The sequence below is a fragment of the Bacillus aerolatus genome, from assembly GCF_009183655.1.
Classification (GTDB): domain Bacteria; phylum Bacillota; class Bacilli; order Bacillales; family Domibacillaceae; genus Pseudobacillus; species Pseudobacillus aerolatus.
In genome coordinates this window covers 1-57,671 of sequence record NZ_WEIO01000001.1, presented here as the reverse complement: position 1 = coordinate 57,671, position 57,671 = coordinate 1, and the positions used below count along the sequence as shown (strand labels likewise).

Annotated in this window: 56 protein-coding genes, 1 tRNA gene and 2 other annotated features (1 of these 59 running past the window's edge); of the genes, 6 read left to right on the top strand and 51 right to left on the bottom strand. The window is 45.4% G+C overall.

Annotation, left to right across the window (positions count from 1 at the left end; all coding sequences use genetic code 11):
• Positions 1–810, bottom strand: partial view of an L-aspartate oxidase gene (nadB, locus tag F9802_RS00290; RefSeq protein WP_152149160.1) — the 5' portion only. The gene continues 789 nt to the left of window position 1, outside the view; only the first 810 of its 1,599 coding nucleotides appear in the window; the start codon lies at positions 808–810; the stop codon falls past the left edge of the window.
• A 107-nt stretch (positions 811–917) separates the two neighbouring features.
• On the opposite strand from nadB, the gene F9802_RS00285 reads away from it, so the two are divergent.
• Both F9802_RS00285 and F9802_RS00280 read left to right on the top strand, forming a co-directional pair.
• On the top strand, positions 918–2,042 hold the full coding sequence (locus F9802_RS00285; protein ID WP_152149159.1) for an IscS subfamily cysteine desulfurase: 1,125 nt from the start codon (positions 918–920) through the stop codon (positions 2,040–2,042).
• A gap of 60 nt (positions 2,043–2,102) precedes the next feature.
• Complete coding sequence (locus F9802_RS00280) at positions 2,103–2,642, top strand: transcription repressor NadR (RefSeq protein WP_152149158.1); 540 nt, start codon at positions 2,103–2,105, stop codon at positions 2,640–2,642.
• A gap of 30 nt (positions 2,643–2,672) precedes the next feature.
• Here F9802_RS00280 and pheA read toward each other — a convergent pair whose 3' ends face one another.
• The 22 genes from pheA to nfsA all read right to left on the bottom strand — a co-directional run bounded on the left by pheA (position 2,673) and on the right by nfsA (position 24,210).
• The gene (gene pheA, locus F9802_RS00275; protein WP_152149157.1) at positions 2,673–3,536 is read right to left on the bottom strand and encodes a prephenate dehydratase; all 864 of its coding nucleotides are present in this window, start codon (positions 3,534–3,536) and stop codon (positions 2,673–2,675) included.
• 57 nt (positions 3,537–3,593) lie between these two features.
• Complete coding sequence (locus F9802_RS00270) at positions 3,594–4,049, bottom strand: ACT domain-containing protein (protein WP_152149156.1); 456 nt, start codon at positions 4,047–4,049, stop codon at positions 3,594–3,596.
• A 359-nt stretch (positions 4,050–4,408) separates the two neighbouring features.
• Positions 4,409–5,698: a GTPase ObgE gene (gene obgE, locus F9802_RS00265; RefSeq protein WP_152149155.1), complete on the bottom strand. Its 1,290-nt coding sequence runs from the start codon at positions 5,696–5,698 to the stop codon at positions 4,409–4,411.
• Between the two features lie 48 nt (positions 5,699–5,746).
• Positions 5,747–6,292: a Spo0B C-terminal domain-containing protein gene (locus F9802_RS00260; protein ID WP_191991713.1), complete on the bottom strand. Its 546-nt coding sequence runs from the start codon at positions 6,290–6,292 to the stop codon at positions 5,747–5,749.
• Positions 6,293–6,543: 251 nt separating this feature from the next.
• Positions 6,544–6,828 (bottom strand): 50S ribosomal protein L27, encoded by a 285-nt coding sequence (gene rpmA, locus F9802_RS00255; protein WP_041097507.1) that lies wholly within the window; start codon positions 6,826–6,828, stop codon positions 6,544–6,546.
• A 15-nt stretch (positions 6,829–6,843) separates the two neighbouring features.
• Positions 6,844–7,176 (bottom strand): ribosomal-processing cysteine protease Prp, encoded by a 333-nt coding sequence (locus tag F9802_RS00250; RefSeq protein ID WP_152149153.1) that lies wholly within the window; start codon positions 7,174–7,176, stop codon positions 6,844–6,846.
• A 12-nt stretch (positions 7,177–7,188) separates the two neighbouring features.
• The gene (gene rplU, locus F9802_RS00245; RefSeq protein ID WP_152149152.1) at positions 7,189–7,497 is read right to left on the bottom strand and encodes a 50S ribosomal protein L21; all 309 of its coding nucleotides are present in this window, start codon (positions 7,495–7,497) and stop codon (positions 7,189–7,191) included.
• Between the two features lie 13 nt (positions 7,498–7,510).
• Positions 7,511–7,590, bottom strand: a sequence feature (ribosomal protein L21 leader region).
• A 47-nt stretch (positions 7,591–7,637) separates the two neighbouring features.
• Entirely contained in the window at positions 7,638–9,104 is a 1,467-nt protein-coding gene (locus F9802_RS00240) for an Rne/Rng family ribonuclease (protein WP_152149151.1), read from the bottom strand.
• Between the two features lie 54 nt (positions 9,105–9,158).
• Positions 9,159–10,016 (bottom strand): M50 family metallopeptidase, encoded by an 858-nt coding sequence (locus F9802_RS00235; RefSeq protein ID WP_225435083.1) that lies wholly within the window; start codon positions 10,014–10,016, stop codon positions 9,159–9,161.
• Positions 10,009–10,650, bottom strand: coding sequence for a M23 family metallopeptidase (locus F9802_RS00230; protein WP_152149149.1), 642 nt, complete (start codon positions 10,648–10,650; stop codon positions 10,009–10,011). The genes F9802_RS00235 and F9802_RS00230 overlap by 8 nt, the downstream gene beginning before the upstream one ends.
• A gap of 315 nt (positions 10,651–10,965) precedes the next feature.
• Entirely contained in the window at positions 10,966–11,772 is an 807-nt protein-coding gene (gene minD, locus F9802_RS00220; protein WP_152149147.1) for a septum site-determining protein MinD, read from the bottom strand.
• Positions 11,765–12,451: a septum site-determining protein MinC gene (gene minC / locus F9802_RS00215; RefSeq protein WP_152149146.1), complete on the bottom strand. Its 687-nt coding sequence runs from the start codon at positions 12,449–12,451 to the stop codon at positions 11,765–11,767. Before minC ends, minD begins: the two co-directional genes overlap by 8 nt.
• A gap of 74 nt (positions 12,452–12,525) precedes the next feature.
• Complete coding sequence (gene mreD, locus F9802_RS00210; protein WP_152149145.1) at positions 12,526–13,041, bottom strand: rod shape-determining protein MreD; 516 nt, start codon at positions 13,039–13,041, stop codon at positions 12,526–12,528.
• Complete coding sequence (gene mreC, locus F9802_RS00205; RefSeq protein ID WP_152149144.1) at positions 13,038–13,931, bottom strand: rod shape-determining protein MreC; 894 nt, start codon at positions 13,929–13,931, stop codon at positions 13,038–13,040. The genes mreD and mreC overlap by 4 nt, the downstream gene beginning before the upstream one ends.
• A gap of 324 nt (positions 13,932–14,255) precedes the next feature.
• A complete protein-coding gene (locus F9802_RS00200; RefSeq protein WP_152149143.1) occupies positions 14,256–15,272 on the bottom strand; it encodes a rod shape-determining protein in 1,017 nt (338 codons plus the stop codon).
• A gap of 132 nt (positions 15,273–15,404) precedes the next feature.
• Positions 15,405–16,094 carry a RadC family protein gene (gene radC / locus F9802_RS00195; protein ID WP_152149142.1) on the bottom strand — a complete coding sequence of 230 codons (690 nt, stop codon included), beginning with the start codon at positions 16,092–16,094 and terminating at the stop codon, positions 15,405–15,407.
• A gap of 23 nt (positions 16,095–16,117) precedes the next feature.
• Positions 16,118–16,705, bottom strand: coding sequence for a Maf family protein (locus tag F9802_RS00190; RefSeq protein ID WP_152149141.1), 588 nt, complete (start codon positions 16,703–16,705; stop codon positions 16,118–16,120).
• A 150-nt stretch (positions 16,706–16,855) separates the two neighbouring features.
• A complete protein-coding gene (locus tag F9802_RS00185) occupies positions 16,856–17,800 on the bottom strand; it encodes a hypothetical protein (RefSeq protein WP_152149140.1) in 945 nt (314 codons plus the stop codon).
• A 139-nt stretch (positions 17,801–17,939) separates the two neighbouring features.
• On the bottom strand, positions 17,940–18,683 hold the full coding sequence (locus F9802_RS00180; RefSeq protein ID WP_152149139.1) for a prepilin peptidase: 744 nt from the start codon (positions 18,681–18,683) through the stop codon (positions 17,940–17,942).
• Between the two features lie 150 nt (positions 18,684–18,833).
• The gene (locus tag F9802_RS00175; RefSeq protein ID WP_152149138.1) at positions 18,834–20,117 is read right to left on the bottom strand and encodes a bifunctional folylpolyglutamate synthase/dihydrofolate synthase; all 1,284 of its coding nucleotides are present in this window, start codon (positions 20,115–20,117) and stop codon (positions 18,834–18,836) included.
• Between the two features lie 204 nt (positions 20,118–20,321).
• On the bottom strand, positions 20,322–22,964 hold the full coding sequence (locus tag F9802_RS00170; protein ID WP_152149137.1) for a valine--tRNA ligase: 2,643 nt from the start codon (positions 22,962–22,964) through the stop codon (positions 20,322–20,324).
• A 223-nt stretch (positions 22,965–23,187) separates the two neighbouring features.
• Positions 23,188–23,424 (bottom strand) — a binding site (T-box leader).
• Between the two features lie 57 nt (positions 23,425–23,481).
• Positions 23,482–24,210 (bottom strand): oxygen-insensitive NADPH nitroreductase, encoded by a 729-nt coding sequence (nfsA, locus tag F9802_RS00165; protein WP_152149136.1) that lies wholly within the window; start codon positions 24,208–24,210, stop codon positions 23,482–23,484.
• Positions 24,211–24,426: 216 nt separating this feature from the next.
• Here nfsA and F9802_RS00160 point away from each other — a divergent pair, with 216 nt between their 5' ends.
• Positions 24,427–24,618 carry a hypothetical protein gene (locus tag F9802_RS00160; RefSeq protein WP_152149728.1) on the top strand — a complete coding sequence of 64 codons (192 nt, stop codon included), beginning with the start codon at positions 24,427–24,429 and terminating at the stop codon, positions 24,616–24,618.
• 143 nt (positions 24,619–24,761) lie between these two features.
• Here F9802_RS00160 and ysxE read toward each other — a convergent pair whose 3' ends face one another.
• From ysxE to hemA, 8 genes are all read right to left on the bottom strand, one after another.
• Positions 24,762–25,742, bottom strand: coding sequence for a spore coat protein YsxE (gene ysxE / locus F9802_RS00155; RefSeq protein ID WP_191991712.1), 981 nt, complete (start codon positions 25,740–25,742; stop codon positions 24,762–24,764).
• Positions 25,743–25,806: 64 nt separating this feature from the next.
• Positions 25,807–26,991, bottom strand: a complete 1,185-nt coding sequence (gene spoVID, locus F9802_RS00150; RefSeq protein ID WP_191991711.1) for a stage VI sporulation protein D — start codon at positions 26,989–26,991, stop codon at positions 25,807–25,809.
• A 209-nt stretch (positions 26,992–27,200) separates the two neighbouring features.
• Positions 27,201–28,490 carry a glutamate-1-semialdehyde 2,1-aminomutase gene (hemL, locus tag F9802_RS00145; protein ID WP_152149133.1) on the bottom strand — a complete coding sequence of 430 codons (1,290 nt, stop codon included), beginning with the start codon at positions 28,488–28,490 and terminating at the stop codon, positions 27,201–27,203.
• 23 nt (positions 28,491–28,513) lie between these two features.
• Positions 28,514–29,488 carry a porphobilinogen synthase gene (gene hemB / locus F9802_RS00140; RefSeq protein WP_404799130.1) on the bottom strand — a complete coding sequence of 325 codons (975 nt, stop codon included), beginning with the start codon at positions 29,486–29,488 and terminating at the stop codon, positions 28,514–28,516.
• Complete coding sequence (locus F9802_RS00135) at positions 29,488–30,273, bottom strand: uroporphyrinogen-III synthase (RefSeq protein WP_152149131.1); 786 nt, start codon at positions 30,271–30,273, stop codon at positions 29,488–29,490. Before F9802_RS00135 ends, hemB begins: the two co-directional genes overlap by 1 nt.
• Positions 30,270–31,202 carry a hydroxymethylbilane synthase gene (gene hemC / locus F9802_RS00130; RefSeq protein ID WP_152149130.1) on the bottom strand — a complete coding sequence of 311 codons (933 nt, stop codon included), beginning with the start codon at positions 31,200–31,202 and terminating at the stop codon, positions 30,270–30,272. Before hemC ends, F9802_RS00135 begins: the two co-directional genes overlap by 4 nt.
• 12 nt (positions 31,203–31,214) lie before the next feature.
• Positions 31,215–32,048 carry a cytochrome C assembly family protein gene (locus tag F9802_RS00125; protein WP_152149129.1) on the bottom strand — a complete coding sequence of 278 codons (834 nt, stop codon included), beginning with the start codon at positions 32,046–32,048 and terminating at the stop codon, positions 31,215–31,217.
• 13 nt (positions 32,049–32,061) lie between these two features.
• On the bottom strand, positions 32,062–33,405 hold the full coding sequence (gene hemA, locus F9802_RS00120; protein ID WP_152149128.1) for a glutamyl-tRNA reductase: 1,344 nt from the start codon (positions 33,403–33,405) through the stop codon (positions 32,062–32,064).
• A 199-nt stretch (positions 33,406–33,604) separates the two neighbouring features.
• Here hemA and F9802_RS00115 point away from each other — a divergent pair, with 199 nt between their 5' ends.
• Both F9802_RS00115 and F9802_RS00110 read left to right on the top strand, forming a co-directional pair.
• Entirely contained in the window at positions 33,605–34,090 is a 486-nt protein-coding gene (locus F9802_RS00115; RefSeq protein WP_152149127.1) for a LiaI-LiaF-like domain-containing protein, read from the top strand.
• 14 nt (positions 34,091–34,104) lie between these two features.
• Complete coding sequence (locus F9802_RS00110) at positions 34,105–34,602, top strand: DUF2062 domain-containing protein (protein WP_152149126.1); 498 nt, start codon at positions 34,105–34,107, stop codon at positions 34,600–34,602.
• A gap of 59 nt (positions 34,603–34,661) precedes the next feature.
• On the opposite strand, the gene yihA is transcribed toward F9802_RS00110, so the two are convergent.
• The 17 genes from yihA to F9802_RS00025 all read right to left on the bottom strand — a co-directional run bounded on the left by yihA (position 34,662) and on the right by F9802_RS00025 (position 52,977).
• Positions 34,662–35,249 carry a ribosome biogenesis GTP-binding protein YihA/YsxC gene (gene yihA, locus F9802_RS00105; RefSeq protein WP_152149125.1) on the bottom strand — a complete coding sequence of 196 codons (588 nt, stop codon included), beginning with the start codon at positions 35,247–35,249 and terminating at the stop codon, positions 34,662–34,664.
• Positions 35,239–37,569, bottom strand: coding sequence for an endopeptidase La (lon, locus tag F9802_RS00100; RefSeq protein WP_152149124.1), 2,331 nt, complete (start codon positions 37,567–37,569; stop codon positions 35,239–35,241). Before lon ends, yihA begins: the two co-directional genes overlap by 11 nt.
• A gap of 318 nt (positions 37,570–37,887) precedes the next feature.
• Positions 37,888–39,558: an ATP-dependent protease LonB gene (gene lonB / locus F9802_RS00095; RefSeq protein WP_152149123.1), complete on the bottom strand. Its 1,671-nt coding sequence runs from the start codon at positions 39,556–39,558 to the stop codon at positions 37,888–37,890.
• Positions 39,559–39,940: 382 nt separating this feature from the next.
• Complete coding sequence (clpX, locus tag F9802_RS00090; RefSeq protein ID WP_152149122.1) at positions 39,941–41,203, bottom strand: ATP-dependent protease ATP-binding subunit ClpX; 1,263 nt, start codon at positions 41,201–41,203, stop codon at positions 39,941–39,943.
• A 689-nt stretch (positions 41,204–41,892) separates the two neighbouring features.
• On the bottom strand, positions 41,893–43,179 hold the full coding sequence (gene tig, locus F9802_RS00085) for a trigger factor (RefSeq protein ID WP_152149121.1): 1,287 nt from the start codon (positions 43,177–43,179) through the stop codon (positions 41,893–41,895).
• A 144-nt stretch (positions 43,180–43,323) separates the two neighbouring features.
• Entirely contained in the window at positions 43,324–44,301 is a 978-nt protein-coding gene (locus F9802_RS00080; RefSeq protein WP_152149120.1) for a tetratricopeptide repeat protein, read from the bottom strand.
• A gap of 167 nt (positions 44,302–44,468) precedes the next feature.
• A tRNA-Arg gene (locus tag F9802_RS00075) sits at positions 44,469–44,545 on the bottom strand.
• A gap of 178 nt (positions 44,546–44,723) precedes the next feature.
• Positions 44,724–45,233 carry a metallophosphoesterase gene (locus tag F9802_RS00070; protein ID WP_152149119.1) on the bottom strand — a complete coding sequence of 170 codons (510 nt, stop codon included), beginning with the start codon at positions 45,231–45,233 and terminating at the stop codon, positions 44,724–44,726.
• Entirely contained in the window at positions 45,230–45,838 is a 609-nt protein-coding gene (locus F9802_RS00065; RefSeq protein WP_152149118.1) for an XTP/dITP diphosphatase, read from the bottom strand. The genes F9802_RS00070 and F9802_RS00065 overlap by 4 nt, the downstream gene beginning before the upstream one ends.
• 18 nt (positions 45,839–45,856) lie before the next feature.
• Positions 45,857–46,597 (bottom strand): ribonuclease PH, encoded by a 741-nt coding sequence (gene rph, locus F9802_RS00060; protein ID WP_152149117.1) that lies wholly within the window; start codon positions 46,595–46,597, stop codon positions 45,857–45,859.
• Positions 46,598–46,771: 174 nt separating this feature from the next.
• Positions 46,772–47,818: a GerMN domain-containing protein gene (locus F9802_RS00055; RefSeq protein ID WP_152149116.1), complete on the bottom strand. Its 1,047-nt coding sequence runs from the start codon at positions 47,816–47,818 to the stop codon at positions 46,772–46,774.
• A gap of 108 nt (positions 47,819–47,926) precedes the next feature.
• A complete protein-coding gene (gene racE, locus F9802_RS00050; RefSeq protein WP_152149115.1) occupies positions 47,927–48,727 on the bottom strand; it encodes a glutamate racemase in 801 nt (266 codons plus the stop codon).
• Between the two features lie 10 nt (positions 48,728–48,737).
• Complete coding sequence (locus F9802_RS00045; protein WP_152149114.1) at positions 48,738–49,187, bottom strand: MarR family winged helix-turn-helix transcriptional regulator; 450 nt, start codon at positions 49,185–49,187, stop codon at positions 48,738–48,740.
• A 150-nt stretch (positions 49,188–49,337) separates the two neighbouring features.
• Entirely contained in the window at positions 49,338–49,562 is a 225-nt protein-coding gene (locus F9802_RS00040; RefSeq protein WP_152149113.1) for a helix-turn-helix domain-containing protein, read from the bottom strand.
• A 220-nt stretch (positions 49,563–49,782) separates the two neighbouring features.
• Positions 49,783–50,550, bottom strand: coding sequence for a succinate dehydrogenase iron-sulfur subunit (sdhB, locus tag F9802_RS00035; RefSeq protein WP_152149112.1), 768 nt, complete (start codon positions 50,548–50,550; stop codon positions 49,783–49,785).
• 2 nt (positions 50,551–50,552) lie between these two features.
• A complete protein-coding gene (sdhA, locus tag F9802_RS00030; protein WP_152149111.1) occupies positions 50,553–52,313 on the bottom strand; it encodes a succinate dehydrogenase flavoprotein subunit in 1,761 nt (586 codons plus the stop codon).
• Between the two features lie 55 nt (positions 52,314–52,368).
• Positions 52,369–52,977: a succinate dehydrogenase cytochrome b558 subunit gene (locus F9802_RS00025; protein WP_152149110.1), complete on the bottom strand. Its 609-nt coding sequence runs from the start codon at positions 52,975–52,977 to the stop codon at positions 52,369–52,371.
• Positions 52,978–53,261: 284 nt separating this feature from the next.
• On the opposite strand from F9802_RS00025, the gene F9802_RS00020 reads away from it, so the two are divergent.
• A complete protein-coding gene (locus F9802_RS00020) occupies positions 53,262–53,687 on the top strand; it encodes a YslB family protein (RefSeq protein ID WP_152149109.1) in 426 nt (141 codons plus the stop codon).
• A 477-nt stretch (positions 53,688–54,164) separates the two neighbouring features.
• Here F9802_RS00020 and uvrC read toward each other — a convergent pair whose 3' ends face one another.
• The 3 genes from uvrC to F9802_RS00005 all read right to left on the bottom strand — a co-directional run bounded on the left by uvrC (position 54,165) and on the right by F9802_RS00005 (position 57,599).
• Positions 54,165–55,949, bottom strand: a complete 1,785-nt coding sequence (uvrC, locus tag F9802_RS00015) for an excinuclease ABC subunit UvrC (RefSeq protein WP_152149108.1) — start codon at positions 55,947–55,949, stop codon at positions 54,165–54,167.
• Between the two features lie 120 nt (positions 55,950–56,069).
• A complete protein-coding gene (gene trxA / locus F9802_RS00010; RefSeq protein ID WP_152149107.1) occupies positions 56,070–56,384 on the bottom strand; it encodes a thioredoxin in 315 nt (104 codons plus the stop codon).
• A 234-nt stretch (positions 56,385–56,618) separates the two neighbouring features.
• A complete protein-coding gene (locus F9802_RS00005) occupies positions 56,619–57,599 on the bottom strand; it encodes an electron transfer flavoprotein subunit alpha/FixB family protein (RefSeq protein ID WP_152149106.1) in 981 nt (326 codons plus the stop codon).
• Between the last annotated feature and the right edge of the window lie 72 nt (positions 57,600–57,671).

Below are 57,671 nucleotides of genomic sequence, written 5' to 3'. Positions count from 1 at the left end.
TTTTAGCGGGTGAATACCATCCATCAAATAGCTGCCGGATCCATCAACGAGCCTGCCTCCAGCCCCTCTCACCGCTTCAGAAATGAGCCCTTTTGTTGTCCCATCGATAAAAAGCAATGTTGGATGGAATTGCACAAATTCCATATCAGCCACTTCCGCTCCCGCCCGAAAAGCAATGGCGACCCCGTCTCCGGTTAAAGTCGGTTCATTGGAAGTGAACGGATACATTGTCCCGGCGCCGCCTGTGGCCAAAACAACATGAGGCGCATAATAGCGATGGATCACCCCTTGCCTATTTTTCGTTTTTACACCGAGACAAACAGAGCGGTCCGTTGAAAGCAAACATTCATAAGCCATTTCTCCTTCAATGATTTCTACATTGGGCGGCATCCGCTCAAGCAAATATTCTATCGTCTGTCGTCCCGTTGCATCGCCGCCTGAATGAATAATCCTCCTTGCACTGTGTGCGCCTTCAAGGCCAAGTGATGGCCGCCCGTCCGCTTCTCTGTCGATCAAAAAGCCGCCGGCTATCAACTCTTTCACCGCTTCGGCCCCTTCTCCCGCTAATCGTTGCACTTCCTCAGTGAAGTGGTGATATCTTCCTGCTTTTAATGTATCTTCCACATGCGAATGCACGCTGTCTTCTTGGTCGATCACTGCGGCAATTCCGCCTTGAGCAAAATAAGAATTGCTTTGTCTGATCGTGGTTTTTGTGAGAATAATCACATGAAAAGTTGAACGTAAATGCCGAGCAAGCTGCAAAGCAGCCAGACCGCCGCCAACGATAATCACATCCGCTTGTTTGTCCATTATTTTCTCCTCCTGTTTTAACAGGTGTCTTGACACATATGTTTACATAAATTTAAACTAATGACAAGGCTTTTTTTAAAAATCCTTTCATTTAGGGGGAGATTTCATTGATTTACTTTGATTATGCGGCAACGACACCTATGGGAGAAGAAGCGCTCTCTGTTTATACAAAAGCAAGCCGGGAGTTTTTTGGCAACAGTTCAAGCCTGCATGATGAAGGGGGCAGGGCCCATGTTTTGCTCGAACAGTGCCGAGAAGCGCTAGCCCGCTTCATCGGCGGCAAACAGGAAGGCATTTATTTTACATCAGGGGGAACAGAAAGTAACTTACTAGGGATTGTTTCCTTGGCAAGAGCGGCAAAGAAAAAAGGAAAACATATTATCACATCTATGGCGGAACATACGTCTGTTCATTCAGCAATGATGTATTTAGAAAAAGAAGGTTTTCAAATAACAAAACTTCCGCTCAGCTCCCGGGGAGTAGTAGAGACGGAAACGCTTGCCGCCGCCATCCGGCCTGACACAGTACTCGTGTCGCTGCAATATGCGAATCAGGAAATCGGAGCGGTCAATCCTCTGGAAGAAATAGGTGCATTATTGAAGAAAAAAGGCATTTTATTTCATTCGGACTGTGTTCAAGCGTTGGGAAAGCTGGATATTCGGCCGCTGCTCAAGTGGGCAGACAGCCTTTCCGTTTCTTCCCATAAAATTTTTGGTCCAAAAGGGGTTGGGGCAGTTCACATCAACCCCTCCATCCCTTGGACACCTCTTTTTCCCGGCTTGACTCATGAAAAAGGCTTTCGGGGCGGAACCGTGGATGTACCGGCTATTGCGGCTTTTACAGCAGCAGCTGAAAAAGTGTGCCACTCGTTCACCCTGGAACGAGAATGGGCGCTGCGCTGGCAGTTAAAAGAAAAGCTTAAAGAATCTCTTTATGAGTGGATTGAAGCCGACTCTTCCTGCCAGCTTCCGTCGATTATTGGCATGAAGCGAGCCGGAATGGAAGGTCAGCTCGTTATGCTTAAGTTAAACGAACAAGGCTTTGCCATTTCAACGGGCAGCGCATGTGACTCTCGTTCAGAAACCGGAACGAAAGCGGTGCTGGCTATAGGGTATTCCATGGAGGAAGCGAGGCAGTTTTTCCGCATTTCTTTTAGCGGCAGCACGACTTCGAAAGAGATAGAACGGCTTGGAAATGTTCTCCTTGAGATTTCTTCAGCTGTTCCTTGTTAGAATCGTGCCAAACCTTATGCTAGAATAAGATTAGTGAAGATTGAACATGGAGGGATTGTTATGGCTCCTGGAAAAAAGATTTTAGGAGAAGAACGGCGTCAGCTCATTTTAGAATGGCTGCAAACGAGCAAAGAGCCGTTAACCGGCAGTGAACTGGCAAGCAGGACGAACGTCAGCCGCCAAGTCATTGTTAACGATATTACGTTATTAAAAGCAAGAAATGAACCCATTATCGCGACGAGCCAAGGCTATTATTATTTTGCACCTCCCGCTCCCGAGCAGTGGTTTGAGCGTTCAGTCGCCTGCATTCATGAGCCTGAAGAGACGGAAAAGGAATTAAATGTGCTCGTCGACCTTGGTTTGCTTGTAAAAGATGTGAAAATTGAACATCCCGTCTATGGAGATTTAACTGCCTCCATTATGGTCTCTAACCGCAAAGAAGTCACTCAGTTTATTCAACGTGTTAATGAAACAAAGGCCGCTTATCTTGCCCAGTTAACAGATGGGGTTCATTTACACACGATTGCCGCAAAAGAAGAACGTACATTGGATGAAGCAGAAGCCGCCTTAAAACAAGCAGGATTTCTGCTGGTCGAATAGAAAAAAGCTGTCCTTATGGGACAGCTTTTTTCATGTTTCATCGTAATGAATGGAGTATGACCGATAACTGCCAAGCACTTGCACTTTGCAGCCGAGTGCTTCCATTTCCGCAAAGGCGCCGGGAATGAGCACCTGGTCCATCCCCTGTCCAATATCGATAATAAAGAAATAATGACCGAGTCCGGTTTTTAACGGGCGGGACTCGATTTTGCTCAAGTTAATGTTGCGCCAGGAAAAAGCGGACAGCACTTGATGCAGTGCTCCAGCTTTATCAGACGGCAGCGTGATCACAACTGTTGTTTTATCATGCGGATTAGCAAGCGGCAGCGACAGCTCTTTTTCCTGTCTGGCTAACACAATAAAACGCGTATGATTAAAACTGTAATCATGTATATTCACTTTAGCGACCGCCAGATCATATTCCTGGGCAGATACTTCATTCGCTATCGCTGCCAGCCGCTGCTCAGGGTGTTCCTTTATGTATTTAGCTGCAGCCGCTGTAGACGTCATTTGTTCGTATGGGATTCCTTGAAAATAACTATGTAAAAACTTATGGCACTGCGCGATCGCATGCGGATGGGAAAGCACTTTTTCCGACTTCTGCCATTCATATGCGTTTTGTTTATGCACGAGTAAATGCTGCTGTATCGGCGCTGTCACTTCAGCCACAATTTTCAAGTCGGCTTCATGGAATAAATAATCAATTGTTAAATTGACCGTTCCTTCAAGTGTGTTTTCAATCGGCACAACGGCGAGATCCGCTTCTTCGTTAATAACGGCATCCATGCAGGCAGGGATCGTTAAATGAGGATAACGTTCTTCTCCCGGAAAAGCATGGCGTACCGCTAAATCGGTAAAAGTGGCCGCGGGTCCTAAAAAAGCAATTTTTCGCAATTACATCTTCTCCTTTTAAGAAAATTGGGAATCTTTCAAGCAGACAGAAGTCGGCTCTTACCCGCCTGAGCCGAGCACTTCCACGGTATCGACAAATTCGAGTTTTCCCAGTTCTGCCAACATATCATCCAGGTCGATCGTCATCTCGCTCACATTCAAAGAAAGCGTTACATTCGCTCTTCCTTGGAGGGGGATCGTCTGGTGGATTGTTAAAATATTTCCGTCATATTTAGCGACGAGCCGCAGCAGTTCAGACAGTGTACCGGACCGGTCTTCTAGGTGAAAGAACAGCGTAATAATCCGTTCCTTTACCACTTTATGAAAAGGAAAGACCGTATCTCGGTATTTGTAAAAGGCACTTCGGCTCAAATCGACTTTTTTAACTGCTTCCCATATGGAATCTGCCCGGCGCCGGTCGATCAACTCTTTCGCTTCGAGTGTTTTTTTCATCGCTTCCGGCAGTACATCTTCACGTACGAGGTAAAATTTACGATCAAAATCCTTCTTAACCACTGCCCTATCCTCACCTTTAAAGCGGAAGCGGCTGTTCAGACTCGGCAGACATAAGACGGACCGCCTGTGTGGCGCTCTTTGCCACACAGGCGTGACGGCTATACCTTCGAGTCTGGCCGCTGCAGCTAGATAAACTTTTAAAGCAGAAGGCGCTTGTTCAGCGCGATAGCGGATTTATAGCTCTTTGTCGGAGTCGCTCTTTGACTCCGATAGAGAGAGCGAAATCAGCGTACGCGCTAGCGCCTGCCTTGCTCAGCCGCGACAAGCATATGACAGGCTGAAGAAATGGCGTTTTTTTGCCATGCAGTCAGACTGGCATATGCTCTTGAGCCCCAAGGAGGCGCAACTAGACACCTTCCCTACTCCACAAATTCAAATTCATACTCAAGCAGACGGACGATGTCGCCGTCTTCTGCTCCGCGTTCACGCAGTGCATCGTCCACTCCCATGGAACGAAGCTGGCGGGCAAAGCGGCGGATTGAATCTTCACGTGAGAAATCAGTCATTTTGAACAGCTTCTCAACTTTTGCTCCGCTCACGATGAATACGCCTGCCGAATCTCTCGTAATGGCAAACTCCGCCGGCTGGTCTTCATGTTTGTACATAACGCGGTGAATACCTTTTTCCACTTCCAATTCTTCAAGCGGAAATTCAGGCGTTTCGTCCACTTTATCCGCTACTGCAAACAACAGCTCTTTTAACCCTTCACGAGTAATGGCGGAGATCGGAAAAATCGGTGTCTCCCCATTTATTTTTTCTTTGAATTTTGCCAGATTTTCTTCTGAATCCGGCATATCCATTTTGTTGGCGACGATAATTTGCGGGCGCTCTGTCAGCCTTAAATTATATTCTTTCAGCTCTTTATTGATCGTCACATAATCGTCATAAGGGTCACGGCCTTCCATGCCGGACATGTCTATGACGTGGACAATAACGCGCGTCCGTTCAATATGGCGCAAAAACTGATGGCCGAGACCCACTCCTTCATGCGCTCCTTCAATTAATCCCGGAAGGTCTGCCATGACGAAACTTCGGCCGTCTTCTGTTTCTACAACACCGAGGTTCGGTACAATCGTTGTAAAATGGTAAGCGGCAATTTTCGGACGGGCAGCGGAAACAACGGAAAGCAACGTAGATTTACCAACGCTTGGAAAACCGACGAGTCCGGCATCCGCCAATAGTTTCAATTCCATCACAATGTAGCGCTCGAGTCCTGGTTCCCCGTTTTCGGACAGCTCCGGAGCCGGGTTGGCCGGCGTAGCAAAGCGGGAGTTTCCGCGTCCGCCGCGTCCGCCGCGTGCGATGACTGCCCGCTGGCCATGATCTGTTAAATCGGCGATAACTTCTTTCGTGTCATCGTCCATAACGACTGTGCCCGGTGGAACTTTCACGACCATATCCGCCGCATTTTTGCCGTGCTGATTTTTGCTCATGCCGTGCTCGCCGCGCGGTGCTTTAAAGTGACGCTGATAACGGAAGTCCATCAATGTTCTTAATCCTTCATCCACTTCAAACACCACATCAGCACCGCTGCCGCCGTCTCCGCCGGCCGGGCCTCCTTTTGGCACATACTTCTCACGCCGGAAAGCGACCATACCGTTTCCGCCGTCTCCGCCTTTTACGTATATTTTCACCTGATCTACAAACATAAAGTCCTCCTGTTAGTAATGAAGCATTCGCTCTTTTCTAAAGCGTTTTTACACTACTGCTTCAAACAGCATTTCTCTCGCTGAGTGCGAGTGGATTTTCCATTTCTTTACGCCAGGCACATCCGATGCTTCTGTTAATTCACGGATCAGTGCCTCTGCATCCGTTATTATTCCACTGAATTCAAAAAAGAAACGGAGCCCTTCGTTTGCATCTTCAATGGAAAGATACAAATGATTATCAGCATATTGCTCAATGCGGTTCTCAACCAAATAAAAAAGTGACGTCATCCATCGTACTAGACGGCTGTCATCCGCTTCTGTCCGGATATTCATATTTAGCACTTCATATTCGAGACGAAACGAATGCTCTTCCCAATTAAATGTGATAAGCATTTCCGCAAGCTCCGGCAAAGGCAAATTGCATAAGTGAGCTTCTTGTCTTGCCTGCATCACTGTTCGTTCAATCGCCCGCTCCGCTTCTTCTATTTTTCCAAGCGCAATAAACCCCTTAATGAGCTGAATATGGTTCATCCAGTCATGCCGGGCATGTTGAAGCGCCTTGATTACAGTCCAATCGTCGTTTTTCATATCCATCGCACAGGATACCCCCCTTGTGCCAAACGCGTATGGAAAGAGAGGTGTTCTGTTGCATTCAGACATCAACTGCCCCATTACCAACCATACGTCTGCAGTCTTCCATTTGATCTGCCTGTTAGTTCCGGCTTTCAATTAGTATAACAGAAATTGATTCAAATAGAGATATCAAACTCTTGAAATCAAGAACAAAATGGCAATAAAGAAAGCTCTAACCTGTTGGTTAGAGCTTTCTGGCAAGAGTTGTATCATTATTGAGCTGCAGGATATACGCTCACTTTTTTCTTGTCACGGCCAAAACGCTCAAAACGAACGACGCCGTCTACTTTTGCGAATAAAGTGTCGTCACCACCGCGGCCAACGTTTTCACCAGGGTAGATTTTTGTTCCACGCTGACGGTAAAGAATGGAGCCGCCTGTTACGAACTGACCATCTGCACGCTTAGCACCGAGGCGCTTTGCTTCAGAGTCACGTCCGTTCTTTGTAGAACCAACCCCTTTTTTCGATGCGAAAAATTGAAGGTCTAATCTTAACATGAGTTTCACCTCCTGTTAGTGAAAAATAATTTTTATATGTTTGCTATACTCACGTTCGATCGTCTGCAAGGAAACAATCATTCCTTCGAGAAGCAGCTGAACTTTTTCATCCGTGCCGGCCGGAAGAGTATCCGGGATACGGCAGCAGAGAAATCCGCCTTCTTTCCCTTGTTCAATGTCCAATTTGGCATCGGTCAGTGAAAGAATCGCATTCAGTGCACCGAAAGAAACAGCTGTCGCCCCTGCACAAACGAGATCTTTTCCATGTTCAGCAAATTCCGCATGACCATCCATTGTGAAAGAAGAGATTCTTCCGGACGGCTGCTTCGTTATTTCTACCTGAATCATTGGACCATCGCCTTACGCGTTGATTTTTTCAATCACGACTTTAGTGTATGGCTGACGATGACCTTGTTTTTTACGGTAGTTTTTCTTTGCTTTAAATTTAAAAACAGTAATTTTCTTTTGACGGCCTTGTTTTTCAACTTTAGCTGTAACAGTGGCACCTTCAACAAGCGGGCTGCCTACTTTTACATCTTCACCGCCGACGAATAATACTTGATCAAATGTGACAGAATCACCTTCTGCAGCATTTAATTTTTCAATGTAGATGGCTTGGCCTTCTTCTACTTTCACTTGCTTACCGCCAGTTTCAATAATTGCGTACATTCCCTGCACCTCCTTAATAACTCAGACTCGCCATTCGCAGGTGGTTTACCGGAGCAAACGCTTATGACCTGTTATGCGCGGTTGTAGCACGGGTGCTACAAACAATAACATTAAAATCTTATCACTTCAGGTATTTCATGTCAACTTCTTTTTCTGGACGTTCCTTTGGCCGCCAAGTCTTCATAAGCACCCGCACGTACAAATTTTCCCGTTGGCAAATCGGCGTTAATTACCCGGTATATAATTTTTTTATGAAGCAGTTCTTCCAGCTTTTCATGGTATTCATTTTTCTCTCCGGCGAAGACTGTCATTACGTCTGACGTTACTTCAACAAGCACTGCCTCCTCGCTGCTGCGGGCGTATTCAAACAATTTTCTCTCCAGTTGAAACGCCGCTGTTTCCGCACTGATCACTCGTCCCTTTCCGTGGCATGTCCGGCAAGGAACCGTCATCGTTTCTAAAAGTGAGGGCTTTGTTTTCTTGCGGGTGATCTGCATAAGGCCTAAAGTGGTAAATCCTCGAATGGAAATTTGTTTCGGGTCTTTCTTCGCTTCTTGTATGAGGAGTTTTTCTACTTTCTCCCGGTCTGCTTCACTGAGCATATCAATAAAATCAATGAGGATAATACCGCTTATATCACGAAGCCGGAGCTGGCGTATACATTCTGCCGCGGCTTCTTTATTTGTAAGGAGCACCGTCTGTCCCTGGCTGCTTTTGCCGGTAAATTTGCCGGTGTTCACGTCGATTACTGTCATCGCTTCTGTGCGGTCAATAACAATAAACCCGCCGCTCGGCAGCCAGACCACACGTTTTAAAGCAACGTCTGCAGCTTCTCGTAAACCATAAGCAGAAAATACTTCTTCATCTGCTGAATGCAAAACAGAAGGCCAATTACAATTTTCAAAACGGGGATCTTCTTTTACACTCGACAGAAAGCCCAGTTCGTCACAAATAAGCTCTCCTTCACCGAGCGCATGCATCCGCGCAAACAGTTCGTCTTTCAAATGCTGCTTTTCCATTAATAAAGCAGGCGCCCCTGTCCGCTCTGCTCTTTTCACTAATTTTTCATGTTCGGAGCGCAGCCATTTCCACTCGGCGAGCATCGCTTCTTTCGGCTCGTTCAATGCAGCCGTACGAACGATCAATCCTTCTTTCTCCTGCTTATGCTTTTCAATCCAATCTGTCCACTCCCGGCGCTTTTCGTCGTTCCCAATTTTTTTAGATAATGCGACATAGCCGCCTTCCGGCAAATAAACGAGCAGCCCGCCCGGCCACTCAACAACAGCTGACAGCCGCGGCGCTTTCATTTCCGATCCATCTTTCGTCACTTGAACGATTATCTTTTGCCCTTGATGAAGAAGTTCGCTGATCGGCTTGTTTTGATGGTCAGGCAAATCATTCCGGTGCAAATATGCATTTTTCTCCAAGCCGATGTTCACAAAACAAGCATTCATGCCTTTTTCCACTTTTGAGACAAGGCCATAATAAATAAAGCCGACACGGGATGCGTGTGACGGCTGAAATACGTGAAATTGGTCTGCCTGGCCGTTTTTGATGACAGCCAGTCTTTTTTCTCTGCCTTTCATGCTGACAATCAATGTATTCATTTAAAACCCGCTTTCCTGTTTTTAACTTCACTTTACTGGTATAGAGCTTTCCCGTCAATCAACTGGCAGCAAGTCCCGCAGGCAGGCGCTCGTTTTCTTTTCGGAGAAATAAGCATAAAGCAATTCATTTTCGTCGAGCCTCGTCTGTTTTTCCCCCTCGCCTGTCACGTATATAATATGCTTGGCGTTCCGTTGAAATCGTTCAAGAACGTTCATTACCGGTTCACCGGCTACTGCAGTCAGCGGCTTTAACTCGGCGGCTGGGCCTTTATTACCATAGTGCCGTTCAAGCAAAAACCGCATAAAGGCGTACCGTTTTTCTTTCCAAGTCCGCCAGAGCGCCCACGCTAAATAAATAAATAACGCCCATGCCTGTAAGTGAAAGGGAAAGAAAACAAAAACAACAGCTTGCAAACATACCAGCAAACAGGCTGAACAAATAATAACGAGGCGAAAAGCAGCTAAAAAAGGTTTCGCCGCAGAAAATAACAGCATGAGCAGCTTGCCGCCATCAAGCGGATAGACTGGGAGCAAATTAAACAGCAAAATGGCGGCATTCATTTGCCAGAAGGTTTCATAAATATTGTCTGGAAGCCAGCCGGCTGCATGCACCAGCCAAGCTCCTGCAAACAGCCAAAGATGCTGAGCGGGACCGGCAAGTACAACGAGCAGCTCTTCTTTAAATGGCCTGTTTCCGTGCTCGTCTACTTCTGCCACACCACCAAATGGAAGAAAAACAATTTTTCTAATCCGCCAGCCAAACGCACGAGCTGCCAACACATGGCCTAATTCATGAATAGCGATGACGATAAAAACAAGTAAAAGGTTTAAAAAAGATCCTGTCAGCACACAAACACCAGTCACTCCCCACAGCAGCGGATGAATATGCACACTCTTCACCAAGTTACTCAAACTGAACCGCCTGATTCGGGTCAATGAACACACCATCCCGCTTAATCGCTAAATAAAATTGGCTTGCTTCTGCTTTGGCGAGCGTGCTTCCCGCCTTCACTCTTTCATAAGATTGGACTGATGAGGAAGCTAGGTGCCCATACCACGATTCGCTGTTGTCGGCGTGCTGCAAAATAATCGTTTTTCCAAGACCTTCTTTCGTTCCGGTAAAAATAACGGTTCCTTCTTTGATCGCCTTCACTTCTTCTGTCGGTCCGGTTTCAATAAGAATACCTTGTCCGTTCGTTTGAAAATCTTCCAAAATGCGGCCCGCTGCCGGCAAGGCGAATCCGGGAGCTTCTTCTCGATTTTCTTCTTTTGGCGCCCAATCTTCTACAGTAAATGGCAGCGGTTCTCCTAACGTGTTCTCATACCACTCAGCTGCTTTTGAAAAAGGAAACTCATTCTCCATCGTCTTTTTCATCCACCCCTGTCCTTCTTCAAAGATCGGAGACGGATGCTGGAACATGATGGCTGTTGCTAATACTAAAGCAGCGGCTGCAAGCCATTTAAACAAAAAGCGTTCCCAGCTAAATAACGGATGCAGTTCTTCTTTATCTTCTGTCAGCGGGAACAGTTCTTTTTCTTCTTTCACCCGGCTTTCCCCCCTTAAACATAAGTTTGTACACTATATGACAGACAAGCCTGATTAAGAAGAATGAATTCCGGCAGAAACAAAAGTGCAAGCGCCTGGAACAGCCCCGACAAGCAAATGTTCTTTCCTCAAAGAAGTCCGCTTTTTGACTTCATTGAGGAAAGGTTATTTGACCTCGAGGGGCTAGGCGCTGGAACTGGACGTAGACCCGCTCTATTAACAAAGGTATCCACCCTGCGATTATTTTATAGTACGATAAACAATAAAAAAGCTGCCTGCAGCCCAATGGCTTGCAGACAGCTTCCTCGATTATTATTATGAACGAACACCAAAAAATTTTTTCAAGCGTGTGAAAAATCCATCCTTCGAATCTTCCAGCTGTTGAAGAGGAACAGATTCTCCGAGAACTCTTCTCGCTATATTCCGGTAGGCAATCGATACCCGGTTATTTGGATTATGGGCAATCGGCTCGCCGTTATGAGCCGATTTAATGACTTCATCATCGTCTGCCACAATGCCGAGCAGTTCGATCGACAAATGAGCGGCCACTTCATCTACATCAAGCATGTCTCCCTGCTGCATCATATGACTGCGGATCCGGTTGATAATCAGCTTCGGAGGCTCCATTCCTTCTTCTTTTTCCAGGAGCCCAATCACTCTGTCAGCATCCCGGACAGCTGATTTTTCAGGGGTGGTGACGACAATTGCTTTATTAGCTCCAACTACAGCATTTTTATAGCCTTGTTCAATTCCAGCCGGACAATCAATTAAAATATAATCAAAATCCTGCTTCAATTCGTCTACGAGCTTCTTCATCTGCTCAGGCTGAACTGCCGACTTATCTGTTGTTTGAGCTGCCGGCAGCAAATAAAGCAGGTCATTGAAGCGTTTGTCTTTTACGAGCGCTTGATGGATTTTGCAGCGTCCTTCTACAACATCTACTAAATCATAGATAATCCGGTTTTCAAGCCCCATAACGACATCTAAATTTCTAAGGCCGATATCTGTATCGACTAAACAAACTTTTTTCTCTTGCAGTGCGAGTGCGGTACCTAAATTAGCCGAAGTGGTCGTTTTACCGACTCCGCCTTTTCCAGATGTAATGACTATAGCCTCACCCAACGTGGTTTCCCCCTTTAAACGTAGAAATATCCGGTCTCAGATGCTTCAACACCTGTAAGCGGTCAACAACAATCTGGTTAGAATCATCTATGTAGGCGCATTCCGTTTCCAAGCTTTCTTCTTCTTCATAACGGTCAGGCGCACGATTTAAATAGCGGCTGATTCTAAGCTGGGACGGCATCATCCGACCGGCAGCAATCACCGCCTCGTCATCTCCGTAACAGCCGGCATGGGCCACTCCTTTTAAAGTCCCCAACACAAAAATATTTCTTCCAGCTCTCACCGTCCCCCCTGGGTTAACGTCGCCGATTAACAGCAAGTCTCCTGGGACTTCAAGCACTTGTCCGGAACGAATTCTTCCTGTGTAAGAAACAACTTCGCTTTCTTCTTTCCAGCGAATGGCTTCTTCCATTGTCATCACATTAGATTTGACCGCTTCCACTGCCAGGTGTTCACGCTGGCTGATCAGTTCTGTAATTTCTTTTATATCTTCATCCAATAAATAGCGATTCCCTGCCTGGACCGTAACTGTAATGATAGAGCCGTGTTCCTGACCGTTGACGGCATCCATTTTTTCTTTCAGCTCTTCCAGCAATTCATTAAACGCACATTTATCGTTCAAATGCAGGGTCAGCCCATCTTTTGTCCCTTTAATGACAACGTTCTGTTTTGTTTTCATAGCACGATATTCACCTCTGTTGTCCAATTAATTCGACAAACCTTCTTCTGATTCCTCTTTACACTTTTCTGGACTTAGTCATTATAAATGCGCCGGAGCTTTTCAAATGCGTTTTTTAACGGCAGCGCTAAAAGTAAGTAAAAGATAAGATTTAAAAGCAAAGTCGGCCCCAGACGGATCGAAGCAAATTGTGTTACAGTCATTTCCGTCCGCTCAATGAGCACGTTCAACTGAAACATAATCAGCTCCAGCAAAAAAATTCCGAACAGAATAATAAAGCCCAAAATGAATAAATGGTTTTGCAGTACTTTCACAAGTTTCGATGTGATGTACACAATCAGAGGCAGAAAAAACATGTACGCCCCCAGTATTCCTGTGTAAAAAATATCAAAAAGAAAGCCAAACAGAAACCCATATTTAATGGCTGTGTTGCGGTCGAAAAAAATGGACATGAATAATAATCCAACCGTAAAGAAACGCGGAACGATCACATATTTCCCGTTAAAAGCCGTGTCCGGCAACACAGCGGTAAATAAGCTGTCGCTGTAAAAAAGCACGAGCATTAGCAATGGGAGAAGAAGCCGTTTCACAAATTTCCCTCCTCAACGAGAACCTGTTTGCGTTCTTTCTTTTGCGGAAGGACAGTCGTCATGCTGCGTTTTGTAACCATGACATGCTCGAGATCATTAAAGGAAGCGGCTGGTTCAATGAGTGCCGTCTGAGTTAAGCCAAATTCATCAGGCACCATTTTTTTTATCTTTCCAATGACTAATCCTTTCGGAAAGACGCCGCCTTTTCCTGAAGTAGTGACGAGCATTCCTTTTTTCACACTGGAATCGTAAGGAATCTTCGTCATTAACAGTGATTTTTGCTCTTTATCATAGCCTTCAATCAAACCAAATATATTGCTTTTTCCCTGAATCATCGCTGATACACGGTTTCTCGAATCGTGAGCACTTAACAACTGAACAGTGGATGTGAATTTCGATGTGTTTTTCACTTTCCCAATTAGTCCTTCGGCTGTGATAACAGCCATGTTCGGCTGAATGTCATTTGCTTCTCCCTGGTCGATCGTAATCACATCATACCAGCGGTCCGGATTACGGGCGATCACCGTCGCCTGCACCGGCTCGTAATCTGCTAAACTCTTCTTTTTACCGAGCACATTCCGGAGTTCCTGATTGTCTTTTTTGAGACGCGCTACATCACTTTCCAACTGGGCTGTTTTTTTAATTCTTGCTTTTAATTCTTTATTTTCGTCATATGTACTTCGTAAGTCTTCAATCTCACTAAAAAAACCTGCGAAACCATTTGCAGGTTTAGATACAACTGCTTGCCCTAAACCGACAATGTCTTTGACGAATTGCTCCGGCCAGGATAAATTATCCCTATCGCGAAGAGAAAAACCAATTAAAGCGACAAGAACAATAATGCTCCCAAGAAGAATGATCAGACGCTTATTTGTAAAAAACTGTGGCATATACTCCACCTCTGTTTGTTTGCATTAAGTTAGAATCCGACAGCTTTTAGCCGCTTCCGGATTACATTAAAAGCGGAAGGCGCTCGGCCAGCAGCGACAAGCATAAGGCGAACTGACTACATGGCGCTTTTTAGCCATGCAGTCAGTTTGACTTATGACCTCGAGCTGCTAGCGCCTGCAGCTAGATATCTTTAAAAGCGGAAGCGCCTGGTCTGCCGCGACAAGCAAATGTTCTTTCCTCAAAGAAGTCCGCTCTTTGACTTCATTGAGGAAAGGTTATTTGACCTCGAGCGGCTAGGCGCTGCAGCTAGATAAAATTGTACCTTATTTGCCCTTGTTTTTAAATAAATCAATATGATCAAGCGCCATTCCCGTTCCGATTGCTACACAGTCGAGTGGATTTTCGGCGATGATTACCGGCATATTCGTTTCTTTGCTGATGACTTTGTCTAAATTGCGAAGCAGTGCGCCGCCGCCTGTAAGTACAATTCCCCGGTCCATAATATCTGCCGCCAATTCAGGCGGTGTTTGCTCAAGCGTGCTTTTTACCGTATCAACAATCGCCGTCACCGTGTCTTTTAATGCATCAGCAATTTCTGCCCCGGTAATTTCAATTGTTTTCGGCAGTCCTGTCAACAAGTCACGACCACGAATTTCCATGCTCGGGATTTGTTCAAAGTCACCGGCTGAACCGATTTCCATTTTGATCGTTTCCGACGTTCGGTCACCGATTAATAAATTGTACTGTTTGCGAATATAAGCAACAATCGCATCATCCATTTCATCGCCGGCAATACGCAAAGACTGGCTTGTGACGATGCCTCCTAGAGATATGATCGCCACTTCAGTCGTGCCGCCGCCAATATCGACAACCATACTGCCCGTCGGCTCCCATACAGGTAGATTGGCGCCGATTGCGGCTGCAAACGGTTCTTCAATCGTATATGCATCGCGGGCACCAGCCTGGCGGGTCGCGTCAATGACTGCCCGCTCTTCGACGGCTGTAATGCCGGATGGTACACAGATCATCACATACGGTTTGCTTGTAAAAAAGCCTTTTCCACTTTTTGTCGCTTGTTTCAAATAATATTTAATCATCGTTGCTGTTGTTTCATAATCAGCAATAACGCCGTCTTTCATTGGGCGCGTCGCTACAACATTCCCCGGTGTACGGCCGATCATCTTTTTCGCATCGTTTCCAACCGCTACAATTTGTTTCGCATCTGTTTGAAGCGCCACAACAGACGGCTCACGTAAAACGACGCCTTTTCCTTTTAAATAAACGAGCGTATTAGCCGTTCCTAAATCTATTCCAAGATCTCGGCTTCCAATTCCAAACATACAAGTATCTCCCTTTCTCGGTCCATTACTTTTATCGTGATTGATTTAGCATCATTCTTCAAGTTTTCGACAAAAACAACTAGCAAAAATCATAACTTATATTATAACTGAAGGAAAAAAAAAATCCTAGCGTTATAAATAGCCTTTTTCTTTCAGACTTACGTATTTCTTTTCACCTATGATCAGATGATCAAGCAACTCAATGCCAAGAATTTTGCCGCATTCTGCGAGCCGCTTCGTCACATCTATGTCTTCCTTACTCGGACCCGGGTCGCCCGACGGATGATTGTGAATACAAATAATGGAAGCTGCTGAGCGGCGAAAAGCTTCTTTGAAAACTTCGCGCGGATGCACGATCGAAGCGTTTAAGCTGCCAATAAACAGCGTTTGCTTGTGCAACACTTGATTTTTCGTATTGAGATACAAGCAGACAAAATGTTCCTGGGTGAGAAATCTCATTTCTTCCATCACATAGTTGGCCCCGTCTTCCGGCGAACGAATGACGTAGCGGTCTTCGAATTTCAATTGACTGATGCGCCGGCCTAGTTCAAGTGCAGACATGATTTGCACGGCTTTTGCTTCACCGATGCCTTTAATGGAAGTAATTTCTTCGAGAGAGGCTTCTTTCAGCAGGCGGAGTCCATCAAATGTTTTTAAGAGGCGATTAGCTAGTTGCAAGACGGATTCACTTTTCGTTCCCGTCCGCAAAATAATGGCGAGAAGTTCATGATTGGACAGACTGGCCGCTCCGCTCGCGATCATTCGCTCCCGCGGGCGGTCTTCTGAAGGTACATCGCGGATCATAAATGTTTCTTTTGGCATTTTTTTCTCTCCTTTTATCCTTTTTAGGAATGGGAGGAAAAAGCAGTACCTTGCCAGCCGAGCCGCTTAAGCTGCCTGTACAAAGAAGCGATCGGGAGCCCGACAACAGAGAAATAGTCACCGTCAATTTTTTTCACAAAGACAGCACCCGCTCCCTGAATGCCGTACGCACCCGCTTTATCAAACGGTTCACCAGTGTCCAGGTAGCTGTTCATTTCCTCTTCTGAAAGCTCCCAAAAAGTGACGTTTGTTTTTTCATAAAAAACGTACTCATTCGCCTCATATGTTACGGCCACTCCTGTATAAACAGAGTGTACGCGGCCTGAGAGGCGCTGAAGCATTTTCTTCGCCTCTTCACGATCACTTGGCTTTCCTAAAATTTCTTCATCAAGGACAACGATCGTATCCGCACCGACCACAAAGCTATTTTCATGATCTTTTGCCACTGTGGCAGCTTTCATGGAAGCTAATTGCATAACTGTTTCTTCTGGAGACATTCCAGGGGAGATCGTTTCATCAGCATGGCTTACTTCAACTGTAAACACCAGGCCAATCTGTTCGAGGAGTTCTTTTCGGCGGGGAGAACCCGAGGCTAAAATCAACTGCGTCAAAATCAATCACCTTTCTTTCGAGGTATAAGGGAGATACAAAGCTATCTTATCAAAAACGGAACAATACTACAAACTTTTCCAAAATAGAAGCCACCCGATAAAACCCGCACTGTTTTCATTAGTGCGGGCAGAAAAGGAATAAAAATTAACTCATTGTCCGTAAACGGCTAAAAAAGCCAGAAGCTTCTCTTGCGCAGCTTTGGCGGCCTGCGGCTGATCGCTTTTGGCTTCAGTTAACGCTTCTGTCAGTAATTGTTTTAGTTTGGCGGATGTCTCGTCTTTCGACGGGATATTCACCGCCTGCAGTTTTTGTTCAGCCTCTTGAAGCTTATTTAAATCAGCAGGAACCCCGGCTGACTTTTTCCCGCTTTCTTCGGCAATAACCGGGAAAAGTGCGGCCAGTTCCCCAGCCGTTTCCTGCAAGTTTTCGGCAGGGGCAATGGATGTTTGTTTGGCGTAAACAGCAGCGCCTGCTGTTTCATATGTGCTTCCAATCAATTTAGCGGTTTCTACGGTGGATGAAGCAGCCAGTAAAATAATGTGCTGGTCGTTTTGCGTCACGACTTCAGCAGGCAGTCCTTTGCTTGCCAATTGTTTTTCCATCACAGCAGCGGCTTCTTTTGTCGAAAATACGCCGCCTTGGACAACAGCCATCTCTACTGGAAGAAGCGGAGTGCCGGCCGCTTTCGGAGTGGCAGGTGCAGCTGGAGCAGGCGCTTCTTTTTCAACTTTTGCTTCTTTTAAAATGGCTTGCGGCGGCACTTCTTCCTTTTGCGTAACAACTTTTACCATCGCATAGCCCAATAGCAAACCGATTAACACGGCGCTGACCACAATAATAAACAACTTGCCCGCTGTCCACTTCGCAGCCGGTCTTTTTAACGAGACATATTGCTCGAGCACGTCTTCTTTCCGCTCTGTTTCCTCAGGAAAAATCCATTGAAATTCTTCTTCTTCTTTTTTCGGTTCAGCTGCTGCTGCACTTTCCGTTGATCCTTTTTTCCAATCTGGTACGATCAGCTCTTTCCGTTCCTGCTTTTTCTTATTGTCGCCGATCGTTAAAAAAATGTCTTGCGATTTCTTCGGCTTGTCCATTTGAGATCACCCTTCCACATCCATTGAAGTTGCCTTCATGCTATCACAGCGAATAAAAAAAAGAACAAGACTTTTGTCGTCCTGTTCTGGAAAAATTTCGGCAAATATTTTTGTGTTTCGTCTTATCTTTCACCGTGTTTCAACGGAAGAAAGACAGGTAGAACTTAAACATAACATCACCGTAAAATAATGCTAGCAAAGAGGCAAATGCAATAAAGGGACCAAATGGGAATGGCTGCCTCCGTTTGACTTTCCCTAGAAGCATGCCGAGAAGCCCGCCAATTGTTCCAAGCCAGAGCGAGAGAAAGAAAGTAAGAAAAAAACCCTTTAATCCCAGCGCGAATCCGAGTAAAGTAAACAACTTTATATCTCCGCCTCCAATACCTCCCCGGCAGGCCGCCGCAACAATCATCATTAAAATAAAGCTGACTGCGGCGCCTATCAAAGCATCCAGTTTAAGCGGCATCGATAAAAAAAGCCACTCGATAAAAAATAAACAAGTAAAGAACAAAAGTATTTTATTAGGAATGATCATGTAGACGACATCGGAGATAAAAATAATGCTTAACAAAGAAATGAGAATCAACGCTTTTAAGAAAGGGAATTGAAGGCCGAATACCGCGTACGCGGCGGCAAACAAACAAGCAGTGGATAGTTCTGTGAAGGGATAAATTGGAGAAATGAGTAAACCGCACCTTCGGCATGATCTTTTCTGCCAGACGTAGGATAAAACCGGTATAAGCTCGGGAGGGGATAAAATACAATGACATTTCGGGCAGGAACTTCTCGGAAACATAATAGACTTTCCTATTGGAATTCTTAAACCAACCACATTGAAAAACGAGCCAAATATAAGACCAATAATAAAGATCAGGAGCGTCACTTTTTTGTTCTCCCATAAAAAGTGTTGAGTAAACGATCATTTTTACTGTCTTTTATACACATAACTTTTTCCTCCTTTATTTCTTATAAGGAACCTCCTTTTCACTTTACCATGTTTTTCTACATAAAAAAACCGTTCCATAAAGAACGGTTAAAACTGTTTTTTCACTTCCGAAATAAAGTAAAGCGATCCGGTGATGACGAGCACTTCGTCTTCTTTAGCAGAAATTTCAAATTCACTGATGACTTTTTTCCAGTCTTCTTTCCATTGGTGAATGGAAAGAAGCGGTTCGAAGTCTTTCTCCCCTGCTGCTCGTGGAAAGTTGAAGCTTGTGAAAATGACCGAGTCAGCTGCTTTTCTAAGCAGAGCGGCCATATCGCCCAGCTTTTTGTCTTTTAAGCCGGCAAATAAAGCGGTGATACGTTTGTCCGGATAACGCTCTTTCAAGGAAGCAGCGAGTGCTTCCATGCCTTCCGGATTATGGGCACCGTCCAGCAAAATAACTGGCTGTTTGCAAATTTGTTCCATCCTTCCGGGCCAGTAAGCAGCTTGGAGCCCAAGGCGAATATGTCCTTCTTCCACATTGAAGGCATAAAAGGCACGCAAGTACAAAATAGCCATGACAGCCAGTGCCGCATTCTCTGTTTGGTGAAGGCCGTTTAAACCGGTGCGCAAGTCTTTCATGTCAGCAAAAACAGATTGAAAATGGAAAAGCTCGCCTTGTGGCAGCGATTCCTGCCAGTCAGTTTTGAATTGTTCACCGAACTGATAAACGGCGGATTTAGCTTCTTTTGCCCGCCTTGTAATCACCTCTTGAGCAGCTATTTGTTTAACACCAGAAATGACCGGCACCCCATTTTTAATAATGCCTGCTTTTTCAAAGGCAATATCTTCAATCGAGTCGCCAAGAAATTGCATATGATCCATTCCGATCGTCGTAATGATAGAGACGAGTGGATGAATCACATTTGTGGAATCGAGCCGCCCGCCGAGTCCGACTTCAAACAGCACGATGTCGACTGGCCGGATGTACGCAAAATAATAGAGCGCCATCGCGGTGATGATTTCAAACTCACTCGGCCCGCCGAGTTCAGTTTTTTCCAACTCATCTGCGAGCGGCCGGATGATTTCGACGAGCTCAATAATCGCTTCATCGCTGACCGGATCGCCGTTCACACTGATCCGTTCGTTAAACTGCTCTATGTACGGTGAAGTGAATGTACCAATTTCATAGCCTGCTTCCTGTAAAATTGAATGCATATAAGTTACTGTTGATCCTTTGCCGTTCGTTCCCGCAATGTGGACGGTTCTCAATCGGCGCTCTGGGTGATCGAGCTTTTTCATGAGCCATTCCATCCGCTTCAGACCCGGCTTAATGCCGAGCGGCAGCCGGCCATGAATCCAATTTAGTGCTTCTTTGTATGTATTCAGCATAATTTCCCTCCTAAAAAGCTATATCAATGAAGGTTCGGCTATTTATAAGCCTAAAACGAGATTATATTATTCGATTGATCTTACTTATTATTCAAATGCCCTTATTTATTAGCTGATCCATCTTGCTTATTATCCAACTTTGCAAATTGAGGACGACTTGTAAAAAGACGAACCTGCAGGCCGCAGATTCGTCTTCCCATTAAATTATCCTTTCATTTCCTTCATGCGTGCTTCGACGGCTGCGCGTTTTTCTGAGTAGTCTTTTTCTTTCGCCCGCTCTTCGTCCACAACTTTTTGAGGCGCTTTGCTGACGAAGCGCTCATTGCCGAGTTTTTTCTGCACTCGCTCGACTTCGCCGTTCCATTTGTCCCATTCTTTTTGCAGACGGGCTAACTCTTCTTCGATATTAATTAATCCTTCAAGCGGCAAAATCAATTCTGCACCTGTTACAACAGCTGTCATCGCTTTATCAGGAGCAGCCACATCCGTGGATAAAACGAGTTCTTCCGGATTACAGAATCGTTCAATATACGCACGATTATATTGGAGTGTGCTCAGCACGTTTTCATTTTTCGCTTTGACGATCAATTTAATTTTTTTGCTGAGCGGCGTGTTCACTTCCGCACGAATATTGCGCACAGAACGAATAATATCCACGAGCAGTTTCATGTCGGCGGCTGCTTGTTGATCGGACAGTTCGTCATTTACTTCCGGCCATTTTGCCGTCACGATCGTATCGCCGCTATGCGGCAAGTTCTGCCATATTTCCTCGGTAATAAATGGCATAAATGGATGCAGCAGGCGCATCGTATTGTCTAATACGTAAGCAAGTATCGAGCGCGTCGTTTTCTTTGCCGATTCGTTTTCGCCATATAATGGCAGTTTTGCCATTTCGATATACCAGTCGCAGAAATCGTCCCAAATAAAGTTGTACAGTACGCGGCCGACTTCACCGAATTCATAACGGTCAGCGAGCTTCGTTACCGTTGCGATCGTGTCATTTAAACGAGTTAAAATCCACTTGTCGGCAACTGATTTTTCGCCGCTCAAATCGATTTCTTCATATTTCAGTCCATTCATATTCATTAACGCAAAACGGGAAGCATTCCAAATCTTATTGGCAAAGTTCCAGATGGATTCCACTTTTTCTACAGAAAAGCGAAGATCCTGTCCTGGCGAGCTGCCAGTAGATAAGAAATAACGCAGCGAATCAGCGCCATACTGATCAATTACTTCCATTGGGTCTACGCCATTTCCGAGCGACTTACTCATTTTTCGCCCTTCAGCGTCACGGACAAGTCCGTGGATAAGCACATCTTCAAATGGACGTTCACCTGTAAATTCCAGTCCTTGGAAAATCATGCGTGATACCCAGAAGAAAATAATATCGTAGCCGGTTACGAGAACGCCGGTTGGGTAGTAGCGTTTAAAATCAGCTGCTTCCGCGTCAGGCCAGCCCATTGTGGAAAACGGCCATAGCGCGGAACTGAACCACGTATCGAGTACATCTTTATCCTGTTCCCAATTCTCAGCGTCTGCTGGTGCTTCGTGGCCGACATACACTTCGCCCGTTTCTTTATGGTACCAGGCCGGAATGCGATGACCCCACCAAAGCTGACGGGAAATACACCAGTCACGGATATTTTCCATCCAATGAAGATACGTTTTTTCAAAGCGGTCAGGTACGAAGTTGACCTTGTCTTCTTTTGACTGCAATTCCACCGCCGCATCAGCAAGCGGCTGCATTTTCACGAACCATTGCGTCGATAAGTACGGTTCTACAACTGCACCGCTTCGCTCCGAGTGGCCGACAGAATGCATATGGTCTTCGATTTCAAATAGAATGCCTTCTTCCTGCAAATCTTTTACAATTTGCTTGCGGCAGTCGAAACGATCCATGCCATTATATTTGCCGGCGCGTTCGTTCATTGTGCCGTCTTCATTCATAATAAGCACGCGCTCCAAGTTGTGGCGGTTGCCGATTTCAAAATCGTTCGGGTCGTGGGCTGGTGTAATCTTTACCGCACCTGAACCAAATTCCATATCGACATAGTCATCACCAACGATTGGAATTTCACGGCCGACGATTGGCAGAATGACCGTTTTACCGATCAAATGCTTGTAGCGCTCATCTTCCGGATGAACAGCAACAGCTGTGTCGCCAAGCATCGTTTCCGGACGTGTTGTCGCGATTTCAATGTGGCCGCTGCCGTCCGCAAGCGGATATCTCATATGGTAAAAAGCACCCTGGACGTCTTTGTAAATAACTTCAATGTCCGACAAAGCCGTTTTCGTTGCCGGATCCCAGTTAATAATGTATTCGCCGCGGTAAATTAAGCCTTTGTTGTAAAGGGAAACGAATACTTCACGCACCGCTTTCGACAAACCTTCATCCAGCGTAAAGCGCTCGCGGCTGTAATCAAGGCCGAGACCAAGCTTGGCCCATTGCTGGCGGATGAATTCCGCGTATTCTTCTTTCCACTTCCATGATTCCTCTAAAAATTTCTCGCGTCCGAGGTCATAGCGGGTTTTGCCTTCTTCACGGAGCTTTTGTTCCACTTTCGCCTGCGTGGCAATGCCCGCGTGGTCCATGCCCGGCAGCCAAAGTACATCATAGCCCTGCATCCGCTTCATCCGTGTTAAAATGTCCTGCAGCGTCGTGTCCCACGCATGGCCAAGGTGCAGTTTGCCTGTTACGTTTGGCGGCGGAATAACGATCGTGTAGGGCGCTTTTGTTTCGTCATCTTTCGCTTCAAAATACTGGCCTTTCACCCACCAGTCGTACCGTCCCTGTTCAATTGCTTTCGGGTCATATTTTGTCGGCATCGACAATTCATTATTTTCCATCGAAATTTCCTCCTTATTTTCAGAGCAAATGCGCAAGCATTTTGGTCAGCCCCGACAAGCAAATGTTCTTTTACCAAGGAAGTCCGCTTTTTGACTTCATTGGTGAAAGGTTATTTGACCTCGAGGGGCTAGGCGCTGGAGCTAGACGCAGTCTCGCTCCATTCGCAAGGTATGCGCACTGCGATATTTTATAGTTTCCTAAGCACCAAAAAACCCCTGTCGCCAAAAGGACGAAGGAGTTGTTCGCGGTGCCACCTTTTTTCACGAATGGCTGCACACAGGCAGACTCATTCGGCTCTCAATCCATTAACGGCTGGTAACCGGCTTCCGCTACTGAACGTTCACAGAAGCAGCTCACAGGCGACATTCCAAAGGGGCCTTGCGGAAAACTTTTCAGCCGTGAGTTTTCCTCTCTTTAAGCAAGCTTTGTCTTTGTACTCTTCCCGGTCTTTGCTTTTCTATATCAATCATTCATATATTATCGAAAAACAGGTGTTAACGTCAATCTTTCTTCTAATTATTTTTTAATAAACCCTTTTGACTGCAGAAAATCAAGCATGTACGCCCGGCGCGGCTCTGATAAAAAGGCAGCCATCCCGCTCGTCCAGGCGGCGTCTTTCTTGTTTGCCGTGCGGCTGGCATAGTACTTACTCATTTGCTCATCGTATTGCGGAAGCAGGACGTCATATTTTTGCTCATCATATGAATCCTCATGCAAAATCGCTTCCATTGGCAGGCGCGGCTTTACTTCGTTTGATTCTGCGGGCACGCCGACCGTTAAACCGAACAGCGGGATCACATAGTCAGGCAAATTGAGCAATTCGCTGATCGCTTGCGGATTGTTGCGCACGCCGCCAATATAGCAAATGCCATACCCTTTTGATTCCGCAGCAACGACAAAGTTTTGAGCAAATAAAGCGGTGTCAATAACAGCGACAAGCAGATTTTCAGCTGTGCTGCCTTCTATCGTTTTGCCGTGCAATGACACTGCTTTTTCCAGTCGTTTCAAGTCGGCACAGAAAACGAGCGGCAGCGCAGCAGACTCGAATTGTTGTTTATTTTTTGATAACTCCCCAAGTTTCAGCCGCTTTTCCGAATCTTTCACGCGTACGACAGAATACGCCTGTACGAAATGAGAGCTGGCTGCGTGCTGGGCAGCTTCAAGCAGGTCACGGAACGTTTCGTCTGAGATCTGTTCATTTGTATATTTTCGAACAGATGCATGGGATTTCAATAAGTCAAACATATAATCATCCTCTCTATCATTTTTTTGCGGTATGAAAAAAGTTATGTATGTCCTTTGCGCCTCTCCTCTTCAACGTAAATGACCTTCCTTCATCTGTCAAAGATCTTGCTTTAGCTGCTTGAAAAATCACCCCTTTTACCATCGTTACATATAGTAAAAGAAGAACGCTTGATGGCATTTTTTAAAGTGCCTATGAAGCAACAGGCAGGTGTGATGATGAGAAGAAGATACAATCCGTATTCCTTGCCGCCGTGGCTGCGGACCGTCCGAAGCGTCTGCTGTCAGCTGACCATTCCGTTTTGCGTGTTTCAGGGCATCCGCACCATTTTCTTTCCGACGACATTCGATGTGATTTTGATGGCCATCTTTGTGCTGATTGCCGTCGCCCTTCATCTCGAGTGGATTTAAAAAAGACGTCTGGCGAGACGTCTTTTTGTAATGGCCTATTAGCGTTCGTGAACTACCTTGAAATATACGCCCGCTGTCAAGATTGTGCACCGTTTCACTGTGTTGTGCACGACCTTCTTCACCTTCTGCATCCACCCACTTTATCACCCTTCTTCTTTCAAACTTGTAATAAAATACTCGATGTTTTTCATTTGCCAGTAATTTTTCTGGAGCTGTCGGGAATATTGGAACTCGTTTTGTTTTTGCCGGCTTAGAAAATAAGCAGCAATTGTTTCATATATCGCTCCCGGATAAGCTAAATAGCTTTGAAACAGCAGTTTTTCTCCTTTTTTCATTGGAAAAAAACTTGTGTAATACTCGAATAATTCCCTTGTTGAAGTGGATCCTTCCGGAAAGGCGTCGAGTGTGCGGGCAAAGTACGGAATTAAGTCATGGATGGGTGTGGCTCTTCGCGATTGTTCTAAATTGATAAAATAGCCGCCTCCACCTGCGTCCATTAGAAAGTGGGAAGGTTCGAGCTTTCCATGTACGTGGACAGTTCTTGCTTTCTCTTCTTCTTCTGTTGCCTGTTTCCATTCACTCAGCTTTTCTTTCGCGTAAAAAAAAGCTTGGCGAATTTCGGTGTAATATAGGCAAAAAAGCAGTTGAAACGATGACATGTACGTTTCCTTTTCCGCGAGTAACAAAAATTGTTCCAGCTGTTCTTCCTGGCGCTCCCAAACAGCGGATGTCCGTTCATATTGTTCCTCGCGCCCCGCTTTCGACACGCGCACATCAGCAGAAGAGACTAAATGCAGCCTTGCTGCTTCTCGCAGCATTTTTCTCTCTGCTTCCTGCGCTTCTTGTCTGCCGCTTTCAATCCACGGCATTAAATAATAAATATAGGAGCCTTCAAGAATGCCATACCTGCCGTCAAGAGCCGGATAAACAGGAACGAACCGGTGGTAGCCCGCCTGATAAAGCTTTTGCATATTGAATAGAAAGTCCATTCCCCGGGCAGCGGGAATTCTTTTCAAAGCGAACTGGCCTGCATCGGTGGATATTTTTTGTACACGGCCCATTGTTTCTACATGCTTCGGTTTCAATCCGTAGCTTTTCCAAATAGCTGAATAGGGCTGTTCCACTTTCTTCACCCGCTTTATTAAAAAAATAAGGCTGTCCCAACTTCAATCGGGGACAGCCGGGCCGTTACTTGCCGGCCGAATGGGAAGACGGTATATAAAGTACTTGGCCTTCTTCAATGCTTTGATTTGTTTCCAGTCGGTTTTCCCGGACTAAATCAGCTACCGGCAGCCCATAACGCTCTGCTACCTTTTGCAGCGTATCATCTTTTTGCACGAGACAAACTTTCCACGTTACGGCTTCCTCAGGTTCTTTTCTAGCAAAAAAATCAGCCAACGACATCGTTTCTTTTTTCTTCAATCCGAAAGCTTTTTTCTTTTTTGGCTCTACTGCTTCCGGCTCATTGGAAGGAGAGTCAGTCAGATCTGGGGACTCCTGTATGTCTGCCGGCTCCTCGCTAATGTCTTCCGTGGCCGGAGCTGTCTCTGTCGGCTCTTGGTTAACGCTCTCCATATCTAAGATTATATTTGGAGATTCACTCATCCGTTTTTCTTTTCTTTTTTCGATTGCTTCAATGAGCTGGCTTTCTACTTCTTTTTCCGGTAGATCTGGCTGTCTTTTCACTTCTACTGAAAAATCAGTTTCGGCTTCTTCTTCTTTTTCCATGCTGTCCGTTGTATTCACGTCCAGCTTTAATATTGAAAACTCTGGTTCTTCTTTTTTCATACTTTTAACTTCTTCTTTTTTCTTAACTTCAGCTGGTTCTTCCTCTTTCATATTTTTAACTGGTTCCTCTTTTTTCTTGACTTCGACTATTTCTTCTGTTTCCTCGGCTGCTTCAGCCGCTTCCGTCTTAGCGGCAGGTGCTCTTTCAGCAGCCGGCTGTTCTTCCGCTATGCCTGATATCGAGAGATCAACCGTTAATTTCAAATTCGCTTTCTCGGGAAATTCATAATCGAATGAATCAATATAAATCTCAACGTCCTCCATTTTGGCAATGCGATTTTTCGGAATGGTGATGTCAATCGGAAAGCGGTGGAAAAATTCGCACTCGCTGTCCCCTCGTTCGAGCACTTGCTGTACAAATTTATGAGTAGTTGTTACGGTTTGTTCAGTTTCTTTCTTTTCAGAAGGAGCATATTCTCCTGAAAGCTCTAAAAAGCCATGCATTCTAACAAACTGGTCTTCTTCTTCCGATTGAATTTGCGGGTCAAGAGAAATGGAGTATAACTCTTTTACTTCCTGCCCGCTTGAAAACCACACTGTTTCTTCTAATGAAAATCGTAAATACGACACATCTTGAGACGCCACTTCATTTCCTCCTTTCAAATCAACAGCCTCATTCAATTTGTTCGTTTGAATGCTGGCATTAAGTCCATATTCATCTTCTCTCACAATTTATTTGTATGCCCGCCCTAAATAGATTATGATAGTTTACCCATTTTCACTTAGCCCGGCACGATTGTTTTTTCGGCGCAAAAATCCCGCTTGCGCATCGCACAAGCGGGATTCATTCGATCTCATTTTGTTAAGCGGCTAAACGCTTTTTCAGCAGCTGAAATCGTGTGTTCAATGTCTGTATCTGTATGAGCGGTGGATAAAAACAAGCCCTCAAATTGGGATGGCGGCAGGAAAACACCTTCGTCCGCCATTTCCCGGTAATAATCAGCGAATAACTCAAGATCAGATGTTTTCGCTTTTTCATAATTTGTTACCTCTTCGCTCGTGAAAAACAAGCCAATCATGGAGCCGGCGCGGTTAAATGTAATCGGAATATTGTATTTCTCCGCTGCTTGGGAAAGTCCTTCTTCGAGGCGGTCTGCTTTGCGGCCGAACTCTTCGTACGTTTCGGGCGTCAGCTGGCGAAGCGTCTCGAGTCCCGCTGTCATCGCCATCGGATTTCCGGAAAGCGTACCGGCCTGGTAAATCGGCCCACTCGGGGCAATTTGGTTCATAATGTCTGCCCGGCCGCCGTAAGCACCGACCGGAAGCCCTCCGCCGATCACTTTGCCGAGGCACGTAATGTCCGGTGTCACATCGAAGAGTCCTTGCGCGCAATTATAGCCGACACGGAAACCCGTCATGACTTCATCAAAAATCAAGAGTGCCCCGTGAGACTCCGTCACTTCACGCAAGCCTTCAAGAAAGCCCGGCTGCGGAGGCACAACACCCATATTGCCTGCGACTGGTTCTACAATGACACCGGCAATGTCATCGCCAAACTGTTCAAAGGCGTATTTGACGCCGTCCAAGTCGTTATAAGCGACGGTAATCGTATTTTTCGCCACACCTTCAGGTACACCCGGGCTGTCCGGCAAACCTAATGTCGCTACCCCGGAACCTGCTTTAATAAGCAGCGAATCTCCGTGGCCGTGGTAGCAGCCTTCAAACTTTAAAATCTTGTTGCGGCCCGTAAATCCACGGGCAAGACGAAGAGCGCTCATCGTCGCTTCTGTCCCTGAAGACACCATGCGGACGACTTCAATGGACGGAACACGCTCAATAACAAGCTTAGCCAGCTCATTTTCAATCAGTGTCGACGCCCCAAAGCTCGTACCGGTTTCAGCTGTCTTTTTTAATGCTTCAACGACCTGGTCATTCGCATGGCCTAAAATAAGCGGCCCCCACGATAACACATAGTCGATATAATCATTGCCGTCGATGTCGTAAATTTTTGAGCCTTTGCCCCGCTCCATAAAAATCGGATCCATATTAACAGATTTAAAGGCACGCACCGGGCTGTTGACACCGCCTGGCATTAATTTAACTGCTTCTTGAAACGCCTGCTTTGATTTTTCATAAGAACGCATGATTGAGACCTCCTTTGATTCAATTATTCACTCAGCCAGCGGGCTGCATCTTTTGCGAAATACGTAATAATTAAGTCGGCGCCTGCCCGTTTCATGCTGGTCAATTTTTCCATGACAACCGCTTTTTCATCAATCCAGCCATTAAGTGCGGCCGCTTTAACCATTGAATACTCGCCGCTGACGTTATAGGCAACAACCGGTGCATTAAACTCATTGCGTACATCGCGGATAATATCCAAATAAGACAGCGCAGGCTTAACAATTAAAAAATCGGCGCCTTCTTCCATATCGGACTGCGCTTCACGAAGAGCTTCCAGCCGGTTCGCTGGGTCCATCTGATACGTTTTGCGATCGCCAAACTGTGGAGTAGAGTCCGCAGCGTCACGGAATGGACCGTAAAAGCTGGAAGAATATTTGACCGCATAAGACATGATCGGGACATCTATAAAGCCCGCTTCATCTAGACCTCGGCGAATCGCAGCGACAAAGCCATCCATCATATTTGACGGGGCAATAATGTCTGCGCCTGCCTCTGCCTGGCTGACCGCTGTTTTAGCGAGCAAATCAAGAGATGGGTCATTCAACACTTTGTTGCCTTCAATGACGCCACAATGGCCATGATCTGTATATTCGCACAAACACGTATCAGCCACAACAACGATATCCGGATACTGGCCTTTAATGAAACGAGTCGCTTGCTGGACGATGCCGTGGTTATGATAAGCACCTGTGCCTTCCGCATCTTTTTCAACCGGCACACCAAATAAAATAACAGACTTCAAGCCGAGCTTCACAATTTCATCCATTTCTTCTTTTAAGCGGTCCATCGATAGCTGGAACACGCCCGGCATGGAGGACACTTCGTTTTTAATGTTATCGCCTTCAACGATAAACAGCGGATAAATAAAATCCTCTTTATGCAGCACCGTTTCACGTACAAGCGCGCGCATATTCGCCGATTGACGCAAGCGGCGGTGGCGTTTAAATTGTAATTCCATCAGTTCTCTTCCTTTCTGAAATAGTGGTCAATTGCCTCGGCCAATGATTCGCTCGTGTAGACGTCCGGGCAAATCTTTGTGTGCAGGCCAAAGCGGTCCGCTTCCTTTTTTGTCACCGGGCCAATGCAGGCAACAACAGATTGTTCAAACGCGTCGATGCCTGCTTCTTCCGCTGCTTTCATGAAATGGCGAACGGAAGAAGGGCTCGTAAAGGTGATCACATCTGTTCTTTCTTTTTGCAGCAAGTCAATTAAGCGGGCCTTTTCTTCCTCAGGAAAAAATGTTTCATAGACGATCCACTCATCGGCAGCCATGCCTTTTTTTCTAAGCGCATCGGCAATCATTGTTCTGGCGAGATTGCCTTTCGGGATCAGTACTTTTGTTGCTTCAAAGCTGCCGTCTGTGATTTCTTTCGCAAACTGGTCGGCAGAAAACTTCTCAGGGATGTACTCCGCTTGAAACCCGTATGTTTGAAGCACAGCAGCCGTTTCCGTTCCGATCGCGGCAAAGCGGGCTTGAATATCCGCGCGGTCTTTTCCCGCTTTTTCCAGCTGCTGAAAGAAAAAGTCGACACCGTTTTTGCTTGTTAAAATAATCCAGTCATATGTAAACAATGTTTGTAAACGATCTTTTCCATTCGGATCGGAAAAAGAACGAAAAGCAATCAGAGGAACGAAATGAACCATTCCCCCGGCTGCTTCTATTTTATCAATAAATGATGCCGCTTGTCCTCTCGGGCGAGTGACTAACACATGTTTGCCAAACAACGGCCCGGCGGACATCATTCAGCATCAAGCTCCGCTTTCACCGCTCCAATTAGCTTTTTCGCTCCGCGTTCACTCAAGCGGGCAGCTACCTCTACGCCAACCACTTTCGGATCACTGCCTTTTACTGTTTCTTTATAAATCGTTTTCCCGTCTGGAGATGCGACGAGTGCTGTCAGAGCCGTTTCTTCTCCTTCATTCACGGCGAACCCTGCAATTGGCACTTGACAACTTCCTTCCATTTCATGTAAGAAAGCTCGTTCGGCTGTCACTGTTTTTGTCGTATCCGCACAAGCGAAAGCAGCGAGCAGATCAAGTACTTCTTTATCATCTTTACGACACTCAATGGCAAGCGCTCCCTGTCCAACAGCAGGCAGGCATAGTTCCGGCTCTAGAAATTCCGTCACCACATCAGATGTCCAGCCCATTCGTGACAATCCGGCCGCAGCCAAAATAATCGCATCATACTCTTCTGTTTCCAACTTCGCAAGCCGCGTATCAATGTTTCCGCGAATCCATTTAATTTCAAGATCTGGACGGGACGCCAGCAGCTGAGCGCTGCGGCGCAGGCTGCTCGTCCCGACGATTGCACCGGCCGGCAGGTCACTTAACTTCACATGATTTTTCGAAATAAAGGCATCACGGTGGTCTTCCCGCTCAGGAATACAGCCGATTGTCAGCCCTTCCGGCAGTTCAGCCGGCATATCTTTCATACTGTGCACCGCCATGTCAATTTCTTTATCGTACATCGCTTGTTCAATTTCTTTAACGAACAAGCCTTTTCCGCCTACTTTAGACAGCATGACATCTAAAATGCGGTCGCCTTTCGTGACAATTTCTTTTACTTCAAAATCATATTCCGGCTTTATTTTTTTTAGTTGGGCGATCACCCAATTTGTTTGCGTTAAAGCAAGCTTGCTCCTGCGGGAACCGACAATAATTTTTCTCATAATATCCTCCTATTAAGTGTACCAAAAGTGAAACGATGAAAATCGGCTCACTAAGAAAAAGTTAATTAAGATAATTAAAAAGGCGGCGGCATTCAATAGCGCCAGTGATTTCCCATACAGCTCTTTACGAACTTTTAAATAAAGGTAAATGCCATAAATAATTAGTAAAATAAAAGAAGCAATGATTTTAGCGTCAAACCAGCTGACGTCGGGCAGTTTAATAAACTTCCAGATCACACCGAGAATCAAGCTTAACAACAGCATCGGCACACCGACCGCATTTGATACGTACGAGAACTTCTCCAGTTTGTCCAAATCACCGAGACGCCACAGGCGCTGGCTCCATTTTTTCATTTTCAGCAGCCGGTATTGCAGCAAATATAGCATTGAAAAAATGAAAGAAAGCGAGAATGCACCGTACGACAAGATGGCCATTGTAATGTGGATGAGCAAAAGTTCAGAGACGAGCTGCTCGGCCATAGCCTGTGACTCCATTTGCACGGGAGCGAATGTATGTATGGCCATAATGGCAAACCCGATAATGTTTGTGAAAAACACAGTGAAGTCCATTCGCAGCAACCGGTTGATAATGAGTGATAATGTAATCAAAATCCATGCATAAAAATAAAGCCCTTCAAAAAGGGTAAGGACCGGAAATCGGCCGGTTTGCAGCATATATAAAAACAAAAAAATTGTTTGAAGAACCCAAACAATCGATAAAATCCAGAAGGCGATTTTATTCGCCTTCCGGTTTTGATTTAAAAAATCAATAAAATACAGCATCGTGCTCAAAGCATATAAAATTACCATCAATTCGTGGAGCCTGGCCATTCCTTGTTCAAACATCGAGTAACCTCGCTTACACTTGAAATAGTGGCTTTGTTTGAGCCGGCTGGATGCGCTGTTCCACTGTTTTCACCTGTTTTTGAGCTTCTACTTCTTCTTCAATATTAAAGATTTGCATAAACAAGGCCAGTTTTTCAGCTGATTTTTTATCCCCAGCCAGTTCTTTCGCCTGTAAAATCGGGTCTTTCAGCAGCTGATTGATGATGCTTTTCGTATGTTTGTTTAACACTTTTCGCTCACGTTCTGTTAAGTCCGGCATCTTCCGTTCGATGCTAACCATCGTTTCTGCCTGGATAGAGAGGGCTTTTTGACGAAGAGCAGAAATGACAGGAACGACGCCAAGCATATTGATCCACTCGTTGAAAGCGACAATTTCGGCTTCGATCATCATTTCGATTTTTTCCGCTGCTTTTTGGCGCTCAGCCAGATTTGCTTCGACAATGCCTTCCAAGTCATCAATGTCATATAAAAAAACACTTTCCAAGTCAGAAATAGCAGGGTCAAGATCGCGAGGAACGGCAATATCCACCATGAACAGCGGCTTCCCTTTACGCATTTTTTCGACTGCTGTCATTCTCTCTTTCGTAATGACATACCCGCTTGCGCCGGTGGAGCTGATTAAAATGTCCGCTTCCACAAGTGCACACTGGAGTTCGGCCAAAGTTTTCGCCTCGCCGTCAAACTTTTCAGCAAGTGAAACCGCTTTTTCAAACGTCCGGTTGACGACCGTTACCTTCGTGGCGCCGCTGCCATGTAAGTTTTGAATCGCAAGCTCGCCCATTTTACCGGCACCAACAACGAGCACATGCTTGCCAGAAAGATCGCCGAAAATCTTTTTCGCCAATTCCACAGCCGCGTAGCTGACAGAAACCGCATTTGCACCGATATCTGTTTCGGCATGTGCTTTTTTCGCGAGCGTGACGGCTTGCTTGAATAAGTGGTTAAAGACTGTGCCAGTCGCCTCGATTTCCTGGCCGCTCAAGAAACTTGAACGCACTTGTCCCAAAATTTGCGTTTCTCCGAGCACCATGGAATTCAATCCGCTCGTCACTTTAAATAAATGCTCAACAGCTGCTTCCTGCTCATAAATAAACAGAAAAGGGGTAAACTCTTCCTTTTCCATGCCAAACCATTTTGCTAAGAAGTTTTTAATATAATAACGCCCTGTATGGAGCTGATCAACGACCGCGTAAATTTCTGTCCGGTTGCAAGTAGAAATAATAACATTTTCTAAAATGCTTTTTTGTTTCCGGAGCTCTGACATGGCTTTTTCTAAGTCAGTATCTTGAAAAGATAATCGTTCGCGTATCTCCACTGGGGCTGTTTTGTAGTTTAGTCCCACCACAATAATATGCACGTTTGAAGGCACCCCCGTAAAAATCTATTACCTTTATTATAACACGGAACAAATTTTCCTTATTCACAATTTGTGAACATATGCTAACATTAAGAGCATGAAATCTGAAAAGAATGAATCTGTATAATCCCACTAGCTAGCGTAACAAAACAAGCACTAAGATTCAAGTTCGGAATACAGAAAGCGGGGAAATTGTCACATGAAGCAGCAGCGTATTTTTCCAGGTGTCATCTTAATTGGATTCGGTTTATATTTTTTCTTGCAACAAACCGCTACTGTTTTGTTTCAGCCACTTTTAAGCTGGCCGACGCTTCTCATCGTCATCGGTCTCGCCTTTTTGGCAGAAGCATACAGCGGAAGAGAAGGAAGCGGCATTTTGCCCGGTGTGATTTTAACCGGCTTCGGCATCCACTTTCACGTCGTGAACCATTTCGGCTTCTGGTCCAATGATACCGGTGTCTTTATCTTAATTATTTCACTTGGCTTTTTACTTCAATATCAAAAAACGAGAAATGGACTGTTTCAAGGCATGCTGTTTCTCGTACTGGCAGTTATTACTCTTTTCTACGATAAGGTGATTGAATGGCTCGGCCTTCTTGAAAACCGCGCCCTTTCCCTCTGGCAATTCTGGCCGGTCGTTTTAATAGCCGCCGGCGGCTATTTATTATTTATTAAAAAGAAATAAAGCGAGCGATCACCATGAGAAAAAAATGGATCAGACGGTTAAAATATATGCTTTTAAAGTTCTTTAGAATTCGCGGCAGCGCTCACAGCATATCCATCGGATTTACGCTGGGGGCCTCGATTAATTTTGTCCCTTCATTCGGCATCGGCTTAATTATTTCAGTCGCTTTTGCCAAACTGTTTAGGGGGAATTCCATCGCCGCTTTTATAGGAGGCATTTCGTTAGTCTGGTTTTTCCCCTTCTTATTTTACCTAAACATGGTCACTGGGGAATTCATTTATCCTCACGACATTGGAGAAGTCATTGAAAATGCAGTGGAGGACGCAGCTGTACTAAATGATCCTGTCATGACCGGTCTGTCTATAGGGCGTACATTCTTGATTGGGATGATTATTAACATGCTCTTATTTATCTTTTCCTTGTATCCGGCTATTTATATCTTGTTCAAACGATATCAAAAACGTATTTTACATTTTATATATGAAAAATGGGTGAAGAAACAAGGTATATAAGTCATCCTTTCATCAAAAGAACATTGAAAAAGCAGGCCTGTCTATACGGCCTGCTTTTGTTACTTCTTCATTCTTTTATGAATAATGCCCCACGTTTCATCTTTCCCCTGCCCAGTTTCAGAGGAGAAAACGACGATATCGTCTAAGGGATCAAATTCAAGTTTTTCTTTAATGACTTTCAAGTGCTTTTGCCACTTGCCTTTTGGGATTTTATCAGCCTTCGTAGCGACAACAACCGCCGGTATTTCGTAGTGCTTTAGAAACTGATACATCATGACATCATCTTCTGAAGGCGGATGTCTTAAATCAACAATTAACACGCACGCTTTAAGCTGTTCTCTCATCGTTAAATACGTTTCAATCATCTTTCCCCATGACTCGCGTTCTTTTTTCGAGACTTTCGCAAAACCATAGCCCGGCACATCAACGAAATAAAGCGCCTCTTCAATTTTATAAAAATTGAGCGTCTGCGTTTTTCCTGGTTTCGATGAAATGCGCGCCATACTTTTGCGCTGAATCATTTTATTGATAAAAGAGGATTTCCCAACATTGGAGCGGCCGGCAAGCGCAAATTCAGGAAGAAAACCTTCCGGATATTGTTCTGGCTTGACTGCGCTGATGACGAGTTCTACTTGATTAACCTTCATTATTTTCACCTGTTAGTGCGACTTTCAACACATCATCCATATGCGAGGCAAGAATAAATGTCAAATCGTTGCGCACGCTTTCTGGAATGTCTTCAATATCTTTTTCATTATCCTGCGGAAGAATAATCGTTTTCAGCCCTGCACGGTGGGCGCCAAGCGACTTTTCTTTGACGCCCCCAATCGGGAGCACACGTCCGCGCAACGTAATTTCACCAGTCATGCCGACTTCCCGGCGGATAGGCTGTGCCGTCAAAGCAGACACGAGCGCCGTGGCCATCGTAATGCCAGCGGACGGGCCGTCTTTTGGCACAGCGCCTTCTGGCACATGAATATGAATATCGTATTTTTCATGGAAGTCATCTTCAATGTTCAATTCTTTTACTTTGGAGCGTACGTAGCTGAAAGCTGCCTGCGCCGACTCTTTCATTACATCTCCAAGCTTGCCCGTTAAAATTAACTTGCCTTTACCAGGCGACAATGACACCTCGATTTGAAGTGTATCCCCGCCGACAGACGTGTAAGCAAGTCCGTTTGCCACCCCTACTTGATCGACTGTTTCTGCTTGTCCGTAACGGAATTTTCGCTTACCTAAAAATTCTTCCAAGTTTTTGCTTGTGACAACAATACGTTTCCTTTCCTCGGAAACAATAATTTTTGCTACTTTCCGGCAAATCGCTGCCAGTGTCCGTTCAAGGCTGCGGACACCGGCTTCGCGTGTATAGTAGCGAACAATGTCCTGGATCGCATCGTCTCTCACTTGAAGCTGCATCTTCGAGAGTCCATGCTCTTTTACCTGCTTCGGCAGTAAGTGCGATTTCGCGATATGAATTTTCTCCAGTTCCGTATAACCGGCAATTGTAATGATTTCCATCCGGTCGCGAAGTGGCCCTGGAATCGTCGCCAAGTCATTAGCCGTCGCAATAAACATTACTTTCGATAAATCATACGTTTCTTCAATATAATGGTCGCTGAAGTTAAAGTTTTGTTCAGGATCAAGTACTTCAAGCATAGCGGAAGACGGATCTCCTCTGAAGTCGCTTGACATTTTATCAATTTCGTCAAGCAAAAAGACCGGGTTGACTGTTTCTGCTTTTTTCATGCCTTGAATAATCCGGCCCGGCATCGCACCGACATATGTGCGGCGATGCCCGCGGATTTCTGATTCATCACGCACGCCGCCGAGAGAAATACGGACGAAGTTTCTGCCCATCGATTCGGCAATAGAACGCGCCAATGACGTTTTTCCAACGCCTGGTGGTCCCGCAAGACAAAGAATCGGTCCTTTTAACGACTTCGTAAGTTGCTGCACAGCTAAATATTCAAGCACACGCTCTTTCACTTTTTCCAACCCGTAATGGTCGCGGTTTAAGATCGCTTCTGCTTTTGCTACGTCTAAGTCATCCTTCGTCGCTTTCGTCCATGGAAGAGTGACAAGCCATTCGAGATAGTTACGGATGACTGCACTTTCTGCCGCGCTAGAAGGAATTTTCTCAAAGCGGTTAAGTTCTTTCAAAGCGGTTTTTTTCACATGCTCAGGCATATCCGCTTCTTCAATACGCTTAAGCAGCTCTTCGACTTCGCCGGTTTTGCCTTCTTTATCTCCAAGCTCTTGCTGGATCGCTTTCATTTGTTCACGCAAAAAATATTCTTTTTGCGTTCGTTCCATGGATGTTTTCACCCGCTGGCCGATCTTTTTTTCCAAATTCAACACTTGTTTTTCATTGTTCAATAAGTCAATAATTCGATTCAGCCGCTCTTTCACATCAAACGTTTCAAGAATATCTTGTTTCTCTTTCATTTTAATCGGCAAATGAGACGTCACAATATCAGCCAGGCGGCCCGGCTCATCAATATCTGTCACAGTTGAATACGTTTCCGCAGAAACTTTCTTAGACAGCTTAATATATTGTTCAAAATATTGCAGCAGTGTGCGCATGAGCGCTTCTGTTTCTGTATCTTTCGCCCCTTCGTCTTCTCGCGTCTCTACTGTTGCCGAATAAAAGGTTTCTTTATCTTCCAACTGTTTGAGCTTAGCCCGATTCAAACCTTCTACAAGAACGCGGATCGTGCCATTTGGCAGCTTCAGCATTTGCTTGACTTTGGTCAATGTGCCCGTTTCAAACAAGTCTTCCTGCAGGGGGTCGTCTATATTCGAATCTTTCTGAGTCGATAAAAAAATTAAATGATTGTCCATCATTGCCTGCTCCAGCGCTTCAATCGAACGCTCACGGCCAACATCAAGGTGCAGTACCATTGTTGGATACACTAATAAACCTCTAAGCGGCAAGAGGGGAACAGTGTAAACAGTTTGATTGCTCATAAACATAACCTCCATCAATCAATTCAAACATTAGGCGAAACAGCCGCCTGTTTTCTCTTTTACGTTTTCCACCTTAAAACAGGTGTTTTGTACAATCTTATCTTATTTAAATAGGGGTGTCCATTTTTGGGCAGCTTGTTAAACCTTCTGTCTTTCTACCTATTCCTCACTGGAACAGAAAGCAAACAACAATGGAGCTGTCCAAAAAGCAAAGAGCCGGGCACCTCCATCACCATATATAGTATAAAACGCTTGATAACATACTATACTTGGGCATGAGAGGAGCCAGGCACTTATGAGACAGCCTCATTAACATTATTATATAGATTTTTTTTCTTTAGATAGAATGCTTCCCGGCTTGACGAGTCCTTGCCGTTCTGCCTGCCTATCAAAAAAGTGATCGAATGCTTCTTGCAATTGGGAAATGGGTACCAACTCTACTCCTTGTACTTTTTCCAAAAGCAGCGTATCGTTTGCTTGCGGGAAAAGCACCTTTTTGGCCCCTGCTTCTTTGGCGGCAAGCACTTTTTGCAGCACACCGCCGACCGGTTTAATTTGGCCGTGCAGCCCTATTTCTCCAGTAATCGCTGTTGTATGATCTGCCGGATGACCGTAGATCGCCGAATAGACAGCCAGAGCCATCGCCGCTCCAGCTGATGGTCCATCTACTGGCACACCGCCGGGAAAATTAATAAAAATATCAAATTGTTCTACCGGTACACCGATTGACTTTAAGACCGTGACGGCATTTTCCGCTGATCCTTTTGCCATGCTTTTTCGCTTAATAGACTTTGCCGGCTGCTTGAGTGTTTCTTCCTCTACGATCCCGGTAACAGTAACCGCTCCTTTTTCTTTAGCAGGAAGCACAACCGCTTCAATTTCCAGCAAGGCGCCGCTGTTCGGCCCCGTGACAGCGAGTCCATTAACGAGCCCGACTCTAGGCTTCTCCGGAATGCGGGAAGTCCACTTCGGCGCAAGCCGGCTCGAATGAATGACCCACTCCACTTCACTATTAAGGATATCTTTTCTATTTTCCATCATCGCTATGCCGGCAGCCATTTGAACTAAATTAACGGCTTCCCGTCCATTGCGTGTATGGCCGGCAACAAGCGCCAGTCCTTTTTCTGTCATAGTCATATCCGCTTTTTCAGCGGCTTTACTGGCAATGTCGGTTAAATGTTTATTATCCAATTCGTTAAAATACACTTCCTGGCATCGGGAACGAATGGCAGCTGGTATTTCTTCCGGTTGTTTCGTTGTCGCGCCGATTAGGCGAAAATCTGCGGGAAGTCCGTGCTGAAAAATATCATGTATGTGTCTTGGGATTACGTCATTCTCTTCACTGTAATAAATGCTTTCGAGAAACACTTTGCGGTCTTCAAGTACCTTCAACAGCTTGTTCATTTGAATCGGGTGCAGTTCACCGATTTCATCGATAAACAATATACCGCCATGCGCGTTGCTGACTGCTCCTTTTTTCGGCTGTGGAATACCAGCCTGCCCGAGGGCACCGGCCCCTTGGTATATAGGGTCATGCACGGAACCGATGAGCGGGTCGGCAATGCCTCTTTCATCAAAACGGGCTGTTGTCGCATCCAATTCCACAAATACAGCTGTTGAAGCAAAAGGCGAGCGTTTATTTTTTTTCGCTTCATCCAACACAAGGCGGGCTGCCGCTGTTTTTCCTACTCCCGGCGGGCCGTATATAATCACATGTTGCGGATGGGCGCCGCAAAGAGCGGCCCGCAACGCCTTAATGCCTTCTTCTTGTCCAACAATTTCTAAAAAGCTTTGCGGCCTGATTTTTTCAGCAAGCGGCTTCGTTAAGGAAATCGCCCGCATTTTCCCCATTGCTTCCATCTCTTTTTTCGACTCGCGATCGATCGTTACTTTGTTTGTATGCTGTTTTCTTAGCATCGTAAAAAAGTAAAGGCTAATAATAAGCCCGAATACAAGCTGACCAACAATGGCAACAACTGTCCAATTCATATCGCATCCTCCAATACCGGCAAAGTAAACCTTGTCTAAAAGGCCGCTTTCTTTTGAAAGAAAACAAATCCTTTTACACATGATCCGTTTTTCCACCCGGACACAGCTATGTTAGCTGCCGAATGGTCCGTTTTATTATTTGCCAGTATTTCCTCGATTCGATACTCGTAAACAGCATTTAACGGAGAAATCCTTCTTATCACAGAAAAACAGGACAGCGGCTTGATCCTCAGCTGTCCCGTCTCCATGTTTGATTTAATTGTCTAGCTGCAGGCGCTAGCGCGTACGCTGATTTCGCTCTCTCTGTCGGAGTCCAAGAACGACTCCTTGTCGAGAGCTATAAATCCGCTACCGCGCTGAACAAGCGCCTTCCGCTTTTCTTTTAAGCTGATGTTTTTGTTAGGTCTATTTTTTGGCCGTCTTCGCCGAGCAGCCGTGGTGCAGCATTTTCGAGGACGGTTTCTTGTGTGATGACGCATGTTTTGATGTCTTCTCGTGATGGAAGGTCATACATAACGTCGAGCATGATGCTTTCAATGATAGAGCGGAGTCCGCGCGCGCCTGTTTTGCGTTCGATCGCTTTTTTCGCGATTTCACGAAGAGCGCCTTCTTCAAACTCGAGGTTGACGTCGTCAAGCTCCATCATTTTTTGATATTGTTTAACAAGCGCATTTTTTGGCTTTGTTAAAATTTCTACGAGCGCTTCTTCATCGAGCTGTTCAAGGCTTGAGATAACTGGAAGACGCCCGATAAATTCAGGAATCAAACCAAATTTCAGCAAGTCTTCAGGCACTAATTTAGAAAGAAGCGAGCCTTCTGCCACCTCTTCTTTTTTCGTGTCAGAGCCGAAGCCGATTACTTTTTGGCCAAGACGGCGTTTAATGATTTGTTCCACGCCATCAAATGCTCCGCCGCAAATGAAAAGGATGTTTGTTGTATCGATTTGAATAAATTCCTGATGCGGGTGTTTGCGTCCGCCCTGTGGAGGAACGCTCGCGACTGTACCTTCTAAAATTTTCAGAAGTGCCTGCTGCACACCTTCACCGGAAACATCCCGTGTAATCGAAGGATTTTCAGATTTTCTTGCTACTTTATCGATTTCATCAATGTAAATAATACCTTTTTCTGCTTTTTCCACATCGTAATCCGCCGCCTGGATCAGTTTAAGAAGAATGTTTTCCACGTCTTCTCCAACGTACCCTGCTTCAGTTAAAGAAGTGGCATCAGCAATCGCAAACGGTACATTTAAAATGCGTGCAAGCGTCTGTGCAAGAAGGGTTTTCCCACTTCCTGTCGGACCGATTAAACAAATGTTACTTTTAGCGAGTTCCACATCATCCACCTTGCTATTGGAATTGATGCGTTTGTAATGGTTGTAAACGGCAACGGCAAGCGATTTTTTAGCCCGCTCCTGGCCGATTACATACTCGCCCAAAATATCACGGATTTCTATTGGCTTTGGCACATCTTTAAATTCTACTTCTTCTTCCGTGCCAAGTTCTTCCTCTACTATTTCAGTGCAAAGTTCAATGCACTCGTCACATATATATACACCGGGACCTGCTACAAGCTTGCGTACCTGGTCCTGTGTTTTTCCACAGAAAGAACATTTAAGCTGCCCTTTTTCATCATTAAACTTGAACAATGATTTTCACCCCTTATGAATAATTACTCGCTTGTCCAGCTGCAGCGCCTAGCCACTCGAGGTCATAAGCTGATCTGGCTGCATAGCTGAGATACGCCATTTCACCATCTCATCTTATGCTTGTCGTGGCTGGACAGGCGCTTTCGCTTTTCCTTTGTCCAGCTGCAGCGGCCAGACTCTCGGTCATAAGCCGTCACGCCTGTGTGGCAAAGAACGCCACTTCAGCGATCCGTCTTATGTCTGCCGAGTCTTAACAGACCGCTTCCGCTTTTCCTTTGTCCAGCTGCAGGCGCTAGCGCGTACGCTGATTTCGCTCTCTCTGTCGGAGTTCAAGAACGACTCCTCGTCAAGAGCTACAAATCCGCTATCGCACTGAACGAGCGCCTTCCGCTTTTCTTGTTTAAAAAAGTTATGTATTGCATTGTATCACATTTTCCCCTATTCAAAAAACAAAAGGTCTTTTGTATATATAATGTGTTACCTGCTTAACTATTACTAAAACATTTCTTTTATTATCTAACTGCAGTGCTAGCGCGTATGCTGATTTCACTCTCTCTGTCGGAGCCAAAGAGCAGAGCCATAAATCCGCTGGCGCGCTGGACAAGCACCTTCCGCTTTTCCATATGTATGTAATGGGTAGAAAACAAGGCACGAGCAATTCGCGCCTTGTCTATCTTTACCTATATATATTATGCACTAGTTTTGCTGTTTTCCACAAGAAATTCGATCGCTTTACGAATTTTCAAGTCACCTTGCATGCCTTCCAGGTTGCCTAATGCTTTTTTAATATCTTCTACTGATAAGTTGAATTGATCTGCCATCTTGCTTAATTCCGCTTCTGTATCTTCTTCAGTTGCTTCCAAGTTTTCAGCTTGAGCAATTGCTTCAAGCGTTAAGCTTGTACGTACGCGTGTTTCAGCATTTTCCTTCATTTGACTGCGAAGGTCTGCTTCACTTTGGCCTGAGAACTGGTAGTAAAGATCAAGGTTCATGCCTTGCATAGAAAGGTTTTGTGTGAACTCTTGAAGCATGCGGTCGATTTCGTTCTCAACCATCACTTCCGGCACATCCACTTCTGCATTAGCCGTTGCTTTCTCTACAAGTGTGTCACGAAGCGTTTGCTCTGCTTCTGTTTTCCTTTGCTCTTCCAAGCGTGTGCGGATTTTTTCTTTCAATGCATCCAGTGTTTCTACATCTTCATCTGTTTCTTTTGCAAATTCATCATTTAGTTCAGGAAGCTCCTGAGACTTGATTTCATGAAGTTTTACTTTAAAGACAGCTGGCTTACCTGCAAGTTCTTCCGCATGGTATTCTTCAGGGAAAGCAACTTCCACGTCTTTTTCTTCGCCGGCTGCCATGCCGATCAATTGCTCTTCAAAGCCCGGGATGAACGTGCCGGAACCAATTACTAATGAATAGTTTTCAGCCGTGCCGCCTTCGAATACTTCACCATCAACAGAGCCTTCAAAATCAAGAACGACTGTATCGTCTTCTTCTACTTTGCCGTCTTCTTTCACAACAAGCTCAGCGTGACGCTTTTGCAAAGCAGTCAGTTCTTCCTGCACATCTTCATCTGTTACTTCTGTGCTTAGCTTCTCAGCTTCCAACCCTTTGTATTCACCAAGCTTTACTTCAGGCTTCACTGTAACAGTTGCTTTGAAAATCAGCTCTTTGCCTTTTTCCATTTGCTCAATGTCAATGTCCGGACGGTCAACAGGATCGATTCCTGCTTCTTCAACCGCTTTTCCGTACGCTTCTGGAAGAATGAAATCCAGTGCATCCTGGTAAAGAGATTCTACTCCGAAACGTTTTTCAAATAAAGCACGCGGCATTTTTCCTTTACGGAAACCAGGTACGTTAATATCTTTTACTACTTTTTTAAATGCGGAATCCAAACCGTTATTAACTGTTTCCACATCTACTTCTACTGTAAGAACCCCTTGGTTCCCTTCTTGTTTTTCCCATTTAGCAGACATAAAGTTCCCTCCAAAAATCTATAAATTGATCATCATGAACAGTATAAGTTGTTCGGCCGCCCTATGTATATCGTTTCCTACACAAAAAGGACACATTATGACCTTTACATTATAACATACGTTTTTTCTCTTTCAACAAAAAGGCTACATGATCGGCGAAGAAATTTCGTCTAATTTCCGCACAAAAGCGAGACCCAGCCGGATGTCCTTATTTGTTTCTTCCTCTATTGCCGGCTCTATTTCTTCATAATAAGCGTGAAGCAGCAGAAGGGTAGCTTCCGCCCACCCTGCCGGAGAAATATTGTCCGGCTCAAATGGATATAGCAGGAAAAAATGGCGCTTCACCATTTCCTTCGCCTGCTCAAGCAATACAGGATTCGTATCGGCCAACTTTTCCTCCAACAACTGAATCACATCTTTAAAATAATCTTTTTCAAACGCGTCTATCAGCCGGGCTGGTATGATCATTTCTTCAAAATAAAACTTTTGTACTTTTACCGGTTTTTCCACTCCGTGCTCTTTTAATACGTTTAAAACGAGCGTCTGCAAAAATGGATGATTATCCGCCTTTTGCAGCATAGCGGTGAGTTCATCGGCATATGGACGGATATTCACATGAACAAGCTCCATCAGCTTCAGCGTCTGTTCCCGCAAACTTTCTTTACCGGTAAAAAGCGGTTTCCATTCTGTTCCCGGGGAGTCGCTCATTTTTCTACTTAATTCCAGCAGCCGCTCAAAATACTCCCGCTTCTCTTCAGGCAGCTGCTTCTCTTCCATTAGAGCGGTGAGCGTGGAGTAAATCGTGTCATATTGCTTTTCGTGCATAAGAATTAGCACATAAATATCGAGCACGTCATAATAATCGCCGAGACCTTTATGAAGCATATCGCTGCAAAGTTCAAGCGCGCTTTTATAACGCCCGCTTTCGTACAACGCTAATAAAAGAGCCGTTTTCACGTCCCCTTCTTCAGCAAGCGGATACTCCAGCGCTTCCGACAAAAACAAAGCCGCCTGGTCATAATCTTTTGCTTCAAGTGCGGCTCTTCCTTTCTGAATGAGCGCTTCACCCGTTCCCGGGAAGATAAAGACGTTCCCTTTTCTATTCCACTTTTTCTTTTTCATCTTTACGTCACCCGATCGTCTCTGTCTGGATACGAACATTTCACTAGACAGCTGTTGTTTTCATTTACGCATCTTTTATTTCTGTAAGTGTAGCACGTCTGTTTTGAAAAAAAAAGCAAAGAAAAAAACCTTCCAGGCGATTGCCTGAAAGGTTGGTTCGTTATGTATGGCGTCCCAGGAGAGATTCGAACTCCCGACCGTACGCTTAGAAGGCGTATGCTCTATCCAACTGAGCTACTGGGACATGTTTTAACTCATTCTCTGTTTTCATCAGCATTTGAACAAGTTATGTAAGACATTTTTTATATTAACAATTCAGCCGAATAATGTCAACGGGTTTTTGAGAATTTTTTCTTCTTTTATTTTTATTGCTGCAAACATCTAACAAGAAGTGGAAGAAAGAGCGGCCAGCCGCTCTTTCTTCATAACATAAATGTATGGCTCAGTTCCGTAAGTTCCTGATGCCTGTCATCAAAAAACCGAACGGCGGCCTGTTGCTTGTCCACCTCGACGATAGCATAGGTTTTCTCCCGTCGCCCGCGCGGCAACGTGATGCTGCCGGGGTTTAAGAAAATGGCGTCATCGATTTTTTCCGCCCCAAGCAGGTGGGAGTGGCCGAAAAAGACGAAATCAGCCCCGTATTCTTGCGCTTTATATTTTAACTTCATGAGCGACAGTTTAACATCGTAGCGATGGCCATGAGTGACGAATATTCTTCTGCCGCCCACGCCTTCGACGACATCGTACGGAAACTCATCTTCCGTATCACAATTTCCTCTGACGACAATGTAACCGGCAATCGCCGGGTCGTCATCTGAAAGCTCGGAATCGCCGCAATGAACCATCACGTCCACTTCTTTTTCGTAGCGCTCTTTCAATTCTGTTAAAATTTCGCTCCAGCCATGGCTGTCGCTGACTACCAATACCTTCACTCTGTTTCACCGCCTATCAAATCCGGCAGCATGTTGTCTAATTTTTTGATCGCCTGGCCGCGATGGCTAATGCTGTTTTTCTCATCCGGCTGAAGTTCCGCCATCGTTTTCCCGAATTGCTCCACCCAAAAGATTGGATCGTAGCCAAAACCGTTCGTCCCCTGCTTTTCTTCCGTTATTATTCCTTCACACACTCCCGATACGGTCACCGTTTCTTTTCCAGGACGGGCGATCGCCAAGGCACAGTAAAAGCGGGCTGTCCGTTCATCTGCCGGAGTGCCTTTAAGTTCATGGAGCACTTTTTCAATGTTTGCTTTATCGTCTTTTTCTTCACCGGCGTAACGGGCGGAATAAACGCCCGGACGGCCGTCAAGTGCATCGATCATTAAACCGGAATCATCCGCAATGACGAGCTGCCCGGTTTGAGCAGAAATCGTTTCTGCTTTTAACACCGCATTTTCTTCAAATGTTTCTCCCGTTTCTTCGACATCCTCGAATAACGGATAATCGAGCAGCGTCTTCACTTCAATTCCGTAATCCGCAAACAAACTCGTGAACTCTTTTGCTTTCCCTTTATTTTTTGTCGCGATAATCACAGTCTTCATATCGTTTCCCCTTTTTGGTTACTTACCGATTTTTTCGGCGATTTCGCCAAGCGCAGCCGCTTGAATAGCAAATAGGCCGGTGACGCCTAATTGAGCGAGTTCTAGGAGTCGCTGCAAATCGTTTATGGAAAATGTCGCTTCTTCTCCTGTTCCCTGCAGCTCGACAAACTCGTTCGCTCCGGTCATGACAACGTTCATGTCCACTTCTGCCTGGCTGTCTTCTATGTAGTTCAAGTCTAACACGGCGCCATGTTCTTTGACGACTCCAACGCTTGTCGCAGCTAAAAAGTCAGTAACTGGGAATGATGGCCATTCTTTTTCCTCAAACAGTTTATTAAGTGCAAACGTCAGCGCCACGAAAGCACCAGTGATAGAAGCGGTCCGCGTGCCGCCGTCCGCTTGAATTACATCGCAGTCGATCCAGACTGTCCGCTCGCCGATCGCTTCTAAATCTACTACGGCTCTAAGGGCGCGTCCGATCAGCCGCTGGATTTCCATCGTTCTTCCCGACACTTTACCTTTTGAAGACTCCCGGATATTTCTTTGCCCCGTTGCCCGCGGCAGCATCGAATACTCCGCTGAAATCCAGCCTTTGCCGCTTCCTCTCATAAACGGAGGCACTCGGTCTTCAATGCTTGCTGTGCAAATGACTTTCGTGTCACCGACTTGAATCAATACCGACCCTTCCGGATGTTTTAAATAATTGGTTTCAATTTTTACATTTCTCAGTTCATGTGCTTCTCTTCCGTCAAACCTCATGTTAATTCCCTCCGTGGTCCCTATTTATCCCGCGTATCTTCTTATAGTAGCATCTTTTCTCCTCTGCATAAAAAGAAATCATTTATCTAATCGCCCAATGGCCGGATGATTAGATAGATGATCTGATAGGAAGTATTATCGGCAAATCTGCTCCATTTCATCAAATGAACGCTTTCACAAATCGATTGGATTCACTACCTCCGGCCGGGTCACCGAGCTGCTGAGCGGCTCTCCTTGTTCGGTCGTAATGTTCGAGCTGCCGCCGACTTGAATGGCCAGACTCTCGATTTGTCCGCTTTCCGTTAAAGATAAAGCGAGAGATTTCAACACATGCTCGGACACCATTTTACTTTCAAAGCTCCCGAGAACTGCTTCATTAAAATTCAGCGTCACCCGGCCGTCTTTAATGACCGGCTTCTCTAACAGCTCAGCTTCCGGCAAAAATTCTGTCACAAGCCCCGAGCCTGCTCTTGGTCCCTTAGCCAGTTCTTTGACAACAGCGGTAATTTGGTCTTCTTCCTTGTTACTGACGCGCTTCGTGACAGGTACGTAATAATAGCTTTCTCCCTGCTGGGCCATGTAATACACCGTCACGGGCCTTGTATCTGCGAGATCCACCGTGCCGGATGCATCCATATTAATGCCGGCCTGGCGGGTCATACCTTCTTCATCCAGCGCCATTTTCCCAATCGGCATTTCGGTCAGCGGATGACCGTTCACTTGCATTTTTACTCGCTTGACTGAATCGAACTGCGTCAATGTCCACGTGATGGACTGAACAATTCTCGCTTCATCCGCTTTCTCATATTCTTTAAATTCCGGGGAAAAGTCTACAGTTGCCGTACCATCTTCAATGTTCACACTTTTCACTTGTGTTCCAGCCGGCAGCACAGCCCGGAATCCATTAGGCATTAAATTGGAAATCGGCCCCTCAGCCACAAGATGTTCAAGCGCCTGCTTGGCCAAACTTTTTGTATTTGAAAGGGGCATCGTCTTAGAAACGACATAGCCATTTTTATCAATTAAGTACAGTTCCGTCATCACTACATTTTTATTTTGTGCAGCCTTCTGTTCTTCACTGCCAGCTAGGCTGTCCGTATAAACGACGGACTGCGGGGGATCAATTTTCTCTTTTTTTTCATCAGGCCACAATCCGCAGCCGGCTGTATAAACAGAAGAAATCAGAATGGCTGCTACCGCCGCCGTTTTCTTTTTTCGCATAACTACCCCTCCTAAAGCTATTTGTACTAAATATACGGGCGTTTCGAAAACTTAGAACTAGCTTGGACAAATCTTCTGTCTCTTCAAATAAAGATAAAAAAAATCCGCTTAGCCCTCTAAGCGGATCGCTTCAATGTGAATGTTTTTGTCTTGCAGCCAATCGGAAGCAATTTCATAAAATAAATCCCGTGAACCTGTCGTATAAAAAAGATGGGGAAGACGCAGGGTTTCTTTTGCCAGCAGCTGCTTATAATCCAAAATTGCACTGGCTTCACGGGCGGTTTCTTCACCAGAACTAATAATCTGCACTTGATCGCCAAGTGTATTCGCTATAACTGGTTCAAGCAGCGGATAGTGCGTGCACCCTAAAATAACTGTATCAATCTTCGTGCCTTTTAATGGCATCAGCGTTTCAGCGACGATTCTTTTAGCCATGGCGCTTTTATATTCCCCGCTTTCCACGAGCGGCACAAATTTCGGGCAGGCAAGCGTTGTCACCGCCGCCTTTTTATTGATCGATGTGAGTGCTTCTTCATAAGCGCCGCTTCGAATCGTTCCAATCGTGCCGAGCACGCCAATCTGGTCGTTTCTCGTTTGTTTAATAGCCGCTCTTGCCCCCGGGTGTATAACACCGATGACCGGGATAGAAAGCGCCGATCGAATTTCTTCCAGCACAACAGCTGTAGCTGTGTTGCAGGCAATGACGAGCATCTTGATCTTTTTCTCTATTAAAAACCGGGTCATTTCCCATGTGAATGTCTTCACTTCCTCTGCCGGTCTCGGCCCGTAAGGACAGCGGGCTGTATCTCCCGTGTAATAAATCGTTTCATTCGGAAGCTGGCGCATGATCTCTTTCGCTACAGTCAGGCCGCCTACTCCCGAATCAATGACTCCAATCGGTCTGTTCATTGCTCTCGCCTCATTTTGCTTTCATTTCCTGATGCATTTTTTCCAGATTGCTTTTCAAAGATAGTATTTCGTCTGAACTGAAATTCTGCAAAACTCGCTGAACATACAGCTGGCGTTTTTTGATCACTTCTTCGATAATTCTTGCGCCTTCATTCAATAGATGAATGCGCACAATCCGGCGGTCATTCATATCTTTCACTCGTTCGACGAGCTCATTTCGCTCCATGCGGTCAATTAAGTCCGTTGTTGTACTGAAAGCCAGAAACATTTTAGTAGATAGTTCCCCAATCGTCATATCCCCTTCTTCAAACAGCCACTGCAGCGCAATAAACTGGGGCGGGGTAATCTTGTAATCATTTAATATTTCACGGCCTTTTTGTTTAATAATGCCATTTATGTACCGCAATTCTTTTTCAATATCAGCGACACAATCGAACGATTCGTCAAAATCTGCTGCCATCGGTTAGCACTCCTTAATCATCGGTTCCCTTTTTCGAAAAATTGATGGGCTTCTGTCCTGCCATCTTCATTATTTTCGCTTTTTTTGCCGAAAAATGCAAGGGAAGTACAGGAAAACAGATGGCAGCCAAAGGCATGCCATCTGTTTTTATTAAAGCTTCAATTCACCCATTCTGAGCAATTCAATAATTGCCTGTGATCGTCCTTTCACCCCAAGCTTTTGAATAGAATTAGAAATATGGTTGCGGACCGTTTTTTCACTGATAAACAGTTCTTCAGCAATTTCTCTTGTTGTTCGATCCTCTACGAGTAATTCAAATACCTCTTTTTCTCTTTTCGTTAATAGCGGTTTACGATCAAAGCGATTCTCCCTCACTTGACATGTACCCTCCTCGCTTCCGCCAGCTTCTGATCACCTAATCAACGGAACGGCCGTTACGGTATCATATGTAAGGGTATGAGTAATTGACAACTGCCCGGGCGAAATTTCTTCATGATTTTATTTTACGCGAGAAAATGTCTTCATGAGCGCTTCTCCCCCTCCGTTTCCCAACAAAAAACAGCCTCCAGCTCGGATAGCTGAAGGCTGAAATTTATTAATCTACTTGATAGTCGCTTCCGAAGAAATCGCGGAATGACTGAATCGTTGTGTCGCGGTTTAATGCAGCAATAGATGTCGTTAAAGGAATACCTTTTGGACATGATTGCACACAGTTTTGTGAGTTTCCGCAGTTCGCAAGGCCGCCGTCTCCCATAATAGTATGAAGACGCTCGTCTTTATTCATGGCACCCGTTGGATGCGCATTGAATAAGCGAACTTGTGAAAGCGACTGAGGGCCGATAAAATCAGATTTGCTGTTAACGTTCGGGCATGCTTCGAGGCAAACACCACACGTCATGCATTTTGATAATTCATAGGCCCATTGGCGCTTTCTTTCAGGCATGCGGGGACCTGCGCCAAGATCATAAGTACCGTCAATTGGAATCCACGCTTTAACTCTTTTCAATGAATCAAACATGCGGCTGCGGTCCACTTGCAAATCACGAATAACAGGGAATGTGCTCATCGGCGCGAGACGGACCGGCTGTTCAAGCTTATCTACTAAAGCTGTACATGATTGTCTCGGTTTACCGTTAATAACCATTGAACAAGCTCCGCAAACTTCTTCAAGACAGTTCATATCCCAGGCAATCGGCGTTGTTTTTTCGCCTTTTGCATTGACCGGGTTACGCTGAATTTCCATGAGCGCTGAAATAACGTTCATGTTCGGACGGTATGGAAGAACAAATTCTTCTTCATACGGAGCCGAATCCAGCGTGTCTTGACGAGTAATAATAAAGCGTACAGTTTTATTTTCACTCATCTTTATTTCTCCTCCTTATTCTTAGAGTAGTCGCGTTTACGAGGAGGGATTAAGGAAATGTCCACTTCTTCGTAATGGAAACCAGGTGCTTCGCCTTCGCCTTTAAATGTCGCCATTGTTGTTTTCAAGAAGTCTTCATCATTACGGTCTGGGAAGTCCGGTTTGTAATGAGCGCCACGGCTTTCGTTACGGTTAAGTGCACCGATTGTAATAACGCGGCTCAAGTGAAGCATGTTTTTCAACTGACGTGTGAACATAGCTCCCTGGTTGCTCCACTTCGCTGTGTCATTGATGTTAATGTTTTTGAAGCGCTCCATTAACTCAACAATTTTATTGTCTGTTTCTTGCAGCTTGTCGTTGTAGCGGACAACTGTAACGTTCGCTGTCATCCATTCACCAAGTTCTTTGTGAAGCACGTAGGCATTTTCTTTGCCGTCAAGAGACATAATGTCGTTCCATTTCGTTTCTTCTTGTTTCACATGTCTGTCGAAAACAGAGGAAGAAATCGCATCAGCTGATTTTTCCAAACCATGGATGTATTTCACCGCATTCGGCCCTGCCACCATTCCGCCGTAGATTGCGGAAAGCAGCGAGTTTGCCCCTAAGCGGTTCGCTCCGTGCTGGGAATAATCACATTCACCAGCTGCGAATAAGCCCGGAATGTTCGTCTGCTGCTCGTAATCCACCCATAATCCGCCCATAGAATAATGGACAGCAGGGAAAATTTTCATCGGTACTTTACGTGGATCATCACCCATGAATTTTTCATAAATTTCAATGATGCCGCCGAGCTTAATATCCAATTCTTGAGGATCTTTATGGGAAAGATCGAGATAAACCATGTTTTCACCATTAATGCCAAGCTTCTGATTGACACACACATCGAAAATCTCACGTGTGGCAATGTCACGCGGCACAAGGTTTCCGTATGCCGGATATTTCTCTTCTAAGAAGTACCAAGGCTTTCCGTCTTTATACGTCCAAACACGTCCGCCTTCTCCACGTGCCGATTCACTCATGAGACGAAGTTTGTCATCGCCTGGAATGGCTGTCGGGTGAATTTGGATGAATTCACCATTTGCATAGTTAACCCCTTGCTGGTACACAATGGAAGCTGCTGAACCTGTGTTAATGACTGAGTTCGTTGACTTTCCAAAAATAATACCAGGTCCTCCAGTAGCCATAATAACGGCGTCGCCAGGGAATGATTGAATTTGCATCGTGCGCAAATCTTGACCAACGATTCCGCGGCAAATGCCTTCGTCATCGACAATGGCTCCAAGGAATTCCCAGCCTTCATATTTCGTAACGAGTCCTGCTACTTCAAAGCGGCGCACCTGCTCGTCAAGTGCATATAAAAGCTGCTGGCCTGTTGTCGCACCAGCGAACGCTGTACGGTGATGCTGTGTGCCTCCAAAACGACGGAAGTCAAGCAGCCCTTCAGGTGTACGGTTAAACATTACACCCATACGGTCCAATAAATTAATGATGCCAGGAGCCGCTTCTGTCATTGCTTTTACCGGCGGCTGGTTCGCTAAAAAATCCCCGCCGTAAATCGTATCATCAAAGTGAATATAAGGCGAATCCCCTTCACCTTTCGTGTTTACCGCACCGTTAATACCGCCCTGTGCGCACACAGAGTGAGAACGCTTAACCGGAACTAATGAAAACAGGTCAACTTGCGTCCCTGCTTCCGCTGCTTTAATTGTAGCCATTAAACCGGCTAATCCGCCGCCGACTACGATAACTCTTCCATTACTCATTGAGACTCACTCCCTTTTCTCCCAATTCCGAACTTAACTTATTTCAATGATTACCTTATACGAACGCAAAAATTGCGCGAAGACCAACGATTGAAAGCGCAACGAAAATACCCATCGTGACAAACGTCATGATGCGCTGTGAACGAGGAGAAATTGTAATCCCCCAGCTTACACAGAAAGACCATAAGCCATTGGCAAAATGGAATACAGTCGAAATGACACCCACTATGTAAAAGCCAATCATGAACGGATTAGAGAATATATCCGCCATCATTTGATAGTCCACGTTAGCGCCAAGCATTGCCTGGATTCTTGTTTCCCATACGTGCCATGCGATGAACACAAGTGTGATCACGCCGGACACACGCTGCAGGAAGAACATCCAGTTTCGGAAGAATCCGTATCTGCCTGCGTTATTTTTTGCTGTAAACGCAATGTACAATCCATAAATGGCATGGAATAATAGCGGCAGGAAAATGATAAACGCTTCCAACAAATAACGGAATGGCAAATTCTCCATAAAATGAGAAGCGTTATTAAATGCTTCCTCGCCTCTTGTTGCAAAGTGGTTTACGACCAAATGTTGCACTAGAAACAATCCTACAGGTATGACACCAAGCAATGAGTGCAGCCTGCGATAAAAAAACTCTCGGTTGTCAGCCATGTTTTACCCCCCTTAATCTTGAAGCATCCGACAAATTTTTCAAAGTTTCGTCAACGCTTCGTTTTATAACAATTATGTGACAAGACCATTTTACTCTCATCCCTCAGAAGCGTCAAGAATGCTTATACATCTTTTTGTATTGTAAAAAAGCTAAAGGAAGTGAACGATCCTTCAGTATTTTCACCTTTATTTTCAATTTTATTATTTTAGTATATCAACCTTACAAACTTCTTTTTTCTCTTTCAGCAGTTGTATATAATGGATAACAGAAAGTGGGGATAATATTGACGAATCAACTCGACAAACAAGAAACAGAGGGTCTTGCAGTGCCCGTTTTTGGTTATGAATTAATCAGAGACGCCTTGTTAACAGACGTGCTCGGCAAAGAAGGCGTTTCGATTCTCTATTGGGCAGGAAAATCACTTGCCAGAAAATTCCCGTGCGGAAGCGCTGAAGACCTCTTTTCCTTTTTCCACGAAGCCGGCTGGGGCACTCTTGCTCTTTTGAAAGAAGCAAAGCGTGAAAAGATATTTGAACTGAGCGGTCCGTTTATCGAAAGAAGGTTTTCTGTTCAGTCAGAGCCATCATTTACGCTTGAGAGCGGATTTTTAGCGGAACAGATTGCCTTGCAGGAACAAACAGGAGCTGAATCAGTGATTGATGTGCAAAAACGGTCGAAAAAAGTCTTATTGACCGTCAAATGGGAATAGTGAGCTAAACATTAAAAGGAGCTGATTTTTACCAGCTCCTTTTTTGTTGTCCAGCTCCAGGTGCCATCTCTATGGTCTAGCCAATCCGTCCAGAAGGTTAAAGAACAACCTTCCAGCCGGCTCGTCTTATGCTTGAGGCCCGCAGGAAGCGGGTCATGCAGACGTTGCCACAGGAAGTGGCGAATTTAGTCTGCGTTCCTTAATAGGCAGGCGCCTTGCGCTTTTCTTTTGTCCAGCTCCAGCGCCTAGCCCCTCGAGGTCAAATAACCTTTCACCAATGAAGTCAAAAGGCGGACTTCTTTATAGAAAAGCGGAGCCGACTGTTCTGGGGCGACAAGCATATGACAGGCTGACGAAATGGTGTTTTTCAGCCATGCAGTCGGGCTGGCATATGACCTCGAGCTCCAAGGAGGCGCAGCTAGACATTGGTGAAAGAACATTTTTGCCTAAGGCTGATCAAGGCGCTTGCGCTTTTCTTTACTTGTCGGGCTTTTCTTGCAGCTGCCCGATAATTTCTGCAGCTGTTTTCTCCGGAATACCGATCGATCTCAGCTCTTCCATTGTCGCTTCCTTCAGTTTTTTCACTGATCCAAAATGCTTCAACAGCTGTTTTTTCCGCTTGGGCCCCACTCCGGCGATGTCATCCAAAATCGATTGAAAAGCGCTTTTTCCGCGGAGCTGACGGTGAAACGTGATCGCAAAGCGGTGAACTTCATCCTGGATACGCTGCAGCAAGTAAAACTCCTGGCTGTTATGCGGAAGCGGCACGATTTCAAGCGGCGTGCCATACAGCAGCTGCGATGTTCGGTGCTTGTCATCTTTCGCAAGGCCGGCAACCGGAATGTCTAAATTCAGCTCATTTATGAGGATATCTTTTGCTGCCTCGATCTGTCCTTTGCCGCCATCAATGATGATTAAGTCCGGCAGCGGCAGTTCCTCTTTGAGCACGCGGCTGTAGCGGCGGCGGATGACTTCTCTCATGGATCCATAGTCGTCCGGCCCCTGCACGGTTTTAATTTTAAATTTGCGGTATTCTTTTTTTGCCGGTTTGCCGTCAATAAACACAATCATTGCCGATACCGGATCTGTTCCTTGAATATTCGAGTTGTCAAATGCATCAATCCGGAGCGGTACATGAATATTCATCTTTCGGCCAAGCTGCTCTACTGCTTTAATCGACCGTTCTTCATCGCGCTCAATCAGTGCGAACTTTTCTGTCAGTGCAGCCTCAGCATTACTTACCGCCAGTTTGACGAGATCTTTCTTTTTTCCTTTCTGCGGCTTAAGCATTTTTACTTCGATCAGCTGCTCAGCAAGAGATTCATCCACATTTGCCGGCAGTAAAACTTCTTTCGGCTTAAAGTGGTTCGGCTGATCGTAAAATTGGCCGAGAAAAGTTAAAAATTCTTCTTCCGGCTCATCGTAGATAGGAAACAGAGAAACGTCGCGCTCAATCAGTTTTCCCTGGCGGACAAAAAACACTTGCACACACATCCAGCCTTTATCAACAGCATAACCGAACACATCACGGTCCGTAAAATCGGTCGTATTGATTTTCTGCTTTTCCATCGTTGCTTCAATATGAGTGATTTGATCGCGGAATTCTTTCGCCCGCTCAAATTCAAGATTTTCCGCCGCTTCGTGCATTTTTGCCGTCAGCTGTTCTTTTACCTGCTGGTGGCCCCCATTTAAAAAGCGAGTTATTTCATTCGTCATTTCCCGGTACTGCTCTTCCGTTACTTCTTTTACACACGGAGCGAGACACTGCCCCATATGGTAATAAAGGCATACTCTATCCGGCAGATTCAAGCATTTTCTGAGCGGATATAATCGGTCAAGCAGTTTTTTCGTTTCATTGGCTGCATAAGCATTCGGGTACGGGCCAAAATATTTCGCTTTGTCTTTTTTTACTTTCCGGGTAATGATCAGCCGCGGGTGTCTTTCAGCTGTCAGTTTAATAAACGGATAGCTTTTGTCATCCTTCAGCATAATGTTGTATTTTGGATCATGCTTTTTGATTAAATTTAATTCAAGAATTAATGCTTCGAGAGCAGATGAAGTAATAATGTATTCAAAGTCTTCTATTTCCCCGACAAGACGCTGTGTTTTCGCATCATGTGAACCGGTAAAATAAGAACGGACACGATTTTTCAACACCTTTGCTTTGCCGACATAAATAACTGTGCCTTGCCGATCTTTCATTAAATAACAGCCCGGTTGGTCCGGGAGCAGCGCCAGCTTGTTTTTGATATTCAGATTCATTTTCCCACCTCCCGGACAATAGCTTCATTATTGGTTAAAACGTCCGTTCCCAGCTCAAATTTGTTTTCGTACAAAAAACCGTCTTCTGCCTGTGGCAGAAGACGGTTTTCCCGCATTTAATTAAGCGTGTTTGTTTACTAGTTCAGCCAAAGCTTCTTTTGGTTGGAAGCCAATAACTTTATCAACAGGCTCGCCGTCTTTGAATAAAATAAGTGTCGGAATGCTCATCACACCATATTTTCCAGCTGTTTCCTGGTTTTCATCCACGTCAATTTTGACAATTTTCACTTTGTCCGCCAATTCTGCATCGAGCTCTTCCAATACAGGAGCGATCATTTTACAAGGTCCGCACCACGGAGCCCAGAAGTCTGCCAGCACAAGGCCGCTTGTTGTTTCATCTGAAAAGTTTTGGTCAGTCGCTTTTACAATTGCCATTCAAAAAACCTCCTATAATTACAATATACTATGGTCAGTATAGCACCGTTTGATGGACGATGCTATTTTTTTGCTTCACACTCTACTTTTCCCTTTTTCATTTCATTTACTCTTATTAATTGAGAGGTTGTTTGTTCAGGATTGAAGTGGTTTTCCTGAATGAATGCAAACTTTCCCTGAATCCCGCACAAGCAAAAAGCTGATGCACCCGGCATCAGCTTTTTAACGTACAGCTTATGAAGAAGTTACTTTTAATTTTTTAAATTCTTCTGTCAGCAGCGGCACGACTTCAAACAAGTCGCCGACGATGCCGTAATCCGCCACGCTGAAAATACTCGCTTCTGGATCTTTATTGATCGCGACAATCACTTTCGAGTTCGACATGCCCGCTAAATGCTGGATCGCACCGGAAATGCCGCAAGCGATATAAAGATCTGGCGTCACCACTTTTCCTGTCTGCCCAATTTGCAGCGAGTAATCGCAGTAGTCGGCATCACACGCCCCGCGGGACGCACCGACCGCACCGCCAAGCACACTAGCCAGCTCCTGCAGCGGCTTAAAGCCTTCTTCGCTTTTCACGCCGCGGCCGCCGGCGATAATGACTTTCGCTTCGGATAAATCTACGCCTTCCGCTGTTTTGCGGACGACTTCCTGGATGATCGTGCGGATGTCTTTAATGTCCACTTGTATAGAAGACACGCCGCCTGAACGGGATTCGTCTTTCGCAAGCGGCGCGATATTATTCGGACGGACTGTCGCAAACACAAGACCGTCACTCACTTTTTTCTTTTCGAACGCTTTTCCGGAATAAATCGGGCGTGTGAACACGACTTCGCCGTTTTCTTCTTCGACTGTTGTCGCATCAGAAATGAGTCCGGCGCCAAGACGGGAAGCAATCTTCGGCGATAAGTCTTTTCCTAAAGCTGTATGTCCGAAGACAATGCCTTCTGGGTTTTCCTGATCGACGACCGCAAGCAGTGCCTGCGAATAGCCGTCCGATGTGTACTGTGCTAATTTTTCACCTTCCACTGTCACGACGCGGTCCGCTCCGTAATGAATCAGCGGATCGGCCAGCCCGCTCACCGAATCGCCGATCAGCACCCCAATCACTTCTCCGCCTTCTGCGACTTTCTTTCCAGCGGCAATCGCTTCAAAGGACACGTTTCTGAGCGCCCCGTCACGTACTTCCCCTAACACCAATACTTTTTTTGCCATGTTCGTCCCCTCCTGTCTTGTTTGTTAAATCACTTTCGCTTCTGTATGCAGTGCGTTTACAAGCTCCTTCAC

Coding starts and splice junctions, on each gene's coding strand:
- hemL (WP_152149133.1), bottom strand. CDS start 28,490: ATGCGTTCTTATGAAAAATCAAAGCAGGCGTTTCAAGAAGCAGTTAAA.
- rpmA (WP_041097507.1), bottom strand. CDS start 6,828: ATGTTAAGATTAGACCTTCAATTTTTCGCATCGAAAAAAGGGGTTGGT.
- rph (WP_152149117.1), bottom strand. CDS start 46,597: ATGAGGTTTGACGGAAGAGAAGCACATGAACTGAGAAATGTAAAAATT.
- F9802_RS00115 (WP_152149127.1), top strand. CDS start 33,605: ATGAAGCAGCAGCGTATTTTTCCAGGTGTCATCTTAATTGGATTCGGT.
- F9802_RS00110 (WP_152149126.1), top strand. CDS start 34,105: ATGAGAAAAAAATGGATCAGACGGTTAAAATATATGCTTTTAAAGTTC.
- nfsA (WP_152149136.1), bottom strand. CDS start 24,210: ATGTTTGACTTATTGAAATCCCATGCATCTGTTCGAAAATATACAAAT.
- F9802_RS00025 (WP_152149110.1), bottom strand. CDS start 52,977: ATGGCTGACAACCGAGAGTTTTTTTATCGCAGGCTGCACTCATTGCTT.
- lonB (WP_152149123.1), bottom strand. CDS start 39,558: ATGAATTGGACAGTTGTTGCCATTGTTGGTCAGCTTGTATTCGGGCTT.
- F9802_RS00260 (WP_191991713.1), bottom strand. CDS start 6,292: ATGGATATGAAAAACGACGATTGGACTGTAATCAAGGCGCTTCAACAT.
- obgE (WP_152149155.1), bottom strand. CDS start 5,698: ATGTTTGTAGATCAGGTGAAAATATACGTAAAAGGCGGAGACGGCGGA.
- hemB (WP_404799130.1), bottom strand. CDS start 29,488: ATGGAATTACAATTTAAACGCCACCGCCGCTTGCGTCAATCGGCGAAT.
- F9802_RS00005 (WP_152149106.1), bottom strand. CDS start 57,599: ATGGCAAAAAAAGTATTGGTGTTAGGGGAAGTACGTGACGGGGCGCTC.
- F9802_RS00045 (WP_152149114.1), bottom strand. CDS start 49,187: ATGGCAGCAGATTTTGACGAATCGTTCGATTGTGTCGCTGATATTGAA.
- sdhA (WP_152149111.1), bottom strand. CDS start 52,313: ATGAGTAATGGAAGAGTTATCGTAGTCGGCGGCGGATTAGCCGGTTTA.
- F9802_RS00080 (WP_152149120.1), bottom strand. CDS start 44,301: ATGAAAAAGAAAAAGTGGAATAGAAAAGGGAACGTCTTTATCTTCCCG.
- F9802_RS00055 (WP_152149116.1), bottom strand. CDS start 47,818: ATGCGAAAAAAGAAAACGGCGGCGGTAGCAGCCATTCTGATTTCTTCT.
- trxA (WP_152149107.1), bottom strand. CDS start 56,384: ATGGCAATTGTAAAAGCGACTGACCAAAACTTTTCAGATGAAACAACA.
- F9802_RS00135 (WP_152149131.1), bottom strand. CDS start 30,273: ATGATGTCCGCCGGGCCGTTGTTTGGCAAACATGTGTTAGTCACTCGC.
- F9802_RS00065 (WP_152149118.1), bottom strand. CDS start 45,838: ATGAAGACTGTGATTATCGCGACAAAAAATAAAGGGAAAGCAAAAGAG.
- F9802_RS00250 (WP_152149153.1), bottom strand. CDS start 7,176: ATGATTCAGGTAGAAATAACGAAGCAGCCGTCCGGAAGAATCTCTTCT.
- F9802_RS00125 (WP_152149129.1), bottom strand. CDS start 32,048: ATGTTTGAACAAGGAATGGCCAGGCTCCACGAATTGATGGTAATTTTA.
- radC (WP_152149142.1), bottom strand. CDS start 16,094: ATGCCAAAAGAAACATTTATGATCCGCGATGTACCTTCAGAAGACCGC.
- F9802_RS00280 (WP_152149158.1), top strand. CDS start 2,103: ATGGCTCCTGGAAAAAAGATTTTAGGAGAAGAACGGCGTCAGCTCATT.
- uvrC (WP_152149108.1), bottom strand. CDS start 55,949: ATGAATCTGAATATCAAAAACAAGCTGGCGCTGCTCCCGGACCAACCG.
- F9802_RS00175 (WP_152149138.1), bottom strand. CDS start 20,117: ATGCTGAATACATACAAAGAAGCACTAAATTGGATTCATGGCCGGCTG.
- F9802_RS00160 (WP_152149728.1), top strand. CDS start 24,427: ATGAGAAGAAGATACAATCCGTATTCCTTGCCGCCGTGGCTGCGGACC.
- sdhB (WP_152149112.1), bottom strand. CDS start 50,550: ATGAGTGAAAATAAAACTGTACGCTTTATTATTACTCGTCAAGACACG.
- yihA (WP_152149125.1), bottom strand. CDS start 35,249: ATGAAGGTTAATCAAGTAGAACTCGTCATCAGCGCAGTCAAGCCAGAA.
- F9802_RS00200 (WP_152149143.1), bottom strand. CDS start 15,272: ATGTTTGGAATTGGAAGCCGAGATCTTGGAATAGATTTAGGAACGGCT.
- lon (WP_152149124.1), bottom strand. CDS start 37,569: ATGAGCAATCAAACTGTTTACACTGTTCCCCTCTTGCCGCTTAGAGGT.
- hemC (WP_152149130.1), bottom strand. CDS start 31,202: ATGAGAAAAATTATTGTCGGTTCCCGCAGGAGCAAGCTTGCTTTAACG.
- F9802_RS00185 (WP_152149140.1), bottom strand. CDS start 17,800: ATGGACAAGCCGAAGAAATCGCAAGACATTTTTTTAACGATCGGCGAC.
- tig (WP_152149121.1), bottom strand. CDS start 43,179: ATGTCTGCTAAATGGGAAAAACAAGAAGGGAACCAAGGGGTTCTTACA.
- F9802_RS00170 (WP_152149137.1), bottom strand. CDS start 22,964: ATGGAAAATAATGAATTGTCGATGCCGACAAAATATGACCCGAAAGCA.
- racE (WP_152149115.1), bottom strand. CDS start 48,727: ATGAACAGACCGATTGGAGTCATTGATTCGGGAGTAGGCGGCCTGACT.
- rplU (WP_152149152.1), bottom strand. CDS start 7,497: ATGTACGCAATTATTGAAACTGGCGGTAAGCAAGTGAAAGTAGAAGAA.
- minC (WP_152149146.1), bottom strand. CDS start 12,451: ATGAAAACAAAACAGAACGTTGTCATTAAAGGGACAAAAGATGGGCTG.
- mreC (WP_152149144.1), bottom strand. CDS start 13,931: ATGCCACAGTTTTTTACAAATAAGCGTCTGATCATTCTTCTTGGGAGC.
- F9802_RS00240 (WP_152149151.1), bottom strand. CDS start 9,104: ATGAATACATTGATTGTCAGCATGAAAGGCAGAGAAAAAAGACTGGCT.